At 68.8% G+C, this 57,671-nt stretch carries 26 protein-coding genes and 4 pseudogenes (2 of these 30 cut by a window edge); 17 read left to right on the forward strand and 13 right to left on the reverse strand.

The features are described from left to right. The 9 genes from ABZ807_RS19550 to ABZ807_RS19590 all read left to right on the forward strand — a co-directional run. Positions 1–93 carry the 3' end of a WXG100 family type VII secretion target gene (locus ABZ807_RS19550; protein WP_357159562.1) on the forward strand. Its footprint begins 195 nt before the window's first position, so only the last 93 of its 288 coding nucleotides appear in the window; the start codon falls outside the window, past its left edge; it ends in the stop codon at positions 91–93. A gap of 69 nt (positions 94–162) precedes the next feature. Continuing rightward, entirely contained in the window at positions 163–528 is a 366-nt protein-coding gene (locus ABZ807_RS19555; protein WP_357159565.1) for a hypothetical protein, read from the forward strand. Positions 529–565: 37 nt separating this feature from the next. Next, positions 566–2,953, forward strand: coding sequence for a hypothetical protein (locus tag ABZ807_RS19560; RefSeq protein ID WP_357159567.1), 2,388 nt, complete (start codon positions 566–568; stop codon positions 2,951–2,953). A gap of 18 nt (positions 2,954–2,971) precedes the next feature. After that, positions 2,972–3,409 (forward strand): YbaB/EbfC family nucleoid-associated protein, encoded by a 438-nt coding sequence (locus ABZ807_RS19565; RefSeq protein ID WP_357159570.1) that lies wholly within the window; start codon positions 2,972–2,974, stop codon positions 3,407–3,409. Further along, complete coding sequence (locus tag ABZ807_RS19570) at positions 3,402–3,731, forward strand: hypothetical protein (RefSeq protein ID WP_357159573.1); 330 nt, start codon at positions 3,402–3,404, stop codon at positions 3,729–3,731. Before ABZ807_RS19565 ends, ABZ807_RS19570 begins: the two co-directional genes overlap by 8 nt. A gap of 97 nt (positions 3,732–3,828) precedes the next feature. Then, positions 3,829–24,501: a hypothetical protein gene (locus ABZ807_RS19575; protein ID WP_357159576.1), complete on the forward strand. Its 20,673-nt coding sequence runs from the start codon at positions 3,829–3,831 to the stop codon at positions 24,499–24,501. Positions 24,502–25,251: 750 nt separating this feature from the next. Next, positions 25,252–25,800 (forward strand): hypothetical protein, encoded by a 549-nt coding sequence (locus ABZ807_RS19580; protein WP_357159579.1) that lies wholly within the window; start codon positions 25,252–25,254, stop codon positions 25,798–25,800. Between the two features lie 59 nt (positions 25,801–25,859). Continuing rightward, the gene (locus ABZ807_RS19585) at positions 25,860–27,395 is read left to right on the forward strand and encodes a S8 family serine peptidase (RefSeq protein WP_357159582.1); all 1,536 of its coding nucleotides are present in this window, start codon (positions 25,860–25,862) and stop codon (positions 27,393–27,395) included. After that, positions 27,392–28,591: a S8 family serine peptidase gene (locus ABZ807_RS19590; protein ID WP_357159585.1), complete on the forward strand. Its 1,200-nt coding sequence runs from the start codon at positions 27,392–27,394 to the stop codon at positions 28,589–28,591. Before ABZ807_RS19585 ends, ABZ807_RS19590 begins: the two co-directional genes overlap by 4 nt. Before the next feature lie 100 nt (positions 28,592–28,691). On the opposite strand, the gene ABZ807_RS19595 is transcribed toward ABZ807_RS19590, so the two are convergent. From ABZ807_RS19595 to ABZ807_RS19610, 4 genes and pseudogenes are all read right to left on the reverse strand, one after another. Further along, positions 28,692–29,750: a hypothetical protein gene (locus ABZ807_RS19595; RefSeq protein ID WP_357159588.1), complete on the reverse strand. Its 1,059-nt coding sequence runs from the start codon at positions 29,748–29,750 to the stop codon at positions 28,692–28,694. A 68-nt stretch (positions 29,751–29,818) separates the two neighbouring features. Further along, positions 29,819–30,319: a hypothetical protein gene (locus tag ABZ807_RS19600; RefSeq protein ID WP_357159665.1), complete on the reverse strand. Its 501-nt coding sequence runs from the start codon at positions 30,317–30,319 to the stop codon at positions 29,819–29,821. 15 nt (positions 30,320–30,334) lie between these two features. Further along, positions 30,335–30,520: pseudogene (locus tag ABZ807_RS19605) on the reverse strand (AMP-binding protein); the annotation flags it as partial. Positions 30,521–31,536: 1,016 nt separating this feature from the next. Continuing rightward, positions 31,537–31,857, reverse strand: coding sequence for a rhodanese-like domain-containing protein (locus tag ABZ807_RS19610; protein ID WP_357159667.1), 321 nt, complete (start codon positions 31,855–31,857; stop codon positions 31,537–31,539). 301 nt (positions 31,858–32,158) lie between these two features. Between ABZ807_RS19610 and trxA the strand changes: the two genes are divergently transcribed. After that, positions 32,159–32,527: a thioredoxin gene (gene trxA / locus ABZ807_RS19615; RefSeq protein ID WP_357159591.1), complete on the forward strand. Its 369-nt coding sequence runs from the start codon at positions 32,159–32,161 to the stop codon at positions 32,525–32,527. Between the two features lie 55 nt (positions 32,528–32,582). Here the strand turns inward: trxA and ABZ807_RS19620 are convergent, their stop codons facing one another. After that, positions 32,583–32,939: a DUF302 domain-containing protein gene (locus ABZ807_RS19620; RefSeq protein ID WP_357159594.1), complete on the reverse strand. Its 357-nt coding sequence runs from the start codon at positions 32,937–32,939 to the stop codon at positions 32,583–32,585. Between ABZ807_RS19620 and ABZ807_RS19625 the strand changes: the two are divergent. From ABZ807_RS19625 to ABZ807_RS19640, 4 genes and pseudogenes are all read left to right on the forward strand, one after another. Beyond that, positions 32,887–33,342, forward strand: a pseudogene (locus ABZ807_RS19625) (rhodanese-like domain-containing protein); the annotation flags it as partial. The gene ABZ807_RS19620 and the pseudogene ABZ807_RS19625 sit on opposite strands and share 53 nt — an antisense overlap. Positions 33,343–33,433: 91 nt before the next feature. Then, positions 33,434–33,820 (forward strand): annotated as a pseudogene (locus ABZ807_RS19630) (rhodanese-like domain-containing protein); the annotation flags it as partial. Next, positions 33,817–34,722 carry a sulfite exporter TauE/SafE family protein gene (locus tag ABZ807_RS19635; protein ID WP_357159597.1) on the forward strand — a complete coding sequence of 302 codons (906 nt, stop codon included), beginning with the start codon at positions 33,817–33,819 and terminating at the stop codon, positions 34,720–34,722. The pseudogene ABZ807_RS19630 and the gene ABZ807_RS19635, both read left to right, overlap by 4 nt. A 58-nt stretch (positions 34,723–34,780) precedes the next feature. Beyond that, positions 34,781–34,894 (forward strand): hypothetical protein, encoded by a 114-nt coding sequence (locus ABZ807_RS19640; protein ID WP_357159600.1) that lies wholly within the window; start codon positions 34,781–34,783, stop codon positions 34,892–34,894. A 182-nt stretch (positions 34,895–35,076) separates the two neighbouring features. On the opposite strand, the gene ABZ807_RS19645 is transcribed toward ABZ807_RS19640, so the two are convergent. The 6 genes and pseudogenes from ABZ807_RS19645 to ABZ807_RS19670 all read right to left on the reverse strand — a co-directional run bounded on the left by ABZ807_RS19645 (position 35,077) and on the right by ABZ807_RS19670 (position 41,196). Next, a complete protein-coding gene (locus tag ABZ807_RS19645) occupies positions 35,077–35,268 on the reverse strand; it encodes a DUF6767 domain-containing protein (protein WP_357159603.1) in 192 nt (63 codons plus the stop codon). Between the two features lie 552 nt (positions 35,269–35,820). Further along, positions 35,821–35,943 (reverse strand): annotated as a pseudogene (locus tag ABZ807_RS19650) (IS630 family transposase); the annotation flags it as partial. 99 nt (positions 35,944–36,042) lie between these two features. Further along, on the reverse strand, positions 36,043–36,672 hold the full coding sequence (locus ABZ807_RS19655; protein WP_357159606.1) for a hypothetical protein: 630 nt from the start codon (positions 36,670–36,672) through the stop codon (positions 36,043–36,045). A 193-nt stretch (positions 36,673–36,865) separates the two neighbouring features. Continuing rightward, positions 36,866–38,185 (reverse strand): hypothetical protein, encoded by a 1,320-nt coding sequence (locus tag ABZ807_RS19660; protein WP_357159609.1) that lies wholly within the window; start codon positions 38,183–38,185, stop codon positions 36,866–36,868. A gap of 80 nt (positions 38,186–38,265) precedes the next feature. Then, positions 38,266–40,773 carry a tetratricopeptide repeat protein gene (locus tag ABZ807_RS19665; protein WP_357159612.1) on the reverse strand — a complete coding sequence of 836 codons (2,508 nt, stop codon included), beginning with the start codon at positions 40,771–40,773 and terminating at the stop codon, positions 38,266–38,268. Positions 40,774–41,001: 228 nt separating this feature from the next. Next, the gene (locus ABZ807_RS19670; protein ID WP_357159671.1) at positions 41,002–41,196 is read right to left on the reverse strand and encodes a hypothetical protein; all 195 of its coding nucleotides are present in this window, start codon (positions 41,194–41,196) and stop codon (positions 41,002–41,004) included. 53 nt (positions 41,197–41,249) lie between these two features. Between ABZ807_RS19670 and ABZ807_RS19675 the strand changes: the two genes are divergently transcribed. Next, positions 41,250–41,372 carry a hypothetical protein gene (locus ABZ807_RS19675; RefSeq protein ID WP_357159615.1) on the forward strand — a complete coding sequence of 41 codons (123 nt, stop codon included), beginning with the start codon at positions 41,250–41,252 and terminating at the stop codon, positions 41,370–41,372. 115 nt (positions 41,373–41,487) lie between these two features. Here the strand turns inward: ABZ807_RS19675 and ABZ807_RS19680 are convergent, their stop codons facing one another. Then, the gene (locus tag ABZ807_RS19680; protein WP_357159618.1) at positions 41,488–43,110 is read right to left on the reverse strand and encodes an exo-alpha-sialidase; all 1,623 of its coding nucleotides are present in this window, start codon (positions 43,108–43,110) and stop codon (positions 41,488–41,490) included. Positions 43,111–43,223: 113 nt separating this feature from the next. Then, the gene (locus ABZ807_RS19685; RefSeq protein ID WP_357159621.1) at positions 43,224–46,424 is read right to left on the reverse strand and encodes a BTAD domain-containing putative transcriptional regulator; all 3,201 of its coding nucleotides are present in this window, start codon (positions 46,422–46,424) and stop codon (positions 43,224–43,226) included. A 506-nt stretch (positions 46,425–46,930) separates the two neighbouring features. Here ABZ807_RS19685 and ABZ807_RS19690 point away from each other — a divergent pair. Further along, positions 46,931–56,800, forward strand: a complete 9,870-nt coding sequence (locus tag ABZ807_RS19690; RefSeq protein WP_357159624.1) for an RHS repeat-associated core domain-containing protein — start codon at positions 46,931–46,933, stop codon at positions 56,798–56,800. Between the two features lie 71 nt (positions 56,801–56,871). Continuing rightward, on the forward strand, positions 56,872–57,671 hold the start of the coding sequence (locus ABZ807_RS19695; RefSeq protein WP_357159627.1) for a hypothetical protein. 1,513 nt of this gene lie beyond the right edge of the window; the window shows 800 of its 2,313 coding nt (coding positions 1–800); its start codon is at positions 56,872–56,874; its stop codon lies beyond the right edge, outside the window.

Raw genomic sequence — 57,671 nt, forward strand, 5'->3', positions numbered from 1 at the left:
AACACCGCGCTCACGGTCGCCGAGCGGGCCCTCGGCGAGATCGGCGACGGCTACAACATGACGGACCAGCGGGGCGCGAACCGCTTCGCGTGAGAGAGCGCCGCTGGAACCGGCGCAGGTCTAGAGCGCCGGTTCCAGCGGCCGACCTAGAGAGGTGAATACGTGCCGACGCTGGTCGTCAACGAGGATTACATCACGCAGGTGAACAACCTGCTGGCCCGCTTCGTGCCGGAACTCGGCGAGCTGCGCAGCGGACAAAACGTGTCCGGCCAAGGCCCTAACAAGACGCCCTCGCAGATCCTGGACAACATCCTGCTCAAAAACGGCAGTGACGGTTATGCGCTGGGAACCCAGTTGAAGCAACGGCTGGGCACACAACTGAAGTCGTTGTCGGAGCAATTGGCCAACCGTTCCGTCTACCTCAGCCAGCTCAACTCGAATGTGAACGTATTTCTCAGCGAGACCGACAACACCGAGAACTACAACACGGTGAAAGCCGGGGAGTTCACCCCGTATCTGCCCAAGTAGCTGACGCCGTCGTCGACGCTCGTCCGGAAAGGCCACCATGACTCAGCCCAACCCAGTCCGATGGGAACAAATCCTGCAAACGGTCCTCGGGTCCAAGGCGATCGACCGGACGAGCTTCGCCGACAAGCCGTGGCTGCGGCTGGTCAACATGGTCGGCCGGCGGGGCCAGGATGACGACCCGTGGAACGACCCGAACCCGGACAACGGCGGGGACGGCAAGTTCACGGTGTACCGCAAGGCGAGTTGGCCGGACGGCCGGAAGGAGTTCCAGATGCTGGAATTCTCGGTCGACTTCTTCGTCAAGAACGGCGACCGGTCGCCGCACGACATTTATCAGCAGGACTGGGTCACCAACTTCACCGACAGCGTCGCGGGCGCCAACAACGTGCTCGACGAGTCGACCTTCTACAGCGCCGCCAACGCGATCGACAACGCGACCACATGGTTCCGGTCGACCACGGATCGGCTCACGCCCTGGGTGGACAACGTCAACACCGAGGAGTCAGGGTTCCAGGGATCCGCCGCGGAGGTGTTCCGCTACCAGATCCTTAATCTGCGGCACCAGATGGAGATGTACCGCCGACAGCTGACCACACCGCAGGAATGGTCCTCGCAGCTGCGCCTGAGCGGCGACCGGGCGGCCTCCTTCAAGCCGTCGATCACCAATGCCTGGAACACGTATCTCACGCTGCCCACACCCCGCGACGTCATCCTCAGCGTCCTGCAGCAGTTGGAGACCCAGGCCGACCAATTGGACAAAATCACGAGCTTCGGCTGGTACAAGGACCATAAGTACAACGACAATAACCTTGCTCACGTGATTCCCGCTGATTGGTCGTGGGACTTCAACATCACGCTCGGCAACAACACCTCTGTCTACAACCTGGCCGACCCGAGTCAGGCCGCCGCACTCGACTTCGCCATGCGGTGGGCGTGGGCCAACAACGTCGTGCAGTACCTCGACCGCCCGGCGCTGGACGCGTTCACGCAGCTGAACACCGCGTACCAGGCGGCGTACTCCACCATGTCGTTGCCGATCACGCTCCAGCAGTACCCGATCGCCCTGAACGACCCGAACGACCCGAACCTGCCGGACAAGGACGACCCGAATGGGCCTCCGGACCTGGACAGCGGCGGCGGTGGCGGTGGTGGTGGGGGCAACGAGAACATCGACCTCGGTGGCGGTGGCGGTGGCGGTGGCGACGGGAACCTCAACCTCGACGGCGGTGGCGGTGGTGGTGGTGGGGGCAACGAAAACCTCACCTTCGACGGCGGTGGCGGTGGTGGTGGTCTTCCGCTGGATGGCGGTGGCGGTCCCGGTGGCGGTCCGGGTGGCAACGAGTTCACCGTTGGCGGTGGTAGCGGCGGTGGTGGTCTTCCGCTGGACGGCGGTGGCGGTCCCGGTGGCGGCAACAACCTGCTCGGTGTGCCGGGCTCGGACGGTGGCTCGTCCGGACTGCCGGACACGAGCGGCGGCGGCTCGGGAGTGCCCGGCGGAGTGTTCGGCCCACTCGGCGCCCCCGGTAGCCCCGGAGGCAGCCCGCAGAGGATCGGCCGGTTGAACGGTTCCCCCTCCTCCGAGGGAGGCGCGAACGACTTCACCGAACCGGGCAGCGGCAATCGCGACGACCCCACATTCGGCGGTGGGAGCACCCTGCTGAACGGGCTCGGCGACGAGACGTCGGTGAACGGGCTCGGTGGTCCTACGCCGATCGGTGGGGTGCCGGGCAACGATCCGGGCGTCTCCGGCGGTGTGTTCGGCGGCGGCGGCGACGTCCGCTCCGGCATTGTGGACACCGGCATTCCGTCGCTGGACAATTCGGACCTGCCACCCGTCACCTCCTCCGGGTCGCAATCGATCGGCGGCCTGACGGAGGGCAACAACAACGGCCTCAACGATTTCGGCGACGACCTCCCGACCGACCGACCCGACGAGCTCGGTGGCGGCTCCAGCGGCCTCGACGACCTGCCCGACACTTCCGGGGTGCGCCTCGGCGACGGCAGCGGGAACTTCTCCGGTTCGGGCGGTCCGGGTTTCGACGGCGGCAACAGCTTCGGCTCGACGCCCTACCAGTCGCCGTCCGATGTGAACTCGTCGCTGGCGACCTCCATGTTCCCCACCGCCGGCGGTCAGGGCACCCCGGGGACGAACGGCATGAACAGCGGGATGCCCTTCATGCCGCCCATGGGCGGCATGGGCCAGCCGAACGCCAACCAGGACAAGGATCGTGAGCGGTCCACCTGGCTCGTCGAGGACGAGGACGTCTGGGGCACCGACCCGACGTGCGCCCCGGCCGTCATCGGCCGCGGCGACAACACCGACTTCGACGCGATCGAACGCGGCGAGTGGGAACCCGCGCCGGCCGCTTCGCCGGCGACCGCGACGGAGCGCAGCACCCCGAACGCCGAGCGGGCGCGCGGGTGACGGATGAGGAGGTAACAGATGTCTGACTCGGGCCAGCCGCGATCGGACGAGACGTTCGCGGAGGTGGAGGGCCAGATCAAGGCGCTGAAGGCGGCCGGCGATCGACTGGCCGGCGGCTCCTTCGAGGCGGTCGGCAAGAAGCGCGCCTTCAAGGTGACGGTCAACGGCAGCGGCGAGTTGGTGGGCATCAAGTTCCTGACCCGGTCGTATCGCACGATGCCGGGCGAGGAACTCGCCGATCAGCTCGTCGAGGCGATCGGCGAGGCACGGCGCAAGGCGATCGACGCGGGGCTGGCCAACCTCGTCGGGATCATGCCGAGCGGGTCCCCCGCCGAGGAGTTGCTGTCCGGCAAGACGGACATGGCCGAGATCTTCGGAGACGCGATGCGCTGGCTCGGCGTCGGCCCGGTGGCGGAGCCGGCACCGGGCCCGCGAGGGGAGGTGCGTGGTGGCTGAGCAGGTCGGTCTCGATACCGAGTATCTCAAGAGCGACGCCTTCAAGCAGTTCCGCGCCCACCTGGACCAGATTCAGAACCGGCTCGACGACATGTGGACCCCGGGGCAGATGGTGCCGTTCGTCCAATGCGATATGGACGAGATCGCCCTGAAACTCGCGACGACCGCCATCGACGCCGTCAACGGGCTCAAGGACGGCCTGAACCAACTGGTCGACAGCGACGGCGAGAACGTGGACATCCTCGCCCGCCTCGCCAGCCTGCAAGAGGACAACGCGACCGACGAAAGTCAGAAATTCAACAACAGCCTCGGCGGTCACTGACGGAGTACACGATCGCCCGGCCGCGCGATGCCCGTAGGGCCGCGGCCGGGCGTGGGCCGCGAGACCTGCGGCCGTTCAGGTAGAAGGAGGCGACCACGTGCCGTACGAGTACAATTCGATCGAATATTCCCGACAGGCACGATGGTTGCTGCAGATCATCACCGGTGAGGATCAGCCGGGGGCGATGGAAGGCCGGCTGCGGGCCTCCGGCGACGTGTTGCAGTCGACCGCCGATGACATGCGTGAGCTGTCGCGTCTGCTGGCGGGCGGGGTCGACCGGATCCGGCGCGGGATGAAAGGCGACGTCGAGCAGGCTTTCACGGACCGGATGCGGAAGCTGCTCGCCGAGGGCGGCACGTTGGACAATGTGTCGCTGTTTTTCGGCGGCATGGGAGAGCGTTTGCGCACCGCCGCCGGGCAGGTGCAGTACATGAAGATGTCGACGGCGCAGATGCTGGCCGAGATGCTGTTTCAGATCGCGCTGCTGATCTACCTGTCGAACTTCTTCCCGGGGTGGGCGCAGGCCATGTTGCTCCAGCGGCTCCTGGCGGCGCGGATCTTCTACTACGCGTTGCAGACGCGGGTCGGCCAGGGGTTGACGGCGTTGCTGATCAGCACCGCTCAGGAGTTCGGCCAGGACCTGCTGCTCCAGGTGATCCAGAAGAACTCGGGGTGGCGGCGGAATCTCAGCGTCCAGGACCTCGGCCAGTCGGCGGTGGGGGGTGTGTTCGGCGGTGTGGCCGCGCTGGCGCTCGCGCCGGCGGTGCAGGGCCTGCTCGGCAAGATGATGCGGGACCCGACCGCATGGCGTGGTCAGCTGTCGCGGGAGTCGCTCGAAGGAGTGGGGGTGGAGGTCCTCGCGGAAGGGGCGACGAGCGCCGCCTACGGCCAGGGGTTCGTGGTGACCCCGTTCTCGGTGACCTCGGGTCTGGCGGACTCGGTGGCGCCGTTCGCGGTGGAGAAGCTGGCCGAGGAAGTGCGCGAGCGGCTCGGTGGCTCCTCGGACGACGACGACCGCGACGACACCCGCGACGACAACCCGAGGTCGCAGGGGTCGCCGGGGAACAACGGCACGCCCCCGCTCGGGAGTGACGGCTCGGCCGACCGACCGTTGCCGAGGGAGGGCACGACCGGCCCGACACGTGACGACGCGGGGGACCGCGACCCGCGGCCGGCGGTGGTGCCATCGCGGGACGACGGTGATGACACCGGGGGTGGAGATTCGCCTCCGGTGGTGGTGCCGTCACGGAATAACGGTGCCGGTCCGGTCCGTGACGGTCCCGGGGGTGGGGACCCGCCTCCGGTGCTGGTGCCGTCGTGGGACGACGGTGTCTGGCCGGTGCGTGTCGATGCCTTGGGCGACGATTCGTGGCCGGTCCTGGTGCCGCCTGGCGACGGTCCTGGTCCGGTGGTGCCGGGGCTCGGTGACTGGGCGCTCGACGGTGGGGTGCCGACGACGGTGGGGTCGTGGCCCGCCGATCCCGGTCCGGTGCTGGTGTCCGATCCTGGGTCGAACGATGGTTGGCAGGCGTCGGGGCCGGTGCCGCCCGATCGGGTGGTCGCCCCGTCGTTGGAGCAGGTGGCACGGTTCGTGTTTCCGGACCCGGTGGGTGCGCCGCCGGTGGTGGTCGGTGGCCTCGGAGAGGGTGTCGGGGCGCCGGTGCCGCGAGTGGTACATCTGGTGTGGACCGATGCTGGTGTCGCCGGTCCGCAGGTGCAGGCCAATGTGCGTGACTGGGTGGAGTACGCGGGCCGGCAGGGGTGGACGGTGCGGTTGTGGGTCGGTGGGGATCCGGCTGTTCAGGGCTGGTGGACGGGCACCGGGGTGGAGGTTTCCCGGCTTGATCCGGTGACCGCGCAGTGGACGGGGGGCACGACGGGCCCGACGCCGGCGCGGTGGGAGGGGCCGGGGTGGGTGGACGCGGCGCGGTTGGCGGTGCTGCACCACGACGGCGGGGCGTCGGTGGACGTGCACACCCCGCCGGGGTCGGTGTCCCTGCCGGTCACCCCGGTGCGGCTGGGTGATCAACCGGGCAGCGTCGCGTATGTCAGTCCCGCCCCGACACAGTCCTCGGCCGGGTGGGACGCGGTGCGGCATGACCCAGTTGGTTTGCGACCGGTGCTGCGGGAGGCGCTGACCGGACCGGCCACCGCCACCGTGCTCGCGGCCCCACCACAGCACGGTTTCGTCCGCGATGTCCTCGAACGGGTCCTGTCCAGCCAGCCCCAGCCGGTCGGCCAGTTGCCCACACCCACAGCCCTCGATCCCATACCGCTGGCATCCACCTCGCGCCGCGCCGACACCACTCCCGGCCAACCCCAACCCATACCCCAAGCCGCGGCCGAACCTGGGCTGGTGATGCCGACCGGTCCGCAAGGCCTGGACACCGCGGTCGATCGGGTGCTGCACGACTACGCCGGCCCGGCCGGGCACGTGTTCGACCCCCGGCTGGTCGCCCAGTTCGAACCGGCCAACCCGCTGGTGCGCATGGCCTCACTGACACCCCCACCCACCGTGACCGGCGGACACGACCTGCAAACCGCCGCGTTCGACGCACACGCCGTGCCGCAGGAGGTTCGCCCGCAGGAGGAGTCTGCGGTTTATGACGTGGATGCGGTGTGGGTGCATCCGTTCACGGGTGTGCGTACCCGGGCGGCGTTCGATGCCCGGTTCCGCACGGAGGATGGCAGGCCGGTCACCGAGTTGACGGTGAAGGTCCGGATTGTGCCGGATGAGACCGTCACGGAGACGGAGGTCGCCGAGACTTGGGACTCGCTGCACAGTGGGGTGGAGGAGTACTTCAACCAGCCGGGGCATCAGTTCCGTAAGTACGGCACGTTGAAGGTCACGGTGGAGCCAGTGACCGATGGGCCGGCGCACCTGCAGGTTGAGCTGTCGCACCTGCATCCGCAGATTTCGCAGCGCAAGTGGCGCCCTGGCATGGACGGTCAGGAGGCTGCGCACGAGCTCGGGCATCAGTTGGGTTTGCGGGAGGAGAACCGTCATCCCGACGATCCCGAGGAGTTGTTGCACGTTCCGGGTTCGTTGATGGGACAGTTCGACGATCCGGTACCGCGGGAGGTGTTGGACGAGGCCGGGCTGGAAGGACCGCCGCAGGGCGGGGTACGCCAGCGATACCTGGATCTGGTGGAGCGCCTGATCGACGCGCGTCGTGACGGCGGCCGGGCACCCCAGCCGTCTCCGCACACCGGCGACGACCTCCCCGAGCCTCGCATGCCGAGCCTGGATGCGGTCAACCGGCGGGTCGCCCGCATGGAAGACCAGCGGTTGATCGGGCCGCTGCGCGACCTTGTCCGGGACCAGCCCGGTCCGCTGACACCGGCGGAGGCGCGTTTGTGGGTCGACAGCACCACCATGCTGCCGGGCAATCCGAACCCGAGCACGGCGCAGAAGTGGGAGTATCTGCGTCAGCTGGAGCAGCTCAACCGGGCGATCCCGACACCTGCCGAACAGCAGGCAGGCATGGAGACGCCGGTGCGTCAGTCGGTGCTGGCTACCCGGGACCGCCGCCCGTGGCTGGAGGACGGCACACCGCAACCACCCATCCCGACCGGCACCATCACGTTCGCGGACTCCCACGTCCTGCCGAAGGCGATGCCGTCCACGCCGGGGCGCGACCGGCCCTCGTTCAAGCTGGTCGACGAGATCGCCCAGCACATCAGCCAGCACGAGAACCTTCCCCGGCCGGCCACGGACACGATCGCCAAGGAACTGCGGGAGCATCCGGAGCAGTTCTTCGGCGAAGGGTACCGACTCCAGGTCACCCGGGACGGCAAGGAGCGCGAGATCATCGTGCGTGCCACCAACTACGGCGACTGGAGCCGCTACTCGGCCGAACCGACCCTGAAACCAGAGCCCAAGACCGTCGCCAGCGCCGTCGCCAAGCGGGCGTTGACCTTGAATCGGCAGACGGACGAGAAGGTACGGCACATCGACAACGTCCACTTCTTGGTCACCGACGTCACCGATGTCCACAATCCGGCCGCGGGAACCCATGGCGCCAGTTTCACCATGCACAACGGACTGAACTGGCATCTGTCCAGGGATTACACGGCTCCGCTAGACCCACAGGGCCTGCCACAGGACATCGTGTTCACCGAGGAACAGCCGGTCGGGGAGTTCGAGGTCGAGGGTGTCGGTGCCCCGCTGCGTGGGGCGGCTGAGCTTGCCAGGTCGCTCTTCCCGGATCTCACCTCGAAGAACGACGTGTACCGGCAGCTGCACAACTTCTTCGCGCACGGGCTGGGCGACGCCATGCCGGAGATGCTGAGGGGTTGGACGGAGGTACCGGGAGCTAACCCGCCCGGCGTCCGGATCCGTGCGATACCGGAGGACGGCCGGCTCGCCCACAGCAGCCAACAGCCCCCGGTACGGCCGCGGGCTCGTACGACCTCTGACGGTCTGGGCAACCTCGCGAAGTCGGTCTTCGACAACCTGTCGGAGTCCGGCGAGAGGTTGATGCGCGACGAGTCCGGCTGGTACGGCGTCTACGACACCCGGGTACGGCTGGAGATCCAGCGACTCGACGGGGAGCACCAGCCCCTCGGAACCAGCGGCCGCAGCACGTACATGATGGCATCGCCGGTAGCGGTCCGGATGCGGATGGGCACCGGCGAGGCGACCCGGCATGCCACCGCGCCGACGCAGATTCCGGCACCGCCGCCGCAGCCGGAGCCGCAGCCGGTGCCGGACCCAGCGCGTCTCGCCTCGGTTCTTGTGCACGGCGGCGACCGGGTCATGGTGGGCTTGTCCGAGCCGGTCGACCCGCATCCCGCGGTCCGCGGTGTAGGCGTGCCGAAGGCCGCCCTTCCGCACATGGAGCAGGTCCTCGCGAAGGTCAAGAGCCTGGGCGAGGCCGCAGGCGTCCCGATTCCGCGGGAGCGGCTGCGTACTCTGTCGAAGGAGTTGCTGGACAACTATCCGCAGTTGGTGGGTGGGGCGCTGGTCGACCTGGGGAAGGCCGAGGCGCTGATCACTATCGACCCGACGCATCCGTGGAAGGTGGCCAATCCGTCCGGCTCTTTTGACCGTCCGTCGGAGCAGAGTGGTGCCTTCCCGGGAAGTGGCGACGGCGAGGTGGACTCCCCGACCGGGAGCGGCGGGAACAAGGGTAAGGCCCGTGAGGTGGCCGAGGAGGGTGGCCAGTCTGACGGTGGCAAGCCTGACGGTGGCTTCCACAGCAATGAGACGATCAACGGTCGGTTCCTGACCGGTACCCACAACACCACGCATTCCGGCACGATGGGTGTCACCAACGCCAACGCGGCGGTCAGCTTCGGTTTCGGCGTTGGACCGGGCCCCGCGCAGGTGGCCAAGGGTAGCGTGGCCCTCAACGCCACGATGAACAAGGTGTCGAAGTCCCTCACCGTCTCGGAGGATGCCGAGACCGGCATGGTGGAGGACACCCGCGACACCTCGACGCTGCTGGCGTACGTGCCGAACTGGCGGGTGCAGTTGCGCACCGACGCTGACATTCGCTGGGAGAACGTGCCCTACCATGCCGTGGACGGGCCGCTGGACGAGAAGCTGCTGCTGTGGGTGAACGATCACTACCTGCGGGATGCGCCGGCCCAGACAGTGACCGTGCAGAATCCCGCGGACGGTCCTATCCCTGCACCGACTCCGCCGCAGAAGCCGGCTGGGTCCCAGCCGCAACCGCCCGCGGCGCCGACGCCGGAGGCGACCCGGCAGTATGAGGATGATTTGCGGGCGTGGGAGGACGGGCAGCGGGAGTACTTCGACGATCTCGGCCAGTACTACTCGGACTGGAACCGGTACTTGGAGCACATCGACACGCTGGCCCACCATGACGATTATCAGAGGTCGCTGCCGGACATCTTGTATGCCTCCGGGCTCACGGATCTGCCGAGGTTGTTTGACAACATCGTCGCGGAGTTGAAGGTAGCCGGGCTCGCGCTGCCGATGGGCAGTCCGCAACGTACCCAGTTGTGGCAGAAGCTGTCGAACCTCGACACGAACTTGAAGAAGGCGGTGAACCAGGAGGAGGGCTACCACTTCACCATTGCCGAGAGTGGGCAGGAGCTCGCGGAGATCACCGTCCGCACGACCCGTGACGATTCGGGTGAGCAGGTCGGCGATACGACGGACAAGGCCCACCTTGAGGAGGTGCGTACCGCGATCGAGGGGGTCAGCGGTAACCAGTCGATTTCTCAGTCGACGGCGGTCACTGTCAGTGGTGGCGCTGATGTGGTGCCGACGGATCTGATGAAGGTGACCGCCATGGGCTACGGGTCGATGAGTTGGTCCAATTCGACCAGCTTTGGTTCCGGGCGGACCGGCTTGTGGGTGCTCGTCAGCCGGTATACCGGGTACACCAGTGGGTATCAGGTGAAACTGACGCACAACGCGACGGTCAGTGTCGCCAAGAACGCGCAGGCCGACCCGAGGCCCGTACCGGAGGTGAGCGGCAGCGGGCTGTTGCGCATCCCTGAACCGGACGCCTTCAAGCACGGCTTCCCGGTGGCCAAAGATGCGCTGACCGATCCGTCCAACCCGAGGCCGGCGCCGGGAGCCGTCCGCAACACCGCGCCGCAGCCGGAGGACCCGAAGGCGGCACCGCTGCCGCTGCACGTGTTGAACGGTAAGGGTGTGGGCCATGGCCTGACCAAGGTGGACAGGGCCGTGATCAGGCAGATCAAGGAGGGGCTTGAGGGGGAGCTGCGGCGTGCCGGGTTCCTGCCGGCGGACAGGGATCGTCCGTTCGCGTCGGGGAAGGGGAAGCGGGACAGTCGGATCGATAACGCGAACCTGCTGGACAAGATGGTCTCGGAGGCCGGCTTCGATTCGCATTACGACCCGATGCACCAGGATGGCCTGACTTTCACCCTGACTCTGCGTCACAAGGGCGGCTTCAAGACGTACGCCCGGGTCACGGTCAAAGCCGAGCAGCGTCTCGAGGGGTACGAGGACCACGAGGGCAACCGGCATTCGCAGTATCACGTGCGCCGCAGTGACGAGTACCACACGGTGAACCTGGCGATGGGGATGGACTCGGCCGCGCCTGGTGTCGGAGGCGGGAAGAGAGCCGCCATCGGCTTTAAGGCCACGCTGGGGTACAACGGCGACGATCCGAAGTACAAATGGTTCCGTGGCTACACCGCCGGCGCGGAGTACTCCCGCGGCGTCGGCGCCAGCGAGGGTCTGTTCCTCATGGTGAACCGGCCCGAGTTGTTGGAATACCCCGGTGCCGTGGACATGTTCCGGCTGCCGAGTGATTACACGGTCACGATCGAGTACAGCGACACTGAACTCGGTGTCCCCCGGCCCATCGAGGTCAAGGACGCGTTGGCCACCGTCCACCTCCTGCCCTCGTTCAACAACCCGGCGAAGGCGGGCCAGTCGACGTTCTCCCAGCCGACGCCCAAGGAGGTGATCGACCAGGCGGTCATCCTCTATGTGGACAGCTCGGGCATGACCGAGGCAATCCGCGAACTCCTGCCGGACCTGGCGGGGCCGGGAAAGATCAACGATGACGCGATGAGCAAGTTCGGCGGCAATGTCCTCGTCCGGTCACACCTCAAAGAGATCATCTATCACGAGTACAACACCAGCCATTTTTTCGATCCCGGTTTCTGGCGCGACGGCACGGCGTCGGTGGCGTTGAGCGCTGACATGCAGCCCAGCCGTTTCGCCGGTTTCACCGCCGACAAGTTCGTGATCGGCAGGATCAAGCTGTGGCTTTCGCAGGCGACGCAGACGGAGAGCAAGTCGCATGGGGTGAGTGTCACCCCGCTGTCGGTGAGCGCGGGCGGTTCGTTCCCCGGACAGGGCAACCTCGACCTGACGGGGTCGGCCAACAGCAACCTGTCGTGGGGCTGGGCCACGTCCGAGTCGACCGCCCGGACCGGAGCGAAGGAGTTCCTGGAACTCGACTTCCACCGTGTCTACGCGTTCGCCACCAAGGTGGACTTCAAGCTGGACGCGGTGCACGAGAAGCACGGCAAACTGGCATGGGCGTCGATCCGTACACCGGACCAGGACACGCTAGCCGACAAGGAGATGCTCTATCTGCTCTCCGAGCACGACGCCCTGACCGAGTACGCCAAGAACAAGGTACCCGTCCCCGACGAACTGGTCCACGACGCCCTGATCCGCTGGCACGACGGTGAACTGCAACTCAGCGGCAACACCGTCGCAGGCATCCTGGCTCGCCGGGCCAGCGACCTGGCCTTGCGCCCTGAGCTCGGAGGATGGAGCGGGGCAGACCGGTTGCCGTTGGCCGAATGGGCTCGCATCGTGCGAGAGAAGCACAACAACGGTGAGCTGTACGTCACCGGTGCCACCGCAGAACGCTTCAACCAGGCATTCCCGCGGTTCGCCATCGACAACGGCAGCAACCCGTTCGCCGACCGGTGGATACCGCCCTACCTGACCCGCACCGGTCCGAAGGCGTTGGGACACAGCGGTATCCATGAACTGAACTTCGACGCTGACCCGGCCCGGGGCATCCCGGAGAATCCGACCCCGTTCACTCTCGTGCGCGACATGGTGGAGCGGGCCGCGCCCGGCCTGCTGGGCAAACAGCCGGAGGTGTGGCTGTCCGACAACGGCAGAATCATCGGCCGGCTCCAGGGCGGCGTTGACGGCCTGCAGGGGCTGCTGTCCGGCAAGCGGGAGCAGCCGCTCGTCGAGGACATGCTGCACAAGGATGGCTTCACGCTCGTGTTCACCAACCAGGTCGGCCCGGTCCTGCACGACGTCGTCGAGGTCAACCTGAAGTACGCGCTGACCGGCAAGCCGGAGGTGACCGACCTCGTACCCGAGACCGGTCTGGAGAACTACACACACGGATACGACATCCGCAGCAAGACCAAGGCGAAGGACTTCACCTACTCCGCGGGTGCCTCGCTCAGCGGCAAGGGCCCGATCGGTCACCACAACCCGAACGACCCCAAGAACGACCTCCCCAAGGGCAGCCTGTCCGCCACGCCAGGGTTGAAGGTGGGGGCGGGCAGCCACAAGAGTGTGACCCGCGCGCAGACGGAGACCACCGAACAGACCATCTACGACTGGACCGGGCACTACCGCGCCGACGTCCGCCACAACCTGCATGTCGAGGTCCGCCGGGTCGACATGGCGGGGCGGCCGCTGAACAACCTGCTCACCGGCGTCTACCGGAAGTTGGCCGGCCATGCGGAGCCGGTGGTGGAGGACTTCGCCGGCACCACGGTGCTGAAGATCCCGAAGAGCACCGGTGACGCCAAGCCGATGAGCGGTCCCCACCTGCCGGACTACCGGGCACTGGTGGCGTGGCCGGGCGACGGGTATGTGACCGCGGTGCTGGTCGACGACGCGCCGGCCATGGCGCGTGAGCTCCTCGCCGACCTGGCCGGGAAGAAGGCCAACGATCCCGATTTCCTGTCCAGCCTCTCGCTGCCGATCGAGCTGTCCCGTACGCACCTGCAGGGTCACCTGCACGAGGCGATCGGCGGAAACGAGTACCTGCTCAGCGACAAGATCTTCCTGCCTGGCCACAGCAGTGACCGGGTGCGCATGTCGCTCGTCGGTGACCTCTACAACCCGGAGATCATCGCACCGATCAGCGGTACCGGTCCGGGTGCCTACCGCAAGACCCAGGACGGGACGACATTCAGCTACTCCTCCGACTCGCCGAGGGCCGGGTGGTCCCTCGGGACGGAGGGCGGCGGCGCCGCCCACATCAAGGACTTCGACAACCAGACCAAGCCTTGGGCAAGCGACTCGGTGGGCGGCTCGGCGGGGACCGGCGCCGACCATACCCACAACCAGGGCACCTCGCATACCGAGAACTACCGCCGCGAACAGCACGTCAAGCAGCAGGGCCCGACCTACCTGGTGCGGCTGCGTGGAAAGTTCCGGTTCGTGGCCCAACGCCACACGGTCAACCTCGTGCTTCCCGACACCAAGAGCGGCTGGAAGTGGAGCGACCCGTTCAGCGGGGACGTGTACGCGTTGCTGACCGCCGGTGAACTGCACGAGTTGCAGCAGCGCATGGACAACCTGCCGTCGTTGGAGCAGACCGGCACCGACCCGACCACCTGGCCGCGACCAGGCCAGCACCCCCGGCGGCGCAACCTGGTCGACCTGCTCGCCGACGTCGGAAGGGATGGGTACGACCAGTTCCAGGCGGCGGGCGAGGTGGCCCAGTCACTCCGCGCCGATGTCGGTGGCGGACCCAGGCGCTCGTCCGGCCGCCCACACTCCGGCCTGGTACTGACCAGCCGGGACGGGCAAGCGATCGTTCACACCTACGAAGCCACCCTCACCTGGGCGCAACAAGAACTGGCCGGCCTCGGTAACAGCGCCCGCAGTCAGCTCGACGAAGTCCGGGGCAGACTGGCCCAGGTGGCCGGCCTGCGGAGGCTGGCCAAGGGTCGGGCGAGCGCCGACGCGGCGGCCCAGTTGACGGACGCTGAGGAGTACACGGACCAGATCACCAACCAGATCATCGCGCTGCAGGGGGACTCCTGGGCGGAATCCCTCAGGCGCAGGAACCTTCCCCCGGTCGACCTGCACCCGGTAGACGTGGGCCGCCAGGTCGCCCACGAACTCGAAACATATGTCGACGTCCACCACACCGACATCAACGGCGTGACCGCCAAGTACCGGATCGACCCCGACGGGCGCGTAGCCGACCTCAGCGACGAAGAAACAGCGGAACCCAGCGGCTCACGAAACGTCACCGTCCCCGAAGACCAGGGACCTCCCCCTCCGCCGAACGAGCCTCTCCAGCAGCAGCCGGTCACCGAGGGCACCACGCCACCACAGCTCCCGCCCACCGCTCCGTCTCCGCAACCCATGCCGGACGTCGAGGACATGACCGACGACCCGGCAGCGATCCCGATGACCCGGCTCTACCACCTTGATCCGCTGGCTGCAGAGCGGGACCAATCCGGCGCACGCGTCGTGCAGCAGGAGGAGTCTGCGGTTTATGACGTGGATGCGGTGTGGGTGCATCCGTTCACGGGTGTGCGTACCCGGGCGGCGTTCGATGTCCGGTTCGGCGCGGAGGATGGCAGGCCGGTCACCGAGTTGGCGGTGCGGGTGCGGATTGTGCCGGATGAGACTGTCACGGAGGCGGAGGTCGCCGAGGCCTGGGATGCGTTGCGTGGTGGGGTGGAGGAGTACTTCAACCAGCCGGGGTACCAGTTCCGTAAGTACGGCACGTTGAAGGTCATGGTGGAGCCGGTGACCGATGGGCCGGCGCATCTGCGGGTTGAGTTGTCGCATCTGCATTCGGAGATTACGCAGAGCAAGTGGCGTCCTGGCATGAGCGGTCAGGAGTCTGCGCACGAGTTTGGGCATCAGTTGGGTTTGCGGGAGGAGAACCGTCATCCCGACGATCCCGAGGGGTTGTTGCACGTTCCGGGTTCGTTGATGGGACAGTTCGACGAAGCGGTACCGCGGGAGGTGTTGGACGAGGCTGGGCCGGAAGGAGTGTCGCAGGGAGGGGTGCGCCAGCGGTATCTGGATCTGGTGGAGCGTCTGATCGACGCGCGTCGTGACGGCGGCCGGGCGCCCCAGCCGTCCCCGCACACCGTCGACGACCTCCCCGAACCTCTCATGCCGAGCCTGAATAAGGTCAACGAGCGGGTCGCCCGCATGGAAGAGCAACAGTTCATCGGGCCGTTGCGCGACCTTGTCCGGGAGCAGTCCGGTCCGCTGTCACCGGCGGAGGCGCTGCTGTGGGTCGACAGCACCACCACGCTGCCGGGCAATCCTCACCCGACCGTGGCGCAGAAGTGGGAGTATCTGCGCCAACTGGAGCAGCTCAACCGGGCGATCCCGACGCCCGCGGAGCAGCAGGCAGGCATGCCTACGCCCGTGCGCCAGTCGGTGCTTGCCACCCGGGACCGCCGCCCGTGGCTGGAGGACGGCACACCGCCACCGAGCACGCCAACCGGTGTGATTCAGTTCGGTGACAACCACGTTCTTCCCGCTGCGATGCCGTCCGCGCCGGGGCGCGACCGGCCCTCGTTCAAGCTGTCGGATGAGATCGCCCAGCACATCGGCGAGCAAGACAACCTTCCCCGGCCGGTCACGGACACGATCGCCACGGAGTTGCGGGAGTATCCGGAGCAGTTCTTCGGCGAAGGGTACCGGCTGCAGTTCACCCGGGATGGCAAGGAGCGCGAGATCATCGTGCGTGCCACCAACCACGGCGACTGGAGCCGCTACTCGGGCGAACCGACCTTCAAGCCGGAGCTCAAGACGGTCGCCAGCACCGTCGCCAAGCGGGCGCTGACCTTCAATCGGCAGACGGACGAGAAGGTACGGCACATCGACAACGTCCATTTCTTGGTCACCGACGTCACCGATGTCCACAATCCGGCCGCGGCAACCCATGGCGCCAGTTTCACCGTGCACAATGGACTGAACTGGCATCTGTCCAGGGATTACACGACTCCGCTGGACCCGCAGGGCTTGCCGCAGGACATCGTCTTCACCGGGACACAGCCGATCGGAGACATGGAGGTCGAGGGCGTCAGCGCCCCGCTGCACGGGGCGGCCGAACTCGCCAGGTCGGTCTTCCCGGACCTCACCTCGAAGAGCGAGGCATACCAGCAGTTGCACGACTTCCTCGCGCACAAGCTGACCGAGCACATGCCGGAGATGCTGCAGGGCTGGACGGACGTGCCGGGAGCCAACCCACCCGGCGTCCGGATCCGTGCGATACCGGAGGATGGCCGACTCGCCCACACCAGCCAACAGCCCCCGGTACGGCCGCAGGCCCGCACGACCCCCCACGGCCCGGGCAACCTCGCGAACTCGGTCCTCAAAAACCTGTCACGGTCCGGCGAGACGTTGATGCGCGACGACTCCGGCCGGTACGGCATCTACGACACCCGGGTACGGCTGGAGATCCAGCGACTCGACGGGGAGCACCAGCCCCTCGGAACCAGCGGCCGCAGCACGTACATGATGGCATCGCCGGTAGCGGTCCGGATGCGGATGGGCACCAGCGAGGCGACCCGACATGCCACCGCGCCGACGCAGACCCCGCCACCGCAGCCGGTGCTGCCCACGGGGGCCACGCAGCCGGTCTCGCAGCAGCATCAGCCCGCACCACAGCCGGAGCCGGTGTCGGACCCGGCACGTCTCGCGTCGGTTCTTGTTCATGGTGGCGACCAGGTCATGGTGGCCTTGTCCGAGCCGGTCAACCCGCATCCCGCGGTGCGCGGTGTGGGCGTGCCGAAGGCTGGCCTTCCGCACATGGGGCAGGTCCTTGCGAAGGTCAGGGATCTGGGCGAGGCCGCGGGTGTCACGATTCCGCGGGAGCGGCTGCGTACGCTGTCGAAGGAGTTGCTGGACAACTATCCGCAGTTGGTGGGTGGGGCGCTGATCGACCTGGGGAAGGCCGAGGCGCTGATCACGATCGACCCGACGCATCCGTGGAAGGTGGTCAACCCCTCCGGCTCTTTCGACCGCCCCTCGGAGCAGAGTGGTGCCTTCCCTGAAGATGGCGACGGCCAGCCTGATGGTGGTAAGCCCGATGGTGGTTTCCACAGCAATGAGACGATCAATGGCCGGTTCCTGACCGGTACTCACAACACCACCCACTCCGGCACGATGGGTGTCACCAACGTCAATGCGTCGGTCAGCGTCGGTATTGGTGTCGGACCCGGCCCCGCGCAGGTGGCCAAGGGCAGCGTGGCGCTTAATGCCACGATGAACAAGGTGTCGAAGTCTCTGACTGTCTCGGAGGATGCCGAGACTGGCATGGTGGAGGACACCCGTGATGTCTCGACGTTGTTGGCGTATGTGCCGAACTGGCGGGTGCAGTTGCGTACGGATGTCGACATTCGTTGGGAGAATGTGCCCTACCATGCTGTCGATGGGCCGTTGGAAGAGAAGTTGTTGTTGTGGGTGAACGATCACTATCTGCGGGATGCGCCGGCCCAGACGGTGAGCTTGCAGAAGCCGTCGGGATCGGAGTTGCCGGAGAGGCCCACGGACCCGAAGCCGCGGCCGCCTGTGGAGCGGACATTGGAGGCGGTGCAGCAGTACGAGGCTGATTTGCGGGTGTGGAACGATCAGCAGCGGGACTACCGTGTCAAGCTTGGTGAGTATTACATGGTCGAGACGCCGGACCTGCCGCAGAGGCCCACGGATCCGAAGCCGCAGCTGCCTGCGCAGCAGACGCCGGAGGCGACCGGGCAGTACGCGGCTGATCTGCGGGCGTGGGATGACCGGCAGCGGGAGTACTTCGACGAGCTGGGCCAGTACTACGCCGACTGGAATCGGTACCTGGAGCACATCGACACACTGGCCCACCATGATGACAACCAGAGATTGCTGCCGGACATTCTGTATGCCTCGGGGATTACGGACCTGCCGAGGTTGTTCGACAATATTGTCGCGGAGTTGAAGGAGGCCGGACTCTCGCTGCCGATGGGCAGCTCGCAACGCACCCAGTTGTGGCAGAAGCTGTCGAATCTTGACACGAACCTGAAGAAGGCGGTGAATCAGGGGGAGGGCTATCACTTCACCATTGCCGAGAGCGGACACGAACTCGCGGAGATCACTATCCGCACGACCCGTGACGATTCGGGTGAGCAGGTTGGCGACACGACCAACAAGGCTCACCTTGAGGAGGTGCGCACCGCGATCGAGGGGGTCAGCGGTAGCCAGTCGATCTCTCAGTCGACGGCGGTCACTGTCAGTGGTGGCGCTGACGTGGTGCCGACGGATCTGATGAAGGTGACCGCCACGGGCTACGGGTCGATGAGTTGGTCCAATTCGACCAACTTCGGTTCCGGGCGGACCGGCCTGTGGGTGCTGGTCAGTCGGTACACCGGGTACACCAGCGGCTACCAGGTGAAGCTGACGCACCATGCGACGGTCAGTGTCGCCAAGAACGCGAAGGCCGATCCGAGGCCTGTGCCGGAGGTGAGCGGCAGCGGGTTGTTGCGCATCCCGGAACCGGACGCCTTCAAGCACGGCTTCCCGGTGGCGGAGGAGGCGTTGACCGATCCGTCTGACCCGAGTGCGCCAGGAGCCATCCGGAACACGGGGCCGAAGCCGGAGGACCCGAAGGCGGCGCCGCTGCCGTTGCACGTGCTGGAAGGCAAGGGTGTGGGCCATGGTCTGACCAAGGTGGACCGGGCCGCGATCGATGAGATTAAGGAGGGGCTTGAGGGGGAGCTGCGGCGTAGCGGGTTCCTGCCGCCGGACAGGAATCGTCCGTTCGCGTCGAGTGAGGGCAAGCGGGACAGTCGGATCGACAACGCGAACCTGCTGGACAAGATGGTTTCGGAGGCCGGCTTCGATTCCCACTACGACCCGATGCACCAGGACGGCCTGACCTTCACCCTGACTCTGCGTCACAAGGGCGGCTTCAAGACGTACGCCCGGGTCACGGTCAAAGCCGAGCAGCATCTCGAGGGGTACGAGGACCACGAGGGCAAGCGGCATTCGCAGTATTTCGTGCGCCGCAGCGACGAGTACCACACGGTGAACCTGGCGATGGGGATGGACTCGGCTGCGCCTGGTGTCGGAGGTGGGAAGAGAGCCGCCGTCGGTGTCAGGGCCACGCTCGGGTACGGCGGCGACGAGCCGAAGTACAAATGGTTCCGCGGCTACACCGCCGGCGCGGAGTATTCCCGCGGTGTCAGCGCCAGCGAGGGTTTGTTTCTCATGGTGAACCGTCCGGAGTTGTTGGAGTATCCCGGTGCCGTGGATGTCTTCCGGCTGCCCAGCGACTACCTGGTCACCATCGAGTACAGCGACAGCAAACTCGGTGTCCCCCGGCCCATTGCGGTCAAGGACGCGTTGGCTACCGTCCACCTCCTGCCTTCGTTCAACAACCCGGCGAAGGCGGGTCAGTCGACGTTCTCCCAGCCGACGTCCAGAGAGGTCATCGACCAGGCGGTCATTCTCTACGTGGACAGCTCGGGCATGACCGAAGCGATCCGCACGCTCCTGCCGGACCTGGCGGGACCGGGAAAGATCAACGATGACGCGATGAGCAAGTTCGGCGGCAACGTCCTCGTCCGGTCACATCTCAAAGAGATCATCTATCACGAGTACAACACCAGCCATTTCTTCGATTCCGGTTTCTGGCGTGACGGCACGGCGTCGGTGGCGCTGAGCGCCGATATGCAGCCCAGCCGCTTCGCTGGCTTCACCGCCGACAAGTTCGTGATCGGCAAGATCAAGCTGTGGCTGTCGCAGGCGACGCAGACGGAGAGCAAATCGCATGGGTTGAGTGTCACCCCGCTGTCGGTGAGCGCGGGCGGTTCGTTCCCCGAGCACGGCAATCTCGACCTGACCGGGTCGGCCAACGGCAACCTGTCGTGGGGGCGGGCCACGTCCGAGTCGACCGCCCGGACCGGTGCGAAAGAGTTCCTGGAACTCGACTTCCACCGTGTCTACGCGTTCGCCACCAAGGTGGACTTCAAGGTGGACGCGGTGCACGAGAAGCACGGCAAACTGGCCTGGTCGTCGATCCGTACACCGGACCAGGACACGCTCGGCGACAAGGAGATGCTTTATCTGCTTTCCGAGCACGACGCCCTGACCGAGTACGCCAAGAACAAGGTACCCGTCCCTGATGAACTGGTTCACGACGCCCTGATGCGCTGGTACGACGGTGAGCTGCAACTGAGCGGTAACACCGTCGCGGGCATCCTGGCTCGCCGGATGAGCGACCTGTCCTTCCGCCCTGAACTCGGAGGGTGGAACGGGGCAGATCGGTTGCCGTTGGCCGAATGGGCTCGCATCGTGCAGACCAAGCACAACAACGGTGAGTTGTATATCACCGGCGATGCCGCAACGCGGTTCAATACCGCTTTTCCCGAACGCCAGCTCGGCGACGGCATCAACCCGTTCGCTGACCGGTGGATACCGCCCTACCTGACCCGCACCGGTCCGAAGGCGTTGGGACACAGCGGTATCCATGAACTGAACTTCGACGCTGACCCGGCCCGGGGCATCCCGGAGAATCCGACTCCGTTCACTCTGGTGCGTGACATGGTGGAGCGGGCCGCGCCGGGCCTGCTGGGCAAACAGCCGGAGGTGTGGCTGTCCGACAACGGCAGAATCATCGGCCGGCTTCAGGGCGGCGTTGACGGCCTGCAGGGGTTGCTGTCCGGCAAGCGGGAGCAGCCGCTCGTCGAGGACATGCTGCACAAGGATGGCTTCACGCTCGTGTTCACCAACCGGATCGGCGGGTTACTGCACGACGTCGTCGAGGTCAACATGAAGTACCAGATAACCAGCATGCCGGAGGTGAACGACCTCGTACCCGAGACCGGTCTGGAGAACTACACACACGGATACGACATCCGGGCCAAGACCGAGGCGAGGGACTTCACCTACTCCGCGGGTGGCTCACTCACCGGCGGAGGCCCGGTCGGTCACCAAGACCCGGGCGACCCCAAGGGCAGCCTGTCCACCACGCCCGGATTGAAGGTGGGGGCGGGCAGCCACAAGAATGTGACCCGTGCCCACACAGAGACCACCGAACAGACCATCTACGACTGGACCGGGCACTACCGCGCCGACGTCCGCCACAACCTGCAACTCGAGGTCCGCCGGGTCGACATGGCGGGGCGGTCGCTGAACAACCTTTTCACCGGCATCTACCGGGACTGGACCGGCCATGCGCAGCCGGTGGTGGAGGACTTCGCCGGCACCACGGTGCTGAAGATCCCGAAGAGCACCGGTGACGCCAAGCCGATGGTGGGCCCGCAGCCGCCGGACTACCGCGCACTGGTGGCCTGGCCGGGCGACGGGTACGTGACCGCGGTGCTGGTCGACGACGCGCCGGCCATGGCGCGCGAGCTCCTCGCCGACCTGGCCGGGAAGAAGGCCAACGATCCCGGATTCCTGTCCAGCCTCTCGCTGCCGATCGAGCTGTCCCGCACGCACCTGCAGGGTCACCTGCACGAGGCGATCGGCGGAAACGAGTACCTGCTCAGCGACAAGATTTTCCTGCCTGGCCACGGCAGTGACCGGGTGCGCATGTCGCTCGTCGGCGACCTCTACAACCCGGAGATCATCGCACCGATCAGCGGTACCGGCCCGGGCGCCTACCGCAAGACCCAGGACGGGACGACATTCAGCTACTCCTCCGACTCGCCGAGGGCCGGGTGGTCCATCGGGGCGGGCGGCAGCGGCGACCCGGCGAACGGCGACACGGTGGGCGGCTCGGCGGGGACCGGCGCCGACCACACCCACAACCAGGGCACCTCACACACCGAGAACTACCGCCGCGAACAGCATGTCAAGCAGCAGGGCCCGACCTACCTGGTGCGGCTGCGTGGAAAGTTCCGGTTGGTAGCCCAACGCCACACCGTCAACATCGTGCTTCCCGACACCAAGAGCGGCTGGAAGTGGAGCGATCCGTTCAGCGGAGACGTATACGCGCTGCTGACCGCCGGCGAACTGCACGAGGTGCAGCAGCGCATGGACCACCTGCCTCCGCTGGAGCAAACCGGCACCGACCCGACCACCTGGCCGCGACCAGGCCAGGGCGCCCCGCGGCGCAACCTGGTCAAACTGCTCGCCGAGGTCGGGAGAGACGGATACAACCAGTTCCAGGCGGCGGGCGAGGTGGCCCAGCGCCTCCGCGCCGACATCGGTGGCGGACCCAGGCCCTCGTCCGGCCGCACACACTCCGGCCTGGTACTGACCAGCCGAGACGGGCAAGCGATCGTCCACACCTACGAAGCCACCCTCACCTGGGCGCAGGAGGAATTGGCCAGCCTCGGTAACAGCGCCCGCAGCCAGCTCGACGAAGTCCAGGACAGACTGGCCCGGGTGGCTGGCCTGCGGAGGCTGGCCAACGGTCGGCCGAGCGCCGACACGGCGGCCCAGTTGACGGACGCCAAGAATTTCACGACCCAGATCACCAACCAGATCACCGCGCTGCGGGGAGACTCCTGGAACGACTCCCTCGGGCGGCGGACCCTTCCCCCGGTCGGCCTGGGCCCGGTAGCGGTGGGCCGCCAGGTCGCCCACGAACTCGAAACGTATGTGGACGTCCACCACACCGACGTCAACGGCGTGACCACCAGATACCGGATCGACCCCGAAGGGCGCACAGCCCGACTCGGCCCCGATGGGCGCCCAGCCCAACTCGGCACCGACGACACAACGGACACCGGCGGCTCTCGAAGCCTCACCGTGCCCGAAGACCAAGCGCCGCCCCCTCCACCGAACGCGCCCCTCCAACAGCAGCCGGTCACCGAGACAAGCACCACACCACCACAGACCCCGCAGCCCACCGTTCCATCTCCGCAACTCGCGCCGGACGACGCGGACATGATCGACGACCCGACAGCAATCCCAATGACCACCCTGAAACCGGCCGCGGAATCGGCCGCGACGCCGCCCGCTGTCGAAGAGCCGCCGCTGCCACCGTCGCAAGAGCCGGTAACCGTGACGCAGGAACCCCCCACGGAATCGACCGAAACCAACACGACCCCCTCACACCCCTCGAATCAGCAGCCCCCCACGTCAACGGTGCCGCCCGAGGACGAGGGGACCGTCCGGGAGATCAGCTACGACACCGGCCTGGGCCCCAATCCGAACCTGTACTCCGACCACGACGGCCGGTTCCGGGTCAGCAACACGACCCCGGGGGCGGAGTGGTACCCGGCCGGCCAGTTCTGCGCCTACCTGGCCACGCACTGGCTGGTCAACGGCGCTCCGCCCAGCGGACTACGCTTCGGCGACCTGAGCGAACCCGACCGGGATGCGGCTGTCCTCAGCCACCTCGTATGGGCTGAGCGGGGCGGACTTGACGCACAGGTCGACCAGGCCAGGGAAACGCTGTCCGGGCAGAGCCTCGGAACGGTCAGGCTGCTCGCCGCGATCACCAACGAGACATGGCCCCCGGGGACCCGGATCTGGCTCGGCAACCGGTCCCACACGCTCGCGGCAGTCGTGGGACCCGACAACCGGTTCCAGGTCTATGACCCGAATACCGGCGACGTGACCGCCATGACCGTGCCGGATTTCCGGGCGTACGTCAGGGCGATAGCGGCGAACTCGTTCGTTGTGGCGGAACCGAAGCCCGTACCGGCGACCGCTGGCGGGGTAGAACCTCCTGGCCCGTTGCCAGAGCAGGATCGGGCGCCCGTGGACGAGGTGTCCGACCTCCCGGGCCGTCCGCCTGAGGAATCACCCGTCCCTGAGCAGTTGGAGGCGGACAACCGGTTCGCGGGCCAAGCCGCAGCGTTCGCCCGTGGCGAGCCCCGGACGTTGCCCTTCGGGATGGTGCGATACGCCGCGTCCCCCGCTCTCGACGACGCCCTGCGTGCTGTCGAACCGACGCCCGAGGACGTCGAGCAGCGGCTCCAAGACCAACAGAACGAGGAAATCGTCGGAGCCACCCGTGTCGCGCGGGTGCTGGCCGCCCTACGCGGAGTGCGACCGGGTTCGGAGCGGAGCGACGAGGCATCCGCGTGGATCGAGGAGAGCCTCGGCGGCCGGTTCCACCCGGCTGAGGTGTCCGCTCTGCACACGCTGCCGAACGGATCCGTGACCGTGGTTCAGCTGCGCCACGCGGCATCCGGTGCGAACCCGCCATTCCACACCCTGCTGATCGAGCGGGCGGAGGACGGCAGGCTGTACCTGATCAACGCGCTCGGAAGCACCCCGGTCGCGATGGCGCTGAACCCGGCCCCCGACGATCCCCTGCTACTCGGCCAATTGCAGCTGGTGATGGACCCCGAAGGCAGGCTGTGCTGGGCGTTGCTACCCGACCGGCTGCCCATGCCGTCCGACCACAACGATCGGTGAACCGCCCGTCGTCTTGGACGTTGTGTCTTGTGGAACAGGGCGCAGCTGAAGGAGACGGCAATGACCGATGCACGGCGCCGATCGTGCCCCGCCACGATCGCTGCCCTCCTGGTCGGGATCGCCGTGGCATTCATGGTGCCCGTCGGCGCGGCCTGGGGCGCTCCGACTCCGACTCCGACTCCGACGCCGACGCCGCACGGCGCTGGCGGCAGGTTCTATATGGTGCGGCCCGCCGACAGCCTGTATCAGATCGCCCTGGACACCCTCGGCGACGGCCGGCGGTACCGCGAAATCGTGGCGTTGAACGAGACGCGGACCCAGGCCGACGGCGGCAGGCTGACCGACCCCATGGTGGTGCGCCCAGGCTGGGTGTTGCTTCTGCCACCCGACGCGGCCGGTGCCGGTGTCCGAGACAGGGAACCCGCCGCCGCGTCGCCACCACCGCCGGTGGCGGTCGGTCGGTCGGCCGGTTGGCTGCTGTGGGGTGCGCTGGCGACGCTCGCCATGCTCACCACGATGCTGCTGCTCGGTCCCCGCGTACGAGCGGTATGCCGACGCACGATCAACGGCGTCGCACGCAGAACAGCGGCCTGTGGGCGCGCGATCCACCGCGTCGCGCGGAGAACAGTGGACCTGGTGGCAGCGGCGACGCGGCAGCTGCGCGCACGTCGGCCTGCTTGGCGGAGACCGACCAGCACCGCCGCAGCCCCCCGGTCGACCAGTGAACCGCAACCCGCACCGACGCCCCCGTTGACGGTCAAACTCCTCCCTGGACACGGGCAGATCGAGGTACGGCTGAGCGCGGTCGCCCGGGACGGTGGACCGGCCTACCGCTGGCTCGGCATCTTCGACACTCCACCTGTCTCCACCCTGCCCGTCGTACTCGGCGTTCACGACGATGCTTTCCTGCTCATCGATCTGGCGATGTGCCCGGACGTGTTCACCGTGACGGGCAAGGCCGAGGACCTCCGGCCCTACGTGGCGGGCCTGACCCGCCAACTGCTGGCCTACCGGCATCCCGTTCATGTCGTCGGCGACGTGCTGGGCAGTGACCTGCCCGACGGCTGCGTCGTCGTCGACGAGATGCCGGAACTGGGGGAAGGTGACGGTCGGACCGAGATCGTCATCAGCGGTGCGCTGCCAGCTCGGGCACTGGCCACCGCCCGCACGGCCATCCGGTCAGGCAGCCGAACCGCGCTGGTTGTCGTCGGTGACGTTCTGCCGTCGCGTTGGTCGGTGGCGGTACGGCCGGTCGGGCCGGAGGCAGCGCCAGCGGCCGCATCGGCAGGTACGCCATGACGAGTTACTCATCGCCGCGGAGACTCCTGACGGCGCTGGCCCTGGCCGCCGTTGTGCTGATGACCCTGACGGTTGGTACGCCGGCCAGCGCCGAGCCGCCTGGCGACTACGTCAAATACACCGTGGTCCGGGAAGCCGCCGCTGGGCGGGCGGAGACCCTGTCAGAGATCGCGACGAACCTGCTGTCGAGTCCGGGACGGGTCGACGAGCTGTTCCGGTTGAACGCGGGGCGGGTGCAGAGCGACGGTGGCGTCCTGAGGGACGTCGATACCCTGCACGTCGGTTGGACGCTGGTGCTGCCCTGGGACGCCTCCGGCGACCGGGTGCGGTACGGGACGGTCCTGCCGTCCGGTCCGCCGGTCGCAGCCGCCTCGCGCAGCCCAGCTCCGGCCGTGCCGCCAAGCACGGTCACCGGTGCGCCCGCCTCATCCGGGGCGGGTAGGGTCACCGACGTCGCGATGGGCGGCGACAACCCGGGACGGTGCGCAGCCACCCGGGCCGGCGTCCAGGCCAAGTCCGTCGACGAGTGGGGCCACATCCGACTGGCCCCCGAGAAGGCGTGGCGCACGACGCGGGGTACGGGCGTGCTGGTCGCAGTGGTCGACTCCGGTGTCGATCCGGGTCGGCCCGAACTGTCCGGCCGGGTCCTCCGCGGCGCGGACGTACCGCAAGGCAACACTCTCGGTAGCCGCGACTGCACGGGGTCCGGGACTGCCATGGCCGTCCTCGTCGCCGGCGAGTCGATTGTTGGCCGGCCGGCCGGCGGCGTCGCCCCGCAGGCGGGGATCCTGCCCGTACGGGTGGTGCATGAGGCGGAGCCGACGGCTGCGGATGACGTGGTGAGCGGCATCGTCCTCGCGGTTGCGGCCGGGGTGAAGGTCATCGCCATCGGTGCCGCCGTGGATGTGTCGGTTCCTGTGGTGATCGAGGCGCTCAATGCCGCAGTGGCCCACGGCGTGCTCGTCGTGCTGCCCGCCCGCACGGCTACCGGCCACGGCCCGGCTGCCGGAACCGAGGGGCCGTCCGCCACCGCCCGCCCCGGCATCCTGCGGGTCGGGGCCGTCGGGCGGGACAATCGACCTGTTGCGCCGTACGTTCCCAACGGCGTCGATCTCGTCGCTCCCGGCGTCGACGTCTCGGGACCAGATCTGACCGGCTCAGGGCCGCGTTCATTCAGCGGCAGCAAATACGCCGTCGCGTTCGTCGCCGGGGCCGCAGCGCTGGTCCGTTCCGCGCACCCCAGGCTCGGCCCGGCTGAGGTTGCGCGGCGCCTCACCGCGTCTGCGGACTCGCAGAGCACCGTCCTGCCTGATCCGGGCACTGGCTGGGGGATGGTGGACCCGGCCTCGGCCGTCGGCGAGGTCGTCGAGATCCAGTTGATGCCGTCGGCGGGGCCGTCCAGGCCGGATGACGTCGGGCCGCTGATCTGGACTGCCGTACTCGGCGGGCTTGGGCTCGCCGCCGTGGGCTCGCTGACCGTGACCCGGCTTCGCCACCGTCGACGCGGTAGGGTCGCGGCCGGGAGCGAGCCACCGCAAGGAGTAGGGCCGGAGCCATCGACGCAGGGCATCACCGCCGGCGGTGATTCGCCGTGACCCGCAATGGAGGTATCGCGCTCACGGCCGCGATCCTGCTCGGTGTACTTACGTGCGGGCTGTTGGGCGTGTCGCCGGCCCGAGCCGACGGCGTTGCCGAACTGCCCGAGTTGCCGGTGCCGCGGGACCGGTGCGTCGAGGAATCGGCCAGAGTGCTCACGCAGCGGTCGTGGGCGCAGGACCGGGTGGCGTCGCGACAGGTCATGCCACTGACCCGTGGTCAGGGCGTGGTGGTGGCCGTCCTCGACACCGGCGTGAGTGCCATCGCGCCTGCTCTGCGCGGCGCGGTCCTGCCCGGGATCGACGTGGTCGGCGGCGGCAACGCCAACCGGGACTGCTTGGGGCGGGGGACCGCCCTCGCCGGACTCGTCGCGGCCAGGCCGGTCGACGGCACGTCGTTCGTCGGGGTGGCGCCCGCCGCCACTATCCTTCCGATCCGCATCGTCGACGGCCGGGGCGAGATGCCATCCGGCAGCATCGCCCGGGGGATCAACGCCGCGGTCACGGGCGGTGCCGACGTCATCCTCCTCGGCACCGGCACACCCGGCGCCACCCCGGACCTTCGGCGCGCGGTCAGCGCCGCCGTCACCCACGGCACCGTCATCGTCGCGGCGGTGGCCACCGCCGCCGACCGTGCCGACGCCCCTGTGGTCTGGTACCCCGCCGCATATCCGCAGGTCATCGCGGTGGGCGCAGTGGACCCGCAGGGCCGGGTCGTCGGCCGACCGGCGGAGAACTCGGGCGTCGACCTTGCCGGGCCGGGTGGCGGCGCGGCCAGTATCGGACCCTCTGGTCGGGGTCACTACCGCGTCGGCGGCAGCGGGGTAGCCGCCGCCTACGTCGCCGGCGTGGCCGCGCTGATGCGGTCCTACCAACCCGACCTCGACCCGGATCAGGTGCGCGAGCGGCTGGGCCGAACTGCTGAACCGGCGAGCGACAAGAGCATGCGCCCGTGGGTCGGCGCGGGAATGGTCGACGCGTTCGACGCGCTCGCCGCCACCCGGGTCGGCGCGACGCCGTTCCGCGAACTGCCGGCGCAGCCGGTTGTGGTGCCCCAACCGCCGCCTCGCCCGCGATCGGTGGCGCTCGGCCTGACCCTCAGTGCCGCGACGGCGGTGGCCACAGCGTTGGCGTTGGCGGCCATCGCGACAGGCCGGCAGTGGCGCCGCAGGCGAGCCCAGAGCCGGCCACGGTGACCGCCAGAACACGCTGCGCCTGAGCCCGCTGTGGCCGTAGCCGAGAACCCGCGCGGCGACCCCCTGCGGTGGCTGGCGGGGATCCTATCCGCTCGCAGCGTCAGTCGACGTCGCGCCGATACAGCGCCGACAGCGCCCGATGCACCGCCACGAAATCCACCGCCGGCAGCTCGTACTCTCGCCGGCGAATGGTGTCGAGCAGCTCGCCATGCGGTATTAGCCCGTACCGCTTCAAGTAGTAGGCCGCCGCGTCACCCCAGATCCATTCCCCGTCGGTTCGATAGGCGACCGGAACCTGCGCCTGCCGCGGGTCCAGAACGTCGTCGGTGGTGTGATGGGCAATGAGTAGTGGGACGCCGGCGTCGAGGTACGCCAGGACCGCGGAGCGTTCGGGCTCGTCCAGCCGGGCGCCATCGCCTGCGGACGCCGCACGGTGAGCGCCAACGATGTCGTCGGGCAGCGGTGCCATGCGCGGCGGTGACGCCGCCGACGCGGTCCACAGGAGAGCCGCGCACTCGAGCGAGTTGCGGTGATACGCCGGCAAGCCGCCGTCCGGATCGTCGAAGACCTCGACCTGCGGACTGGACTCCCCACCGTCGGCGAGCGCCCGCCGGACGTGCTCGGTCACCTGGACGAGCGCAGTGTCGGCGAGGATGAGGTAAAGCCGTCGTGGCTCTGCCGGAGTGGAGCCGGGCGGCGGGTACCGCCAGCAGCGCCACAACGCCTGCGGACGGCCGGGCGCAGCGGCGACGGCCGCGACGGCCGTCCGGTCCAGCGGGTCCGTCTCCGCATAGTCGCGAGCAGGACCGTCCGCTGGCCGGGTCAGGTCCAGCGTGAAGGGGATCGTGCCGCCGTGCTGAGCAAGGACATCCGGCCCCACCGGCGCCGCGCCGTATGCCGGCGCGCGCGGCTCGCGCGCGGTGGCGAGCGCGAGGGCGTCGACGTCCTCGCCCGCGTCAACGAGCACCTGCGTGAGCAGCGCGGCGTCGGGCTCGCGAAGGATGAGGTCGTGAACGATGGCGGCGTAGCTCACGGCCTGTGCCACCTCGGCGCACAAACCGTCGGCGAGCCAGCTCCGGCAGTCCGCGACAACCTCATCCGGGAGGCGTCCCGCCAGCCGAAGCAGCATGCGGTGTAGTTGGTCCTGCGGGTCGGTCATGACGGCCATCGCGTGGGGTGATCGGGCCGTCGTCGGGCTCAGGTGGGACACAGCCAAACCTCCGTGGATTACCGCACGCGTTGCTGGCGCAGCGGTCGCTTGAGCACCTTGCCGGCGGCGGAAACCGGCAGCTCCGTAACGAACTCGATGTCGCGGGGAATCTTGTACCGGGCGAGGCGCTCCAGGCAGTGCCCGCGTAGCTCGTCGGCGTCTGTCCTGCCTGTGTCGCTCGGCACGACGACGGCGTGCACGCGTTCTCCCCACCGGTCGTCCGGGAGTCCGATGACGGCACACATGGCAACCCGGGGGTGCTGTGCCAGTACGGCTTCGACTTCGGCCGGGAACACGTTCTCGCCGCCTGAGATGATCATGTCCTTGATGCGGTCGACGATGAAGAGGTAACCACGGCCATCCAGATACCCGGCATCACCGGTGTGCATCCACCCGTCGCGAACCGCGGCCGCCGTCTCCTCCGGTCGCCCCCAGTAGCCGGACATCACGTGCCCACCCCGCACGATCACCTCGCCGACCGCCCCGGTGGGAAGCGCGGTGCCGCCAGGGCCGACCACGCGGACGTGGTACTGGTCGGAGTTCGGCCCGAGCACCGCGACCCGGTCACCCCGGCGGACACCGAGCCCGCGTAGCCCCGCGGCCAGCCTGGCCACCCGTTCGGCAGACTCGCCTACCGAACGCACCCGCCCACCACAGATCGTCATGGGTCGGTCCGGATCCTGCTGGACGAGCCGATGGAGCGCCTGGGTCACGTACATTCGACCCACCCGTTCGGACGCGCGGCTGCTGGTGTAGCTGCTGCCGCTGGGTGTAACGCAGCGCGACCAGTATGTGTCATAGCCACCGCGTCTCCTGCTCGGCCGCGCGCCTCGAACGTGCGCCCGAAGGGCCGAGGACGTCTCTTCGTCGGGCACGGCATGCGCGGCCCTCGCGTCCCATCCGTCTCCACCTCCGTAGCCTGCCGTCAAGCATTCACGACGTACAGGAGGCCGCGGCGGTTCTCCAACGCAGTCAGTGACACCCGTCGCCGGGCAGGTGGCGCGTGCCGTTGCCGTGTGAGCCCTACAGGTAGGGATCCCTGCAGAGCGCAGGCACCGCAGCTGCCTCTGGCGGAGACTCGTACGCCAGACGAACGGCCGCGACCGCCCACTGCATCCGCGCTACCGCTGTCGTCGGATCCGCCCCGTAGGCCCACGCGGCCCGCTCGAGACATCCTCGTGGGCCTACCTGCGCCAGCGTTGTGTCGACTGCTTGCCGGATGCTTGCCGGGGTAGGCCGTTCTGAGGGCTGCGTGAGGGAAGCGAACAGGGCCTCGGCGCGAAGATGCGTGATCTCCTCCGTGGGCATCCCGGTCTCCTTTCCCGTGGTGGCCGGCGATTTCCGGCGACCTACTCACACGACGGCGACGGGGGAGGGGCGGTTTATGATCTGCTGTCTTTCTGTGCGTATCGACGCTGGCCCCTGCTTCGCTGGGAGCCGCCGGAGGCCGGCAGTCGCGCGTCGAGCGACCGTCGCGGCTCATCTCCAGGGCTGGCTCGGTTCGCCGCGTCCGAGACGGGCGGCCGTGCGGTGGCGGCGTCGTGAGTGCAGGAGGAGAGGCAGCGACGCCCGATCAAAGGGTTATCCACAGGTTTCATGCATTGCTCGCCGAACTCCTTCATAGTGATGATCAGCGATGCCCTCGCGACAGCGCACACCGCAGGGGGTATATTCCGGGCTGAAGGTCCCGTCCTCCCGAGACCTTCAGTGCCGGGGCTGCCTGGTCGGGGCCGGCTCAGGACAGCCGGCCTGGCCGGCCGCCCTTGGCCTGTAGCGCCATTCCGGCTTGCACCCAGGCCTGCATGCCGCCGGCCAGGTTGTGGACCTGGCGGTGGTGGCGGGCGAGCAGCGCGGCGGCCTGTCGGGAACGCGCTCCGGATCGGCACACGGTGACCACCGGTCGGTCCGACGGCAGTTCCCCGATCCGGTCCGCCAGTTGCCCGAGCGGGATGTGTCGCGCCCGTGGCGCATGCCCGGCACGCCACTCGGCCGGGTCCCGCACGTCCAGCAGCACTGCTCCATCGGCGATCAGCGCCGCCGCCTCCTCCGGCCGCACCGAGGCGTATGGCTTTCCGAGGAGTCTCTTCAGCGTTCCGCCGAGTTTCACGCGTCCGCTCCCGTCACGACAGGGCGACCATTGCGGGCCCACCCGCCGGTGCCGCCGGCGACCGACCGGGCGTCGATGCCGGCGCGGGCCAGGAACTGCGCCGCGGCCAGGCTGCGGTTGCCGCTGGCGCGGCCCGGCCCGGCATTCCGGCCGTCCGACGCGGGGGTGTGAGCACTGCGACCGGGGGAACATATACCCCACAGGGTATGTTGTCCGGTGTGGGAGCACTGCCGAGATATGGAGGTTGGACATGGCGAGCGTGGCGTTGACCGGCGCGAACTTCGAGGAGACCGTCACCCGGGACGGAATCGTGCTGGTCGACTTCTGGGCAAGCTGGTGCGGCCCCTGCCGCAGCTTCGCGCCAGTCTTCGAGCAGGCCAGCGAGAAGCACCAGGACATCGTGTTCGGCAAGGTGGACACCGAGGCGGAGCAGAGCCTTGCCGCAGCTGCCCAGATCCGGTCCATCCCGACGCTGATGGCGTTCCGGGACGGCGTGCTGGTCTTCTCCCAGCCGGGCGCGCTGCCGGCCCGGGCCCTGGAGCAGGTAATCCAGGCGGTCCGTGACCTCGACATGGACGAGGTGCGGGCCAAGATCTCCGGGGAGCCGGCCAGCCGGTGACACCCTGAGCGACGACGGCAGGGGTGCGGGCGATCGCCCGCACCCCTGCCGTTTCTCAGCCGGAAAGGGCGTCCAGCGCCGCCCGCAACCGCCGGGTCGCCTCGTCGGCGACTGCCCGCAGCTCGGCCCCGTCGCTCAACCGCACCATCACCTGCGGATCGAGCGCCTGCACCAGGGTGGCGTCCGGCCCGTCCGCGCGCACCACCACGTTGCACGGCAGGAGCAGGCCGATGTTCCGGTCGGCCTCCATGGCACGGTGCGCCAGCGGCGGGTTGCAGCCACCAAGGATGACGTACTCATCGAGCTCGACCCCGAGGGAGCCAGTCCGACGCGCCCGAGTCGACCATCGGTCGGGAACGGAGACGCCGGAGCAGGTCGCCGACGCCCAGCGTGAGCTGGTCCGGATCGGCATCGACCGGCCCGCCGCACAGGCCACCGGCGAGGCCGAGCAGTGGGCGGCGACCCCGGAGGATCAGCTGCGGGAGCTGCGGCTGGCCGACTTCCCGGCGTTGGCCGCGGCCCGCGCCGGCAACGTCCCCGCCGATCTCCCCGCTGCGGGCGTCGTCCTCGACGTGCGGATGACCAACGAGTGGCGCGCCAGCCACATCGACGGCGCCCTGCACATCCCGCTGCCCGACCTGCCGCGACGGCTCGCCGACGTACCCGCCGGCACCGTCTGGGTACACTGCGGCTCCGGCTACCGCGCCACCGCTGCGGCGTCGTTGCTGGCCAACGCAGGCCGCGAGGTCGTCGTCATCGACGACAAGTTCGACCAAGCCGACCCCGCCGGCATCGACATGGTCAACGGCAGCTGACCCCACTCACGTACCGCCGGCCGGCGCCGGCCGGTCCCACCCGCAGCCGTCCGGCGGTTTCATCCGAACGAGGAGACATGAGCACTTCCGACTGGACCTGCGCAAGGAACACCGCGCTGAGCTGCGCAACCACTTCGACGAGGACGTGGTGCTGATCTGCCGCTCCGGCGCCCGCGCCGGAGCGGCCCAGCAGGCCCTCGCCGAGACCGGTCTGCCAAACCTGAAGGTCCTCAACGTCGGCATCATGGCCTGGCAGGCCGCTAACGCCCCGATCAAGCGGGGCAAGCAGAGCTGGGACCTGGAGCGGCAGGTCCGTCTGGTCGTTGGCTTCATCGGCGTCGGTCTCACCTTCGCCGCCGTCACCAACACCTGCGCGATGGGCATGATGGTGGGCAAGCTGCCGTACTACCGGGGCGCCAGCTGCGACCTGGACACCATCGCCGGCCAGCTGCGCGAGAGCACAGGGGGGCGGGCATGACCGCGGCCCTGGCACTGACCATCGGGCTGGCCGTCCTGATCGGCGTCAGCCTCGGGTTGCTCGGCGGCGGCGGGTCGATCCTCGCCGTGCCGCTGCTGGTCTACGTCGCTGACCTGCCCGCGAAGGAGGCCATCGCGACCTCGCTGCTCGTCGTCGGCGCCACCAGCGCCGTGGGCGTCATTCCGCACGCCCGGGCCAACCGGGTGCGCTGGCGTACCGGACTGATCTTCGGCTTCGCCGGCATGACCGGTGCCTACGCCGGCGGCCGGCTGGCCGAGTTCATCCCGGCCGGCTTCCTGCTCACCGGATTCGCGGTGATGATGCTGGCCACCGCGATCGCGATGATCCGCGGCCGTCGCAACGCCGAGGGCAAGCCGGTGCCGCACGAGCTGCCGGTGCTCCGGGTGATCCTGGACGGCGTGGTGGTCGGCCTGGTCACCGGCCTGGTCGGTGCCGGCGGCGGCTTCCTGGTGGTGCCCGCCCTCGCCCTGCTCGGCGGCCTGCCGATGCCGGTCGCCGTCGGCACCTCGTTGGTGGTCATCGCGATGAAGTCCTTCGCCGGCCTGGCCGGCTACCTGTCCAGCGTCAGCATCAACTGGGGCCTGGCCGCAGCGGTCACCGCCGCCGCCATCATCGGTAGTACCGCCGGTGGGCGGCTCGCCGGACGGATCCCCGCCGACATCCTGCGCAAGTCGTTCGGCTGGTTCGTCGTGGTCATGGGCGTCTTCGTCCTCGGCCAGCAACTGCCCGAGGAGCTACGCACCAACCCGCTGCTCTGGATCGGCATCAGTGTTGCCGCCGCGATCGCCGTGGCGGTGACCGTGCTGCGCGGCCGGAGGAAGTCGCAACCGCAGAGCGAACCGGCCACTCCGGCACCGGCCGGCTCCTCGTCCCGCCACTGAGCCACCACGAGGGGCGCCCGGCAGGTCCGGGGCCCTCGGGAAACCCGACGCGCCCGTCGTGATCGTCGAGTACGCCGACTTCCAGTGCCCGTTCTGCGGCCGACTGGGAGACCGAACCCAGCCTGATCCGGGGGTACGCCGACCAGGGACTGGTCCGCATCGAGTGGCGTGATCTGCCCTACCTCGGCGCGGAGTCCCGAGGCGCCGCCGCCGCGCGGGCTGCCGCCGCCCAGCGGTTCGCGCCCGTGGTGGAGATCCCTGGAGAAGCGGCGGACAGCGCTTCGTGACCGGCGCCCGGCCCGGCGAGGGTGCCGCCTTGGTCGGCCCAGCCCGACGCCAGTTCCCGTCGAGCCCCTACTGCCCGGTGCCCTCGGCAGCGGCCAGTTGAGAGCGGTGCAGACCCTCGCGCAGTCCGTCGTCTCCCATCACGAGGTACACCAGGGGGCAGTTCTGTGGGCCGGTGACGTCGAGCTGGCAGAGGGTGCACGGCTCACCGGGTCGGAGCGGGCACTTCGCATCCGGCCTGGTGCGCTTCCGAGGCGTCATATCGCAACGATGCTCGGGTGCTGGCCTCCGTGACAGGGGCCGTTGGTCACCTCATCCGGGACCGGAACCGCCGCACCCTGCGTAGCCGGCAGCTGATCCGGGGACCGCGGGTGAAGTTGGTCGGAGGTGCCCGCTGACCGGCACGTCAGGCACTTGGCTGGTCGCGGTAACGGCCCTGGCAACGGGGCAGGTTGAAGGCAGCGGATTCAGCGGCAGTTGGCGACACGCCAGGATGATGTCGGCTGCCGATGTGTCCAGGTATCCGTACCTATCGGCATTGCTCGTGACGCCTTGGCAGAATCGTTGCAAAACTGGGGGTCAAGGGGTCGTCGGTTCGAATCCGGCCGTCCCGAAAGTGGAAGCGTGCCACGTGGGAGGTGGGGTGTAGGAAGAACCCGGTGCCGATGTCGGGCAGGTCGAGCCCACCGTCGGCGCGGTACAGGAGCAGCAGATCTCGGAAGTGGTGTCGACTGCGGCGAGTCGGGCGGAACCGGCAGGTTCGGGCGGGCCGATGCTGTATGTCGGCGATCACGTAATTCGGACGCCCTCGTCGCGGATACGCGCACAGATGGTGTCATCGTCGGGGTCGCTCTTGGCGATCAGCCGGGGTCGGCGCCAGGGGGCCTGCTCGCGTACCCGCCGGTAGACGGTACGCAGGCTCATGCTCGGGCTTCCCCATACTGTCGGGAAACTCGAGCAAAACCCTGTCGAGGTCTTCCTATGCGGATTTACGCCGACTCGGGTGAGTTACGGGCAAAACTTCCGTTGACTTGCCTAGTCTCGCGGCGCCCAGACGGTGACGTCGATCTGGTACTCGCCGGACTTCGGGCCCACGAACACGATCAGCACGACTATGTGTGTCTCCTTGGAGCGCACGCAGAACTTGGCGCCTTGGAAGTACGTCTGCGTCTTGCTGATGCCTTCCCGGGAGAGCAGGTCTGCGCAGTCTGCGGCGGTCGGCGTTCCCACACCGGTCCATTTCGCCAGCAGGGCGGTGGAGCCCAGCGGTGCGATCTGGTGTGCGTCAGCGTCGTAGAAGTCCATCCCATCGCCGGGTGAGACAGTCGGCGGCACGGTGTCGAAGTCCACGCCCGAACCCCCAAACAGCAGCTTGTTCTGCCAGAGGGGCTCCTCCGTTCCGGCCGCGGCGGTAGGGCTCGACGCCGCCTTCGTGGCCGTAGTCGAGTGATTCGTCGACGTCGGCATGTCGGTAGAGGTGTTGGAGTTGGTGGCGGTGGTGGTGTCGTCGCCCCATCCGGAGATCTGGTAGATGAAGGCGCAGACGGCGAGGATCGCGGTGAGCAGGCCGGAGATGGCCGTGAGCAGGCCCGGCAGTGACGTCCAGAACGACGAGCGACCGTTCCTGGTCGTGTCCGGCTCGGCAGGGGCGGGTTCAACGCTCACGGGCTACGGCTCCCATCGATACGACGACCGTCGTGGTGAATCTGATCGAGGGCGACTGTGTCATGACGATCATGCCCGCGGCACGCGTCGGCGCCGCGGGCATGATCGCAAGCTCAGAGGGTCGGCATGGTGATGGAGGAGTCCCAGGCGCGTACGCCGGAGTGCTTGGTGTAATAGGAAATCTGGTAGGAGGTCAGGAGACTGTTCGGGGTTGGGCGGAGAGCAGTACCTGGGTCCAACCGCTGTCGTCGACGGTGCCGAGCCCGGTCAGGTCCGACCCGTTGAGGTCGTACGGGTTTTCATCGAGGTAGCGGTAGAGGGAGCCGTCGGACTTGTGCCCGAAGTAGACCCCGCCTCCGGGAGACGTCAGGCTGTCGAATACCTGCCAGGTCGAGGTCCTCAGCGCCGCGCTGGTCCAGTCCCCGGCGCCCTGGATCCGGTACGACAACAGGCGCCCGTCGCTGACCGTCCCGAGAATCCAGTCCGGACCGGTCGTGGTCAGCGTCTTCAACGTGAACCCGCCGTCGATCACCACCCGGCTGGTGATGTTGCTCAATGCAGGCTTGGTGGCGGTGACGGTGTATCGCTGCAGCACCCCGTCGGCGATCCCGAACAGGTGACCGTTGCCGTCATACGCCAGCAGGTCGTGCGTCCAACCCCCACCCAGATACACGGGAGCGTTGAACGTCAAGGACGTGTTGTTCGTGATCACGTCAACCCGATACAGGCCACCGGTCGGCGAGGTCACCAGAATCGTGTTGAAGTTCAACGTCGCCATGGCCCTCGGCACAAAACCCAACGACGCCGACGACACCACCGCCCCATGCGTACGCGTACCGGCCGCCGCATCCACGACCGAATACGTCAACCGACCATCCGACAGCACGCCGTAGATGGAGGCGTTGCCGGAGATGTCGTCGACGATGTTCTTGTAGCGCAGTGACTTGTAGGACGACGTGGGATGCCCCTCCAGGGACGCGCTGCTGAACGAGGCCCCGGTCCTCTTCACCAACGGCGTCGAGCCGAAGCTGTAGTACCAGAACTTCGTCTTCGCCGAGTCCTCCCAGCCGCCGAAGAGGATCGCGTGGTACGGGTAGCCGGATTCGGTGTCGTACACATCGTCGAGGAGATCCCCCGGCTTGAGCTCACTCCGGCTGATGGCGAAGGTGTAGGTGGAGCTGTCGAGACCCTGAGTGTTCGGGTTGGCGTTGAGGTGCCAGGCCATGCTGACGAAGCCGGAGCAGTCCCGGCGATACTCGCGCGAATGGATGCCGTCCCAGGTGTACAACGACTGGTTGTAGGTCAGGTCCGAGTCGAACCGACGGTTGTACCAGTCGGTGGCGCGGCCGATCACCTCGGACCGGGTGATCTGGCCACCAAGCGACGACGCGGCATGTGCCGGCGCCGGCGCGCGCACGGAGGAGAGTGTTGCAGCCGCCAGACCCAGGGTGGCGGCGACCGAGACGCCCATGGTCATGGCAACCACACGGCGGAGCGTGATCTTCAGCCTCATGACCGCAGAGTTTGGCTCGCACGGCGGCGCACGGAACAGCGACAACCTACACAGTGGACCCACACAACCCGGCGTAGGACTCAGCGAATGCCCGCTCCTGTCCGCTCCGGACCCAGTCTCAGCGCCCTCTCGTCGAGGCCGAGCTCGCCGAGGATGTGGTCGCACGCGGCACGATGCTCGGCCGCGCGAGGATCACCCAAGGCGTACAACGTGTGATCGAGGCGGGTGTGCAGGCGGGCGGCCTCCAACGGCAGCCGCAGCCGCTGCCACGTGTCCAGGGCCCGGGAGAACGGCTCGAGCGCTTCCTCGGGTCGCCCCCGAGTGAGCGCGAGGTCGCCCGACGACCGCAACGCGTACGCGGTGCTGCCGGCGTCGCCGAGCCGTTCGAACGTGGCCAATGCGCGGCGGATCAGGCCGTTCGCGACCTGCCACCGACCCCGGTGTACGGCCAGGTCACCGAGCCGGACCTGGGCGTACGCCTGTGCGGCGTCGTGACGGGCGGCCTGGCTCAGGGCCAGGGCTTCGGCGAGCGCGGTCTCGGAGTCGGCCAGTCGGCCCAGGTCAGCGAGCACGTCGGCCTGGGTGAGCAGCCGCAGCGCTGTGATGAGCGGAGTGTCGGCCGTGCGCTGGATGGCCACCGCCCGCTCCGACAGCGGCAGAGCCTCCTGCGGCCGGCCGGCTTCGAGGTGGATCGTCGCGGCCGACGACAGGGCCGTCGTCAGAAGGAGCGGGGACGTGTCGCCGCAGGCGGCGAGGGCCTGCTCGCAATGGTCGGCCGCCTCGCTGAGCCGGCCGCGGCGCTTCGCGTACAAACTGGCCTGCATCAAGGCCCGGATCAGCAGATCGGGCTCGCCAAGCGCGCGAGCCGACGCGAGCATCTCTCCGGTCAGCTGGGGCATCTCGGTGTCCATGTCATGGTCCAGGAGGGCGGAGAACAGGGTCTGCGCGAGACGCAGCCGTAGCCTGTCATGCCCGCTCGTGCGGACGGCGGCCAGCGCCTCGCGCAACGTGCTGATGTTGTCGTCGCGGTAGCCGCGTACCCGAAGGAACCCGGCGAGCCGTAAGGCGAGCGCGCCCGCCACCTCGGCGTGACCTAGCCGGACTGCGCGATCCACCGCGGCCACCAGGGTGATGCGCTCGGCCTCGAACCAGTCCGCAGGCGCTGCCCGAGCCGTCGCCGCGGGGCGTCGGGGGGCTTGGCCAGCCGGCAGGCCGGCGCCGTACTCGTAGCCGTGCCCTGACGCGTCGTCAGCCACGCCGGCCACCGCCAGCCAGACCCGGAGCAGGCCGTCCGCGATGCGGTCGAGGTCGTCGGGGCTCTCCTCAGCCTGCGCCCGCTCGCGGGCGAACTCGGCGATGAGGTCATGCAGGCGGAACCGCTGCTGGCCGACCGCGTCGACGCCCACCGGCTCGACAAGATGCACGTTGACCAGCTCGTCGAGAAGCGGCTCGACCGGCCCGGCGCAGAGCTCGTCGGCGACCCAGTCCGGCCAGTCCGGCGCCCAGAGCAGCGCCAGCCGGCGGATCAGCTGCTGTTCGGCGTGGCTGAGGGCCTGGTAGCTGAGGCCGATGCTGGCTCGGACGTCGAGATCGCCGACCGACAACGCGTCGAGCCGGCCGTGTTCGGCGGTGAGCCGCCGGCCCAGCTCGGCGACGGACCAATGTGGCCGCACCGCCAGCCGTCCGGCCGCCACGCAGATGGCCAGCGGCGAGTATCCGCACGCGTCGACCACCTGAATGGCGGCGGCGGGTTCGTCCGCGATGCGCGGCGCTCCGGCGATGCGGGCCAGCAGGCGCAGCGCGTCCTCGCGTCCCAGCGCGGGCACCGTCCGCCGGGCCGCGCCCACCAAGGCGCCCAGGTGTCGCCGGGAGGTGATGATGGTTGCGCAGCCCCCGGCCGGTGGCAGCAGCGGCCGGACCTGCTCCTCGGCGCCGGCATCATCGAGCAGCAGCAACATCCGCCGGCCCGCGAGCAGACTGCGGTACGCCGCAAGCCGCTCGTCGGGATCCGGCGGCACCTCGGCCCGTGGCACGCCGAGCGCCCGCAGAAACCGGCCGAGCATGAGGTGCGGGTCGACCGGCTGCTCCTGCGCGCCGCGCAAGTCCGCGTACAGCTGCCCGTCGGGAAACTCCTCGGCGAGCCGGTGTCCGACGGCCAGCGCGAGAGCGGTCTTGCCGATCCCGCCCGGGCCCACCAACAACGCGGTGTGCGCTTCGACGGAACTGGTCCAGCAAAGCTCCGAGGCGATCTCGGCGATCATCTCGTCGCGACCGGTCAGCGCCGCCGGCGGAGGCAGCTGGCGCGGCAAGGCGCCGCCCGGGGGTTCGCCGGTCGTACCGGAACCCTTGTCGGCCGCAGGCGCCGACGGCCGCGCGGCAGCCCCGGTGAACGCGGCCCTCTGCTCACCGTCGAGGCCCAACGCGTCGGCGAGGCGGCTGATCGTGTATTGGTGCGGGAACCGGCGGGTGCCCCGCTCCAACGCGCCCACGGCCTGGCTGCTGATCGAGGCGCGCGCCGCCAGCTGTTCCTGGGTGAGGCCCACGTTCCTGCGGTGTTCGCGGAGCAGGGCACCGAACGAGAACGCCATGAGCTGTCACCCCTCACACCAGACTGAGCGCGCCCCGAGGGCCGCGTCGCAGCGCCGCTCATGGTATCGAGCCGGGGCGACCCAACGGAAAGCCGTCGATGCCTGCGAGTCCCCACGGCGCCGGCCCCCGGCGGGGGACAATGGCGGCATGCCCGGCTGGGTCCTGCACGCGCATGGGCGCACGCTGCACGGGCAGCCCGCCGACGAAGACCGCGCCTTGGGTCGACCTCACACTGCTGGCTTCGATCGCTCGACCTGTCTGGTCCAGCCGAGGAAGCGGCGGTGCAGCACGCCGGCCGGTGTCCAGGGCATGTCCTCGGGGGCCTGGACGAGATAGCTTCCGAGGTAGAGGGCCAACGACACCGGAGTATCCGCATACTCGGCCCGCAGCTCCCGCTTCCGCGTCGGGCAGGGCCAGGGCAGATCGCAGCCTCCGCAGCTCCAGACTACTCAAGGGCGACACCGCCTCAGCCCAGATGCCCACCCCTGACGAACGCAAGGAACTGGACATCGGCGAAGGCGTCCCGGTCCTGGTGGTCTTCCGCGCCGACGGGTCCTGCGAGCTGTACCCCGCCGACCGCATCCGGGTCGGGCGCTAGCGACTAGCCCGCAGCCGGTGAGCCCTCGCTTGTAAGTTCTGGGCGCTTCGTCTGGCGGGGTCTCTCCGCGTCCGAGACCTCGGGCGCCTGTCCCCGCCCGGCAGCCGGCGGCACGTCAGCCCGTGCGGCCAGGTGAGATCAGGGTCAGCTGATCGGGGGTCACCGCGTACCCGCCGGCGCGGCCCGGACCGGTCACCGTGAAGCGGATAACGTGTAGCCCCGCCGCGAGCTGCCGGGATCCCAGCCCGTAGACCTGATAACTCTCGGACGCCGTCATGGTCGGATCGAAGGCGCCGTTGGCGAGGTTGGTGCCGTCCATGCTGACCTGGACAGCGGCCCGATCGGCGTCCCGGGCATAGCGCACGGCCACCTCGTAGTTGCCCGTCGTGGGCACCACGAACGGGATCTCGACATGGTGCCCGGTCGCCGGAGCCACGTATCGCAGCGCCCGGCCACCCCGGGCCTGTATGTCGGTCACCACCGTCGGGCCCGGCCCGTTCGGGGATCCGTACGACACGGACGTGCCGAACTCCCACTCATGCTCGGTGAACGGGGGGCCGGTGTCCGGGTCGTCGAGCCCTCCGGTCAGCCACTCCAGGTTGAACCGGGCAACCGCCACCCGTTCCGGGAACGTCGGGTCGATGCCGTCCCGGCCGTACAGCAGCAGGATGGTCCCGTCCGAGGTGACGGCGAGGTCCGAGTAGTACGAGGGGCCCGGATTGACCACCCGGCGGTAGCGGTAGCTGTTTCCCTCGTCATAGCTGACCGACACGGTCATGTTCTGCCGGGTCGGGGCGTCCGGCCTACTGAACAGGACCCGGTTGACATCCGGGCTGCCTCGGCCGCCGCTGTACCGGGCGAACCCTGCGTCGACGGCGGTGAGCTGTCCGGTCGCCGAATCCAGCATCGGGTCGGCCCAGGTCACCCCGCCATCGGCGCTCGCCGACGTGATCCGCGAGTGCACGCCGCCGGAGCCGTACCGGCCGTTGACGATCACGGCGCCGTCCGCGCGCTGGAACACCCGATTCTCGCCGATCGGGTACGTCTCGGAGACCGGCACCGGCTTACCCCATTTCCAGCTGGCGCCATGGTCGTCGCTGTACACCATGGATACCCCGTACCGGCGCGCCGGCACCGGATTGCCGAGGAACTCCCGGCGGTGGGTCAGTGGCATCAGCAACCGGCCGCTGTCGAGTTGGATGCCGTGCCCCGGGGTCGGAGCGTGTTGCGTCCACCCCTGGGCGTTGTTGGCGAACAGGCCGGTCAGTTCGGTGGGTGCGGTCCAGTGCAGGCCGGCATCGGTGCTCTTGCGGAGGTACAACCGTGAACGGTCGGCCGAGCAACCCGTGTTGCCCGCGTCCCGGAAGCTCTGGTTGTAGAAGAGGAAGACGGTGCCCGTGGCCTGGTCCACCACCGGCGTGGGGTTCCCCCACGACTCGCCGTTCGTTGCCGGTACGACCACGGTCGTCGGCTCCCACGTCTGGCCACCATCGGCGCTCCGTCGCAGAACGAGGTCGTGTGCCCCGAAGTCGCAGTCACTGAACTTGCGCCCCTCGGTGAACGCGAGGACGGTGTCCTCCGGCAGCACCGTCAGGCTGTGCACGTGGTAGTTGGCGTAGTCGCCCGCGGTCGAGTCCCACAGCGTGGTCTCGGTGAACGACGGCGGGCTCACCGACGCGGCGGGGGCGCCGGTGGTCGTTCCCAGTATGGCCAGGGTGACCAGCAGCCCGCCCATCATCCTCCACCAGAATGTACGCCCACCGTGCGAAGCCGTTCGCATTCCCGGCAACCCCCCTCTGGTTACGATTTCTGTCCCCGGACGTGTCTGGCTAGTGCAATGTCCACTGACGTTCACCGGGGTTCCGATGGTTGTTGTGGATCTTCGCCGGGTGCTCCGGTGCCTGCGCCGGGCAGCCGTGCCGCGCCGGTGTGACCGAGACCGTAGCCCGTCTCCAGCGCCAGGCTCCGGGCGCGGTGGGACAGTTCGCCCGCGAGGGTCTCGTCGCCGAGTCGCAGGTGCACCTCGGCAAGCGCGCTCAGTACCCGGCTCTCGATCAGCCGGTACCCTGCCCGACGGGCCAGTTCCAGAGCTTGCTCGCCCTGCTGTCGTGCTTCATCGAGTCGGCCCAGGTGTGGCAACGTTTCGGCGAGCCCGGTGCGGGCGTCGGCCTGGCACCAGTAGAAGCTGGTCCGCTTCGCGACGTAGAGTGCCCGGCGATGCTGCACCTCGGCCGCCACCGGCTGGCCCATCCGCAGGCAGACGCGGCCGAGCGCGTTGAGCGCCCACGCCTGCGTGCCGTCGTCGCCGAGCTGTCCGGTCAGCTCGACGGCGGTGTCGGCATCCGACCGCATCTCTTCGAGCAGGCCGGTTCCGGCATCCGGCCGGGCCGGCTCGGGCAGGCTGGTCTCGCAGCGCAGCAACGCCCGCCCGGCCAACGCGGTTGCCTCGCCGTAGCGGTAGCCGAGGTCCCGGTTGGCCTCCAGCGCCCGGCCGTAGAACTCCTCGGCGACCTGGTCTTCCCCGAGGTCGCGGTGCACATTGCCCAGATCCACCAGCAGCACCGCTACGCTGTACCGCGCGCCGGCCTGTTCGCCCAGCTCCAGCGCCCGGCTGAAGTGCTCACGCGCCTTCTCCAGAGCGCCGAGCTGCCAGTACGCGAAGCCGAGGTTCGCCAGCGCCATCACCACCCCGTCGCTGCTTCCCAACTCGCGCTGGAGGGTGAGCGAACGCAGCCCGGACGCGATCGCCTCGGTCGGATCGCCGAGCCGCTGGTGCACCGCGCTGAGGTTGTTCAGCACCGCGGCCTGGCCCTCCAGCCACCCACTGGCGAGGTTGCCCCGCATCGCGTGGCCGAGGTGATCCCGGGCCTCCTCGTACCGGCCGCTGTTGACGCAGGCGAGGGCGATGCTCTGGTGCATGGCGGCCTGCGCGCGATCGTCCTCGGCGAGACGCGCCGCCGCCAGCGCCGTCGACGCCACGTTCACCCACTCGGCACGGTGACCGCGGTGGTGGAAGTACGCCCGCAGCGCGTCGGCGAGGTGCCAGGAGAAGTGGTGCGGGCCCTGTTTCGCCGCCTGGCTGACCGCCGCGGTGAGGTTCGGCCACTCGGCGTCCAGCCAGGCGAGTGCGGCGTCGGTGTCGGTGAAGCGTACCCCGTCCGGAAGCTCCCTCGGCAGCCGGAGGAAATGCGGGATGAGGCGCCTGCCGGCGGCGTCGGCGGTCCGCAGGTAGTGGTCGAGAAGCCGCTCGCGGGCCTGTTCGCGATCCGGCGGTGGGTCCTCGGCCCGTACCCGGTCTATCGCGTACCGGCGGAGCAGGTCGTGGAAGTGGAACCGGCCGCGGGTGTGCTGCTCGACCAGGTGCGCCGCGGCCAGCGTCCGTAGTAGCCGGTTGGTGCCGGCGATCGGCAACCCGGCGACCGCACCGGCCGACTCGGCGGTGAAGGTCTGCCCCGGCATCAGGCCAAGGTGACGGAACATCCGCCGGTGCTCGGTGGAGAGGGCCCGGTAGGACAGGGCCAGTGCCATGGTGACCGCGCTCTCCTCGGCGCCATCCACGGCGAGTTCGGCCAGGGTGTCGCCGTGCGCCAGTTCGTGGGTGAGGGCTGCGATCTCCGGTTCCGGGCCGGCGGCGATGTTGGCGGCGGCGATCCGCAACGCGAGCGGGAGGCGCCCGCAGCGGCGGACCAGCTCCGTGGCGGCCACCGGTTCGGCGGCCACCTGCGCGGCGCCGAGCAGGACTTCCAGCAGCCGCAGCGAGTCCGCCGTGGGCAGTACGTCCAGAGGCAGGGGTTGTGCGCCGGTACGGGCGATCACCTCACCCAGTCGCTGCCGGCTGGTGATCAGCACGGTTCCGGTCGGCGGGATCAGTGGATACAGCTGGTGGGCGTCGCGTGCGTTGTCCAGCACCAGCAGGATCTTCTTGTCCGCCAGCAACGAGCGGAACAGCTTGGCCTGGCCGTCCGGTTCCGGCGGGACCAGCCGGGGGTCGGCGCCGAGGCCGCGCAGCAGTTGGGTGAGTGCCGCCGACGAGGTGAGTGGCTCGTGTTCGGCGTCGAAGCCGCGTAGGTCGAGGTAGAGCTGCCCGTCCGGGAAGTGGCTCCGCGAGCGGTGGGCCCAGTGCACGGCCAGCGCCGTCTTACCGACCCCGGCGGTCCCGCTGATCACCCAGATCCCGGTGCTCGCCGAGGGGGCTGTCACGCCCGCGTCGAGCCGGGCGAGTTCGTGGTCGCGCCCGACAAAACCGCGCGGGTCGTGCGGCAACTCGGCCGGTCGCATCAGCCGGGGCGGTGAAACATCCTCCTGCCGAACGTCCAGCGACGGGTCGGCACGCAGGATCGCCGTCTCCAACTCGCGTAGCTCCGGTGCCGGGTCGAGGCCGAGTTCGTCGGAGAGCCGGGCCCGCAATCTGTGGTAGGTGCTCAGGGCGTCGTTGGTCCGGCCGGTGCGGTAGAGGACGAGGATGAGCTGGCCGACCAGCCGCTGCCGCATGGGTTGCTCGGCCACGAGTTCGGTGAGTTCACCGAGTTGCTGCCGTGCCTCGCCCAGCCGGAGCCGGGCGTCCATCCGGTCTTCCAGGGCGGCCCACCTGGCTTCCCAGAGGCCACCGCAGAGTCGGTCGCGCACCTCGTCGGAGGCGACGTCGGCGAGGGCATTGCCGCGCCACAGTTCGAGCGCCTGGTCGAGCAGTTCGACCGCGCGCTCGTCGTCCGCGCCGCGTGCCCTGGTCGTCAGGTCGACGAATCGGTGTACGTCGACGGTGAGTGGGTCAACGCGTAACAGGTACCCGGCGCCCTGGTTGAGGATCTCGGGTCGCCCGGCTCCGGCAACTAGGAACGCCGAGCGCAGCCGGGACACGAGTGCTTGGATCGATTTGCGCGAGGAGGCGGGTGGGTCGTGCGTCCAGGTGAGATCGATCAGCCGGTCCATCGACACCGGGCGGTTGGCTTCCAGCAACATCACCGCGAGCACGAGACGCTGCTTGCGTGAGCCGAGGTCGAGCCGTACGCCCTCCGACCACGCCTCGACCGGGCCAAGGACTCGGAACTCCACGTCGGTCACCTCCGCTCGCCTGATGCGCCTGGCCGGCATGGACCTTCTCTTGGACCAGTTGCAAGCCGACTGCATAACAAATGCAGACGCGCATGGAGATCATCGTGCCCGACTGAATTGATCTCAAACGGCTTGGTGGGAGGACGCGAGTGCGACAGCGGTTCTGCTCGCGGGATCCGTGCCGCTACACCCTGGCTGACCTGGCCGTATGCGCCCGGCGCGACGCACCCGGAACGTCAGGTGAACAATTCATGAATACCTTCCGCTCGTTCGTGGCCGTTGATGCTGCCGCTTTCCTTCCGGCGCTGACCAGCCATTCCGTTCGCGCTGAATCCGGTGAATGTCGGAGCCGCCGACGGCCCCTCGGCCGGACGCCCGTGGCGTACGGCATGGAAGTTCACTGACCGGTCCCGGTGCCCGCCGCGATCCGGCGGGCGCACTCTGCTGTTCAGGAGAGATAGGTGCGAAGGCGCATGTCGCAGAAGCGGGCTCTACGGTCAACGGGCTTGTTCGGTCTGCTGTGGACGGCTGGTCCGACCAAGCTGGTGGCCGTCGGCGTCACGCTGGCGGTGCTGGGTGGGGCAGCGGGGGAGGGCGTCGGCGGGCTGCCGAGGCCGGCCCCCGGCGAACCCGAGCGTCACCAGCGGGGCGTGACAGCCGCGCCCCGGCAGCAGTGGGGCACGGCCGCCGGCAGCGCCGGTGAGAAAGCCGACCAGCGCAGGACCACCCCGGCGAACCGGACGTTGCCCGACACGATCCAGGCCCGCTATCCGAAGGTGGTCTGGGACCAGAAGGCGACCAACAACGCCTCGGTGCGGACCCCGGCCGCGGCTGCCGTCCGCGGGTTCGACGAGGCGACCAGTCGGGAGTTGCCGGAGCGTCGAAGCGCGAACGAGCGCGTGTACGCCAACTCCGACGGCACCGAGACCACCCAGTTCTCGGTGGACCCGATCAACTACCGGACCGCCGACGGCACGCTGGCGCCGATCGAGACGCGGCTGATCCCGGCGGATGACCCGCGCACCGGTTGGCACAACGCAGCCGCCGAGGTCGACGTCCGCTTCGCCGCCACGGCCGACGCGCCGGAGCTGGCCACGCTGGGTGTCGACGCCGATCACGCGGTGTCCTTCAACCTCGCCGGTGCCGCCCGCGCCGCCGCCAGGGTCGACGGAAGTACGCTCACCTACCCGGAGGTCGCGCCCCGGGTCGACCTGAGGCTGGAGTCCCGCCCGTCCGGGGTCAAGGAGACCCTGGTCCTGAAATCCCCGGACACCCCCACGTCGTACCTGTTCCCGCTGCGGACGAAGGGGCTGACCGCGCGGCTGGTGGACGGACAGGTGGTGTTCACCGACGCCGCCGGGGCGACCCGCGCCGTCATCCCACCCGGTGACATGGTCGACTCCGGGAGCGGCCCGGCGCGGTCGACCGGTGTCGCCTACCGCCTGGTCACCAACGGTGACGAGCGGGCACTCGAGGTCACCCTGGATGCCGCCTGGCTGCGCAGCCCGGACCGAACGTACCCGGTGCTGGTGGATCCGAGTGTGCAGTTGCCGGTGGACGGTGGCGCCGCCGGATCCAGTATGTACGTGCAGGGCGGCAGTTCCGCCTCGGGCGGTTCGCAACTACTGGTCGGAACGGTGGACGGAGCGGACTCCGCCTCGTACCTCAAGTTCACCGACCTGACGAGCCGGTTGCAGTACCACACCATCTTCGGTGCCCAGCTCTGGACGGTGAACTACGACGCCGACTCGTGCAAGGCGCGGGCGGTCAGCGTCCATCCGGTGACCGGGGCGTGGACCGCCGGTTCCGGCTACTCGTACCCGGGTCCGGCCGTCGGCGCCGCGTTGAGCAGCAGGTCGTTCGCGCACGGTCACATCGCGTTCGGTCAGTCGTCGTCCGCCTGCCCGACGGCGGGTGAGCTGTTCAATCTCGGCGTCGGTGGTCGTGATCTGGTGCAGCGATGGGTCAACGGGGAGCAGGCCAACAACGGCCTGTCGCTGCGGGCCTCGGCGTCGGACGCGCTCTCCGGCAAGCGGTTCGCCGGTTCAAGCACCGCCAACCCGCCCCGGCTGTACGTCACGCACAGCCCGTACAACGCGACCTACTCGATCCCGAATCCGTCGCCGAACCCGGTCGTCCTGCAGAACCAGGATGGCAAGATCAAGGTCACCGTCACCAACAAGGGTGCGGAGGCCTGGTCACCCGGCGGCTACTACCTGGCCTACCGGTTGTACAACGGGAAGACCGGTGCGTCGGTCTCCCAGCAGCGAGCGGCGAACCTCACCTCCACGGTGGCCCGCAACGGGCGGGTGACCCTGGACGCGACCATCAAGGCGATGCCGCCCGGCCTGTACTTCCTCGACTTCACCATGGTGAAGTCCGGCGGGCCGGTCTTCACCGACCAGCAGGTACCGCCCGTCCGGCTGGTGCTGGAGGTCTTCGACATCCCGCCGGTCGTGCAGGAGCTGTATCCGCCCAACGGCTATCAGGCCCCGACGCTGACCCCGCAACTGTGGGCGCGCGCCATCGACATCGACGCGCCGCCGAAGGTGACGTTGCAGTTCAAGTTCGAGGTCTGCGACCGGGACGCGGCCGACAAGCCGGTGAACTGCACCAACTCCGGCTACCAGAGCAAGACCGCGTGGACTCCGCCGGCTGGCCGGCTGCGCTGGAGCAAGGCGTACCTGTGGCGGGCCTTCGTCAAGGACGCCACCACCGAGGTCGCCTCGCCGTACACGACGGTGCTGACCGCGGTGCCGCAACCCGAGATCACCTCCCGGATCGCCACCGCGCCATACGGCGCGCAGGACCAGGAGTACGACCCCGCGTCCGGCAACTACACCACCGCGGCAGTGGACGCCACGGTGGCCACCGTCGGCCCCGAACTGCGGGTGGTCCGGACCTACAACAGTGTGGACCCGCGCCGCGACGGCCTCTTCGGCGCCGGGTGGACGAGCCGATACGACATGAAGTTGGTGCCCGACGACGACGGTTCGGGCAACGTCGTGGTCACCTATCCGGACGGACAGGCGGCACGGTTCGGCCGCAACGCCGACGGCAGCTATTCGCCGCCGTTCGGCCGCCAGGTGACGCTGACCGTCGACACCAGCTCCTGGAAGCTGCTCGACGCGTCCGGCACCACCTACCAGTTCTCGCTCAACGGCAGGCTGAACCGGATCACCGATGTCGCCGCGCGTTCGGTGGTGCTCAGCTACGACACCAGCACCGGGAAGCTGCTCAAGGCACAGGTCTCGAACAGCCAGACCAACACCGCCGGCCGGGCGCTGAACTTCACCTGGTCCGGCAACCACGTCGCGAGCGTGCGGACCGACACCGTCGGGACGGCGCCGCTGACCTGGAACTACACCTACATCGGTGACCTGCTCAGCAGGGTGTGCGGCCCGGACACCAACTGCACGGCGTACGACTACAGCGCCGGCTCGCACTACCGCGGCACTGTGCTGGACTCGCGACCGGAGTCGTACTGGCGGCTCGGTGAGGCCGAGGGCACCGGCGCCGGCAGCGAGGTCGCGGTCAACCTCGGCAAGGACGCCGGCACCTACGCCAACGTCACCCTCGGCACGGCCAGCCCGTTGGTCGGCACCACCAACACCGCGACCTCCTTCAACGGGACGACGTCCCGCGTCGACCTGCCGAAGGGGACGGTCAAGAAGGCCCGCGACGGCGCGGTCGAGCTGTGGTTCAAGTCCTCGACCACCGGCACCGGCGGACCGCTGCTCGGCTATCAGGACAAGGCGATCGGTTCGGCGTCCACCGCCGGAGCGCCGGTGCTGTACGTCGGCACCGACGGCCGGCTCCGCGGCCAGTTCGCCACCGACACCATCAGCCCGATCACCTCGGCCGCGGCGGTCAACGACGGCAGATGGCACCACGCCGTGCTGTCCTCGATGGGCGCCACCCAGACTCTCTACCTCGATGGTGTCAAGGCCGGTGAGCTGACCGGGAAGACCATCGAGCACTCGTTGCTGACCTTCAACCAGATCGGCGCGGCCTACGCCACCACCCCGGGATCGTGGCCGGCGTGGGGCAGCACCGCGCAACGCTCCTACGCTGGCGCGATCGACGAGGTCGCGATCTACGCCAGCCCGCTCGGCCCGGCGTCGGTCACCGCGCACTACCGGGCCGCCGTCGGCCAGGCCAACCAGCTCAGCAAGGTGACGCTGCCCAGCGGCAAGGTCGCCTCGACGGCCACCTACGACGTGCACACCGGCCGGGTCAAGGAATCCACCGACGGAAACGGTGGCACCTGGAAGATCGGCGCCCCGACCGTTTACGGCGACGACACCGACCTGCGCCGCAGTGTCGAGGTGCTCGACCCGGCCAACCGTCCCAGCCTCTACGAGTACGACGCGCTCGGCGGCTGGGTGTTGCGGATCGGCATGCCGTTGGGGATCGAGGCCCGGGAGGAGGACGCGCCGGGCGAGCCGACCCCGTCCCCGCCGCCCCCGGTGCAGACCTGCACCAAACCCGACCCGAACGACCCGGCCTTCTGCACCGTCATCCCGAGCGGTTCCGGTGGCCCGGTCTTCGTCCGCTACGGCGCGGAGGGGATGAGCATCCGGTCGTTCTTCTACGACGCGACCGGCGGCCTGATCAAGGTCATCGACGAGAACGGCGACTCGGTCACGATGACCTACGACGACCGCGGCAACATGACGTCGCAGAAGTCCTGCCGTACCTCGACCGAGTGCCACACCAGCTACACCACGTACCCGACCACCATCAGCAACCCGCTGGACCCGCGCAACAACCTGCCGATCGAGACCCGGGACGGCCGGTCGGCGAGCGCGACCGACAACACCTACCGGACCAGCTACACCTACCACTCCACCGGGCAGGTGACCTCCCAGACCACGCCGGGCGGCAACGTCGTCCGCAACACGTACACCAACGGGGCCGAGGCGGCGTTCGGCGGTGGCTCGCCACCGGCCGCGCTGCCGGCGAGCAGCACCGACGCGCGGGGCCATGTCACCACGTACGCCTACTACGCCAACGGCGACCTGGCCCGGGTCACCGAACCGACCGGGTTCGTCACCGAGTACCGGTACGACGCCATCGGCCGGCAGGTCTCGGTCAAGGCGACCTCCGACGCGTACCCGTCCGGGGTGTCGGTCGGTCGCACCTTCGACGCGATGTCCCGTCGGCTGACCGAGACCGGTCCGGTGACCACCAACGCGGTCAGCGGAGTCAAGCACCAGCAGCGCACCACGAACACCTATGACGCGGACGGCAACCTGGTCGCGATCGAACTCGCCGACGTGCTCGGCAACGATCCGGCCCGGGTCACCAGAAGGGAGTACGACGAGCACAACCGGCCGGTCCTGATAACGGACGCGGAGGGCAACGATACGACGTACAACTACGACGCGTTCGGCAACAGGACCTCGGAGACGGATGCCAACGGCAACCGGTACGACTACGCCTACACCGCCCGCAACAGCCTCGCCGAGGTGCGGTTGCGGGACTGGCGCAGCGACCCCGAGGGTGCGCCGGGCACCGGCACCGGTGACTACCTGGTGCTGAGCTCGTACTCGTACGACTTCGCCGGCCGTCAGGTCAGCGAGACCGACGCGATGGGGCGCCGGGTCGAGCACGAGTACTACGGCGACGGCCTGTTGCGCCGCTCGGTCCTGAAGAACTTCCACAACCCGAACGGGACGACCCGCGACCTCGTGGTCGGGGAGAACACCTACGACGGCGCCGGCAACCTGACCAGGCAGGTCACCGACAACGGCCGGCTGGTCACCCAGCGGACGGTGGACCCGGACGGGCATCTGACGTCCAGCGTGGTCGATCCCGGCGGGCTCGCCCGTACCGAGACCTACCGCTACGACGGCAACGGAAATGTCATCCAGGTCACCAACTCCGGCAAGGCGTCGAACGTGCCGTGGGCCGTCTCCACCACCCCCCAGGTGGTCGACTACCGCTACGACGACAACGACAACGTGATCGAGCAGAGCATCAGCGACGGGACTACGAGGCAGGTCACCAGCTATGGGTACGACGATCGTGGCCTGCAGGTCTCGGCCACTGACCCGCGCGGCAACGTCACCGGCGCGGACCGGGCCGCCTTCACCACCACGGCCAGCTACGACGAGCTCAGCCGCGCGGTGAGCACCGTCGGTGCGCCGGTGGCGGCCGAGAGCGGCGGCGGGGCGGCGCGGACCGTCACACCGACCACGACGTTCGGCTACGACACCTTCGATGGGCAGACCGAGGCGAGGGATGCCAGCGGCAACGTCAGCCGCGTGACCTATGACCGGGTTGGCCGCCTGGTGAACGCGACCGGGCCCAGCTACGCCCCGCCGGGTGCGTTGGAGCCGATCATCCCGGTCACCAGGGCCAGCTACGACGGCAACGGCAACACGATCCAGGTCACCGACGCGAAGGGCAACGTCACCCGTTCCACCTACGACCAGCTCGACCGGTTGGTGCGGCTGGACGAGCCGAGGTCGACCAACGACGAGCGGGCCACGTCGACCTTCACCTACACCCGTACCGGCCAGCTGCTCGCCACGGCCGATCCGACCGGGGCTCGTACCGAGGCGACCTATGACGACCTCGACCGGCAGGTCACCGGCACCCAGATCGAGCGGCTTCCGGTGGCCACGAGCTTCACCACCCGGATGGTCTACGACGACGCCGGCAACGTCACCAGTGCGGTCTCGCCTTCGGGAGCGACCGTGGTCAACACCTACGACACCGTCGGTGCGCTGATCAGGTCCACCGATCCGGCCGGTGTGCCGACCGAGTTCGGCTACGACTCCGTCGGGCGCCAGGTGCGGTCCAGCGACGGCCTCGGCCGTTCCCAACAGACCGGATACGACCTGCTCGGCCGGATGGTCACCCAGTCGGACCTGAAGTCGGACGGGACCGTGCTGCGCACCGCCCGCTACGGTTACGACCTGGCGGGGAACCTGGTCACCCACACCGACCCGCTACAGGTGACCAGGACCTACATGTACGACGCGGGGGACCGGCTGGTCAAGCAGGTCGAGCCGGTGACCGGCACGAAGTCCATCACCACCACGTTCGGGTACGACGCCGCCGGTAACCGCACCCGCTACACCGACGGGCGGGGCAACGCCACGATCGTCACGTACAACAGCCTCGGCCTGGCCGAGTCGTTGATCGAGCCGGCGACGACGGCCGAGCCGAACCCGGCGGACCGGACCTGGACCACCGGCTACGACGCCAACGGCAACCAGGTGCGGTTGACGGCACCTGGCGGCATCTTCCGCCAGCTGTCGTACGACGCGGCCGACCAGCTCGTCGGCGAGACCGGCGCCGGCGCCGAGGCGAGCACCAGCGCCCGCACCATCGGCTACGACCTCGCCGGCCAGGTCACCCGGGTCAACGCGGATGCCGGTACCAACACCTACGCCTACGACGACCGGGGGAACCTGATCAGCACGGCGGGGCCGAGCGGTCCCGCCCAGTTCGGCTACGACGCCGACGGCAACCTGACCAGCCGGGTGGACACCGCCGGCACCGCCGGATACCGCTACGCGAGCGGCCGATTGACCTCGGTGACCGACGGGCTCACCGGGGCCACCCAGCAGATCGGCTACGACAGCGCGGGGGCGACCAAGTCCGTCGACTACGGTGCCGGCAGGAAGCGGACCTTCGGCTACGACGACCTTGGTAGGCCGTCCTCTGACGAGCTGAAGAACGCGGCCGGGCAGACCGTCACCGCCACCACGTACGGCTACAACCTCGCAGACCAGATGCTCCGCGAGACCACCGCCGGCACCGCGGGTGCTGGTGAGCAGACCTACACCTATGACCAGGCCGGCCGGATCACCGGGCAGACCCTGACCGGGTCCGCCACCATCGGCTACGACTGGGACGACTCGGGTAACCGGATCAAGGCCGGCCCGAAGACCGCCAGCTACGACGAACGCAACCGGCTACTCGCCGACGGCGACTACACCTACACCTACTCGGCCCGAGGCAGCCTGCGCTCCCGGACCAGTGCCGGCCTCACCGAGCACTTCTCGTTCGATGCCTTCGACCGACTCGTCGACGCCGCGGGACAGTCGTACACCTACGACGGCCTGGACCGGGTCGCATCGCGCAACGGTACCGGGTTCAGGTACGCCGGACTGGACGACGAAATCGTCTCCGACGGCGCCGAGACCTACGCCCGGGGGCCCGGCGACGAACTGCTCGCCACCGGCAAGGGCGGCACCAACCGGCTTTCCCTCTCCGACCAGCACGGCGACGTGGTGGGCGGGTTCGATCCGGCGGACTCCACTCTGAACAAGCTTCCCGACTCCACCGCCTACGACCCGTTCGGCAAGGTCACCGCCCGCAGCGGTGACACCGGCGCGCTCGGCTTCCAGGGGGACTGGACCGACGAGAGCACCGGCCAGGTGGACATGGGGGCCCGCTGGTACAACCCCGGCACCGGAGGCTTCTCCTCCCGGGACGACCTCGACTATTCCGGTGGGGATTCGGTCCTCGCCAACCGTTACACCTACGGCGCGGGAAACCCGCTGGGCTTCGTTGACCTGGACGGGCACTACCCGACTCCGTCGGGGGAGTTGTACCCGTGCGAGAGCGTCCTCTTCTGTTACCTCTTCGCGCAGTCCCCGCTGGAACTCGCCAACGCCATCCGTAGCCAGGCGTCCGCGCTCGAGAGGGGGGCCGGAAAGGGAAAGGGCAAGTCCAGCCAGCGACCCCGGACCACCTACCCCTCCTACGCCCCGGGCCCGGCGGCCAGCGGTGGTGGTGGTGGCAGTTGTGGTGCCTGCTACGACCCGGAAGCCGAGCGTCGGGCCGCTCAACAGGCGGCGTACCAGCGGGCCAAGAACCGCAGCGATGCCGCCAGGAGCGCGAACGCGTACCGCGCCCGGAACGTGCCGCGGGCGGTGAGCGGGCAGGCCCAGGTGCCGAACCTCTCCGGCGGAAAGATCGTCTCCTCGTCGCCGTCGGTGCCCGCCGGCCGGGTGTCCGCCACGCGGGACGGGGTCGACGACGCCCGGCGGGGCACGGACGCGATCTATCAACGCGCGGTGCAGAAGGCGGGATCCGTCGTCAGCAACGTTTCCGCCGCGGGAGCGGGGTCCGGTGGATCCGGTTCGGGCGGCGATTGGCTCGACCAGCTCAAGTCGATCGGCGACCACTTCGGTTACCAGGATGCCAAGGACTGCGCCAGCGGCGACCTGATGGCGTGTGAGTCGACGGTGCAGAATGTGCTGGCGCCGGGTGGCCGGATCGGGCGGATGCTGATCGAGGACGCCGTGAACGATGCCGTCGACTGCTTCACCGAGGGGGACTGGGCGGCGTGCGGCTGGACCGCACTGAATGTCCTACCGGTGGGTCGGGTCCTGAGCGTGGCGGGCAAGGGCATCAAGTACGGCGCCAAGTCCATCCCGGGGCTCGTCCGTGGTGGCCGGGAGGCGGGCGGAGCGGCCTGCGCGGCGGTGGCGGGAAGCCCGAACAGTTTCACCGCCGACACCCAGGTCCGGATGGCCGACGGCAGCACCAAGCCGATCAGTGAGGTACGGATCGGCGACCAGGTGCAGGCCACCGATCCCACCACCGGACGGACCGGTCCACGGCGGGTGACCGACGTCATCACCGGCTCGGGCCAGAAGAACCTGACGGACATCACCGTCGACACCGACGGCGAGACCGGCGATCAGACCGGCACGGTGACGGCGACCGACGGGCACCCATTCTGGGTGGAGACCGAGCAGCGCTGGGTCGAGGCCCGGGACCTGCGGCCCGGCTCGGTTGTGGAGACCACCGGGCAGGCCACGGTCACCGTGCTGAGCACCCATACGCGGACGCGGAACCAGAGCGTCTACAACCTCACCGTCGACACCGTGCACACCTTCTACGTGGTGGCCGGCGACGCCGATCTGCTCGTACACAACATCGACTGGCGCTGCCTGTCCGGCGTCGGGGCGAAGATCGGCGGTGCTCTCAGGAGCGGCGGCAGTGCCGTCGGCGGTGCTCTGAAGAGTGGCGGCAGTGCCGTCGGCGGTGCCCTGAAGAGCGGCGGCAGTGCTGTGGGCGGTGCCCTCTGGCGCGGCGGCAGTGCTGTGGGCGGTGCCGCCTGGCGCGGCGGTGTCAGAGCCGTTTCGACGCCCCGTGCGGTCGTTAGGTCGATCGCTCGCACCAACACGTACCAATACATACGTCTCAATCGTGGTCGTGCGGCCTTCCGATGCCTCGGAGTGGGCCTGGGTCCGGTCTTGATGAGCACCGGCACCACCATGCTCCTGCTGCCGAAGAACAGGAAGGAAGTAGCCGCGGTTGGAGCGGGCCTCGCAATGGGAGCGGTCGGCTATTGCGGGTTCAACCTCCACCACGATGCCTGGCCGGTCAATAAGCCGCCAAGCTGAGAGCCGAGGCGGCGGCATGCTCTCGAAATCCCTCGCACAATCTTCCTGCAACCTTGGTCAAGGAGAATGAATTGTCCAGAACAGTGACAATCGGGCGGCGCAGATGGGGCGCGCTGCGCGTACCCGTCGTGATGGCGGCCCTGCTGAGCCTGGTGGTGCCGGCGGTGGCCGTGCCGCACGGGCCCGTGGCGTACGCCGACGCGGCCCGTGGTGGCGGAGACTATGTTCCGCTGACCGGGCCGCAGGCGACGGTGCTGGACACCCGCAACGGGGCCGGTGGCACGACCGGCGTCCGCGGCGCGGCGAGCACCACCACGTTCCCGGTGCTCGGCGTCGGCGGTATCCCCACCTCCGGAGTGAGCGCCGTGTTGACCCGGGTGGCCGTGGTCGACCCGACCGCGGCGACCTTCCTGGAGATGTGGCCGGACGGCATCTCGCGCCCCGGATCGTGGACGGTGCTCTCCGCCGGGACCGGCGAGGACATCTCCAACATCGCGGTGGTGAAGGTCGGCGCCAACGGCAAGATGTCGGTATACAACAACGCCGGCAAGACCCACATCGTGGTCCAGGTGCAGGGGTACTTCAAATCGACACTGGGCAGCACCGGCGGTGGCTTCGTGCCGCTCGCCCACACCCGGCTGGTCGACACCCGTAGCGGGCTCGGCACCACCACCGGGGCGATCGCGGCCGGTGGCAGCCGGACGATCACCATCACCGGCGGCCTGGTGCCGGCCGGTTCGGCGGCGGCCCTGGTGAACGTGGGCGTGCCGGGAGCCACGGCGGCGGGCTCGCTCTCGATGACCCCGGTTGGCTATGCCACACGGTCGTTGCTGAACTACGTCGTCGGCAGCACCCAGTCGGGTGCGGTGCT

The organism is Micromonospora sp. NPDC047548 (genome assembly GCF_040642975.1).
Taxonomy (GTDB): domain Bacteria; phylum Actinomycetota; class Actinomycetes; order Mycobacteriales; family Micromonosporaceae; genus Micromonospora.

Bases quoted from the DNA above. Each gene is read 5' to 3' on its own strand.
- ABZ807_RS19560 (WP_357159567.1), top strand. From the start codon at position 566: ATGACTCAGCCCAACCCAGTCCGATGGGAACAAATCCTGCAAACGGTC.
- ABZ807_RS19620 (WP_357159594.1), bottom strand. From the start codon at position 32,939: ATGCCGATCCGGACCAGCTCACGCTGGGCGTCGGCGACCTGCTCCGGC.
- ABZ807_RS19635 (WP_357159597.1), top strand. From the start codon at position 33,817: ATGACCGCGGCCCTGGCACTGACCATCGGGCTGGCCGTCCTGATCGGC.
- ABZ807_RS19680 (WP_357159618.1), bottom strand. From the start codon at position 43,110: ATGATGGGCGGGCTGCTGGTCACCCTGGCCATACTGGGAACGACCACC.
- ABZ807_RS19675 (WP_357159615.1), top strand. From the start codon at position 41,250: ATGCCCACCCCTGACGAACGCAAGGAACTGGACATCGGCGAAGGCGTC.
- ABZ807_RS19660 (WP_357159609.1), bottom strand. From the start codon at position 38,185: ATGAGGCTGAAGATCACGCTCCGCCGTGTGGTTGCCATGACCATGGGC.
- trxA (WP_357159591.1), top strand. From the start codon at position 32,159: ATGGCGAGCGTGGCGTTGACCGGCGCGAACTTCGAGGAGACCGTCACC.
- ABZ807_RS19585 (WP_357159582.1), top strand. From the start codon at position 25,860: ATGACCCTGACGGTTGGTACGCCGGCCAGCGCCGAGCCGCCTGGCGAC.
- ABZ807_RS19645 (WP_357159603.1), bottom strand. From the start codon at position 35,268: ATGACGCCTCGGAAGCGCACCAGGCCGGATGCGAAGTGCCCGCTCCGA.
- ABZ807_RS19665 (WP_357159612.1), bottom strand. From the start codon at position 40,773: ATGGCGTTCTCGTTCGGTGCCCTGCTCCGCGAACACCGCAGGAACGTG.
- ABZ807_RS19565 (WP_357159570.1), top strand. From the start codon at position 2,972: ATGTCTGACTCGGGCCAGCCGCGATCGGACGAGACGTTCGCGGAGGTG.
- ABZ807_RS19595 (WP_357159588.1), bottom strand. From the start codon at position 29,750: ATGACCGACCCGCAGGACCAACTACACCGCATGCTGCTTCGGCTGGCG.